The 45,466-nt window shown below is 64.3% G+C and carries 47 protein-coding genes; 22 read left to right on the top strand and 25 right to left on the bottom strand.

Annotated elements, in window-relative coordinates; translation table 11 throughout:
- Both BLQ71_RS24615 and BLQ71_RS24610 read right to left on the bottom strand, forming a co-directional pair.
- Window positions 1-355 (bottom strand): GTP-binding protein (locus BLQ71_RS24615; protein ID WP_074623615.1); only part of this gene is annotated, 355 nt, incomplete at its 3' end.
- A gap of 134 nt (window positions 356-489) precedes the next feature.
- Window positions 490-1,053 (bottom strand): hypothetical protein, encoded by a 564-nt coding sequence (locus BLQ71_RS24610; RefSeq protein ID WP_074623614.1) that lies wholly within the window; start codon window positions 1,051-1,053, stop codon window positions 490-492.
- A 119-nt stretch (window positions 1,054-1,172) separates the two neighbouring features.
- Between BLQ71_RS24610 and BLQ71_RS24605 the strand changes: the two genes are divergently transcribed.
- Entirely contained in the window at window positions 1,173-2,543 is a 1,371-nt protein-coding gene (locus BLQ71_RS24605) for a cytochrome P450 (protein WP_074623613.1), read from the top strand.
- A 114-nt stretch (window positions 2,544-2,657) separates the two neighbouring features.
- On the opposite strand, the gene BLQ71_RS24600 is transcribed toward BLQ71_RS24605, so the two are convergent.
- From BLQ71_RS24600 to BLQ71_RS24585, 4 genes are all read right to left on the bottom strand, one after another.
- Complete coding sequence (locus tag BLQ71_RS24600) at window positions 2,658-3,233, bottom strand: cob(I)yrinic acid a,c-diamide adenosyltransferase (protein ID WP_074623612.1); 576 nt, start codon at window positions 3,231-3,233, stop codon at window positions 2,658-2,660.
- Between the two features lies 1 nt (window position 3,234).
- Window positions 3,235-3,435, bottom strand: a complete 201-nt coding sequence (locus tag BLQ71_RS24595; protein ID WP_043137474.1) for a twin transmembrane helix small protein — start codon at window positions 3,433-3,435, stop codon at window positions 3,235-3,237.
- A 63-nt stretch (window positions 3,436-3,498) separates the two neighbouring features.
- A complete protein-coding gene (locus BLQ71_RS24590; RefSeq protein WP_074623611.1) occupies window positions 3,499-4,329 on the bottom strand; it encodes an SDR family NAD(P)-dependent oxidoreductase in 831 nt (276 codons plus the stop codon).
- A gap of 58 nt (window positions 4,330-4,387) precedes the next feature.
- Complete coding sequence (locus tag BLQ71_RS24585) at window positions 4,388-5,179, bottom strand: SH3 domain-containing protein (RefSeq protein ID WP_074623610.1); 792 nt, start codon at window positions 5,177-5,179, stop codon at window positions 4,388-4,390.
- A gap of 180 nt (window positions 5,180-5,359) precedes the next feature.
- On the opposite strand from BLQ71_RS24585, the gene BLQ71_RS24580 reads away from it, so the two are divergent.
- The 7 genes from BLQ71_RS24580 to BLQ71_RS24550 all read left to right on the top strand — a co-directional run bounded on the left by BLQ71_RS24580 (window position 5,360) and on the right by BLQ71_RS24550 (window position 14,925).
- A complete protein-coding gene (locus BLQ71_RS24580) occupies window positions 5,360-7,756 on the top strand; it encodes a DNA topoisomerase IV subunit A (RefSeq protein ID WP_172431352.1) in 2,397 nt (798 codons plus the stop codon).
- A 321-nt stretch (window positions 7,757-8,077) separates the two neighbouring features.
- Window positions 8,078-9,253, top strand: coding sequence for a DUF898 family protein (locus tag BLQ71_RS24575; protein ID WP_074623616.1), 1,176 nt, complete (start codon window positions 8,078-8,080; stop codon window positions 9,251-9,253).
- A complete protein-coding gene (locus tag BLQ71_RS24570; protein ID WP_074623609.1) occupies window positions 9,250-10,377 on the top strand; it encodes a M48 family metallopeptidase in 1,128 nt (375 codons plus the stop codon). The genes BLQ71_RS24575 and BLQ71_RS24570 overlap by 4 nt, the downstream gene beginning before the upstream one ends.
- A 128-nt stretch (window positions 10,378-10,505) precedes the next feature.
- Window positions 10,506-11,726: a YjgN family protein gene (locus tag BLQ71_RS24565; RefSeq protein WP_043137481.1), complete on the top strand. Its 1,221-nt coding sequence runs from the start codon at window positions 10,506-10,508 to the stop codon at window positions 11,724-11,726.
- The gene (locus tag BLQ71_RS24560; RefSeq protein ID WP_074623608.1) at window positions 11,726-12,841 is read left to right on the top strand and encodes a M48 family metallopeptidase; all 1,116 of its coding nucleotides are present in this window, start codon (window positions 11,726-11,728) and stop codon (window positions 12,839-12,841) included. Before BLQ71_RS24565 ends, BLQ71_RS24560 begins: the two co-directional genes overlap by 1 nt.
- 399 nt (window positions 12,842-13,240) lie before the next feature.
- Window positions 13,241-13,999: an electron transfer flavoprotein subunit beta/FixA family protein gene (locus BLQ71_RS24555; RefSeq protein WP_074623607.1), complete on the top strand. Its 759-nt coding sequence runs from the start codon at window positions 13,241-13,243 to the stop codon at window positions 13,997-13,999.
- Entirely contained in the window at window positions 13,999-14,925 is a 927-nt protein-coding gene (locus tag BLQ71_RS24550; RefSeq protein ID WP_043137489.1) for an electron transfer flavoprotein subunit alpha/FixB family protein, read from the top strand. The genes BLQ71_RS24555 and BLQ71_RS24550 overlap by 1 nt, the downstream gene beginning before the upstream one ends.
- Window positions 14,926-14,992: 67 nt before the next feature.
- Here the strand turns inward: BLQ71_RS24550 and BLQ71_RS24545 are convergent, their stop codons facing one another.
- Complete coding sequence (locus BLQ71_RS24545; protein ID WP_043137491.1) at window positions 14,993-15,823, bottom strand: DUF6473 family protein; 831 nt, start codon at window positions 15,821-15,823, stop codon at window positions 14,993-14,995.
- A 145-nt stretch (window positions 15,824-15,968) separates the two neighbouring features.
- Between BLQ71_RS24545 and BLQ71_RS24540 the strand changes: the two genes are divergently transcribed.
- Window positions 15,969-16,844, top strand: coding sequence for a 3-hydroxybutyryl-CoA dehydrogenase (locus BLQ71_RS24540; protein ID WP_069210312.1), 876 nt, complete (start codon window positions 15,969-15,971; stop codon window positions 16,842-16,844).
- 64 nt (window positions 16,845-16,908) lie between these two features.
- Here the strand turns inward: BLQ71_RS24540 and BLQ71_RS24535 are convergent, their stop codons facing one another.
- The 7 genes from BLQ71_RS24535 to BLQ71_RS24505 are packed head-to-tail and all read right to left on the bottom strand — an operon-like array spanning window position 16,909 to window position 22,323.
- Window positions 16,909-17,787, bottom strand: a complete 879-nt coding sequence (locus BLQ71_RS24535) for a lysophospholipid acyltransferase family protein (protein ID WP_074623606.1) — start codon at window positions 17,785-17,787, stop codon at window positions 16,909-16,911.
- A 46-nt stretch (window positions 17,788-17,833) separates the two neighbouring features.
- Entirely contained in the window at window positions 17,834-18,112 is a 279-nt protein-coding gene (locus BLQ71_RS24530) for an HPr family phosphocarrier protein (RefSeq protein WP_043137498.1), read from the bottom strand.
- Window positions 18,113-18,146: 34 nt separating this feature from the next.
- The gene (locus BLQ71_RS24525; RefSeq protein WP_043137500.1) at window positions 18,147-18,545 is read right to left on the bottom strand and encodes a PTS sugar transporter subunit IIA; all 399 of its coding nucleotides are present in this window, start codon (window positions 18,543-18,545) and stop codon (window positions 18,147-18,149) included.
- The gene (rapZ, locus tag BLQ71_RS24520) at window positions 18,542-19,471 is read right to left on the bottom strand and encodes an RNase adapter RapZ (RefSeq protein WP_043137502.1); all 930 of its coding nucleotides are present in this window, start codon (window positions 19,469-19,471) and stop codon (window positions 18,542-18,544) included. Before rapZ ends, BLQ71_RS24525 begins: the two co-directional genes overlap by 4 nt.
- 2 nt (window positions 19,472-19,473) lie before the next feature.
- Window positions 19,474-19,890, bottom strand: coding sequence for an HPr kinase/phosphorylase (locus BLQ71_RS24515; RefSeq protein ID WP_074623605.1), 417 nt, complete (start codon window positions 19,888-19,890; stop codon window positions 19,474-19,476).
- 9 nt (window positions 19,891-19,899) lie between these two features.
- Window positions 19,900-21,618 carry a sensor histidine kinase gene (locus BLQ71_RS24510; RefSeq protein ID WP_088702309.1) on the bottom strand — a complete coding sequence of 573 codons (1,719 nt, stop codon included), beginning with the start codon at window positions 21,616-21,618 and terminating at the stop codon, window positions 19,900-19,902.
- Between the two features lie 3 nt (window positions 21,619-21,621).
- The gene (locus tag BLQ71_RS24505) at window positions 21,622-22,323 is read right to left on the bottom strand and encodes a response regulator transcription factor (RefSeq protein ID WP_043137506.1); all 702 of its coding nucleotides are present in this window, start codon (window positions 22,321-22,323) and stop codon (window positions 21,622-21,624) included.
- Window positions 22,324-22,664: 341 nt separating this feature from the next.
- Here BLQ71_RS24505 and BLQ71_RS24500 point away from each other — a divergent pair, with 341 nt between their 5' ends.
- On the top strand, window positions 22,665-24,263 hold the full coding sequence (locus BLQ71_RS24500) for a phosphoenolpyruvate carboxykinase (RefSeq protein WP_043137507.1): 1,599 nt from the start codon (window positions 22,665-22,667) through the stop codon (window positions 24,261-24,263).
- A gap of 104 nt (window positions 24,264-24,367) precedes the next feature.
- On the opposite strand, the gene BLQ71_RS24495 is transcribed toward BLQ71_RS24500, so the two are convergent.
- Window positions 24,368-24,604 (bottom strand): hypothetical protein, encoded by a 237-nt coding sequence (locus tag BLQ71_RS24495; protein WP_133066123.1) that lies wholly within the window; start codon window positions 24,602-24,604, stop codon window positions 24,368-24,370.
- A 542-nt stretch (window positions 24,605-25,146) separates the two neighbouring features.
- On the opposite strand from BLQ71_RS24495, the gene BLQ71_RS24490 reads away from it, so the two are divergent.
- Window positions 25,147-25,692 (top strand): DUF3859 domain-containing protein, encoded by a 546-nt coding sequence (locus BLQ71_RS24490; RefSeq protein ID WP_043137511.1) that lies wholly within the window; start codon window positions 25,147-25,149, stop codon window positions 25,690-25,692.
- Between the two features lie 51 nt (window positions 25,693-25,743).
- Here the strand turns inward: BLQ71_RS24490 and BLQ71_RS24485 are convergent, their stop codons facing one another.
- The 5 genes from BLQ71_RS24485 to pobA form a co-directional block, all read right to left on the bottom strand.
- A complete protein-coding gene (locus BLQ71_RS24485) occupies window positions 25,744-26,574 on the bottom strand; it encodes a 3-oxoadipate:acetyl-CoA acetyltransferase (RefSeq protein ID WP_043137513.1) in 831 nt (276 codons plus the stop codon).
- 109 nt (window positions 26,575-26,683) lie between these two features.
- Window positions 26,684-27,304: a protocatechuate 3,4-dioxygenase subunit alpha gene (pcaG, locus tag BLQ71_RS24480; protein ID WP_043137516.1), complete on the bottom strand. Its 621-nt coding sequence runs from the start codon at window positions 27,302-27,304 to the stop codon at window positions 26,684-26,686.
- A 61-nt stretch (window positions 27,305-27,365) separates the two neighbouring features.
- Window positions 27,366-28,094 carry a protocatechuate 3,4-dioxygenase subunit beta gene (gene pcaH / locus BLQ71_RS24475; RefSeq protein ID WP_043137518.1) on the bottom strand — a complete coding sequence of 243 codons (729 nt, stop codon included), beginning with the start codon at window positions 28,092-28,094 and terminating at the stop codon, window positions 27,366-27,368.
- A gap of 12 nt (window positions 28,095-28,106) precedes the next feature.
- The gene (gene pcaC, locus BLQ71_RS24470; RefSeq protein WP_043137520.1) at window positions 28,107-28,520 is read right to left on the bottom strand and encodes a 4-carboxymuconolactone decarboxylase; all 414 of its coding nucleotides are present in this window, start codon (window positions 28,518-28,520) and stop codon (window positions 28,107-28,109) included.
- 49 nt (window positions 28,521-28,569) lie between these two features.
- Entirely contained in the window at window positions 28,570-29,739 is a 1,170-nt protein-coding gene (gene pobA, locus BLQ71_RS24465; RefSeq protein ID WP_074623603.1) for a 4-hydroxybenzoate 3-monooxygenase, read from the bottom strand.
- A gap of 93 nt (window positions 29,740-29,832) precedes the next feature.
- Between pobA and pcaQ the strand changes: the two genes are divergently transcribed.
- The 4 genes from pcaQ to BLQ71_RS24445 all read left to right on the top strand — a co-directional run bounded on the left by pcaQ (window position 29,833) and on the right by BLQ71_RS24445 (window position 32,805).
- The gene (gene pcaQ, locus BLQ71_RS24460) at window positions 29,833-30,756 is read left to right on the top strand and encodes a pca operon transcription factor PcaQ (RefSeq protein ID WP_043137525.1); all 924 of its coding nucleotides are present in this window, start codon (window positions 29,833-29,835) and stop codon (window positions 30,754-30,756) included.
- 181 nt (window positions 30,757-30,937) lie between these two features.
- Complete coding sequence (locus BLQ71_RS24455; RefSeq protein ID WP_043137527.1) at window positions 30,938-31,438, top strand: type III secretion system chaperone family protein; 501 nt, start codon at window positions 30,938-30,940, stop codon at window positions 31,436-31,438.
- Window positions 31,439-31,658: 220 nt separating this feature from the next.
- Window positions 31,659-32,471, top strand: coding sequence for a pyrroline-5-carboxylate reductase (gene proC / locus BLQ71_RS24450; protein ID WP_074623601.1), 813 nt, complete (start codon window positions 31,659-31,661; stop codon window positions 32,469-32,471).
- Window positions 32,464-32,805 carry a tRNA-binding protein gene (locus tag BLQ71_RS24445; RefSeq protein WP_043137540.1) on the top strand — a complete coding sequence of 114 codons (342 nt, stop codon included), beginning with the start codon at window positions 32,464-32,466 and terminating at the stop codon, window positions 32,803-32,805. Before proC ends, BLQ71_RS24445 begins: the two co-directional genes overlap by 8 nt.
- Here BLQ71_RS24445 and BLQ71_RS24440 read toward each other — a convergent pair.
- On the bottom strand, window positions 32,802-33,047 hold the full coding sequence (locus tag BLQ71_RS24440) for a hypothetical protein (RefSeq protein WP_043137542.1): 246 nt from the start codon (window positions 33,045-33,047) through the stop codon (window positions 32,802-32,804). The genes BLQ71_RS24445 and BLQ71_RS24440 overlap by 4 nt on opposite strands.
- 100 nt (window positions 33,048-33,147) lie before the next feature.
- Between BLQ71_RS24440 and BLQ71_RS24435 the strand changes: the two genes are divergently transcribed.
- Window positions 33,148-34,266, top strand: a complete 1,119-nt coding sequence (locus BLQ71_RS24435; RefSeq protein ID WP_074623600.1) for a beta-ketoacyl-ACP synthase III — start codon at window positions 33,148-33,150, stop codon at window positions 34,264-34,266.
- On the opposite strand, the gene BLQ71_RS24430 is transcribed toward BLQ71_RS24435, so the two are convergent.
- On the bottom strand, window positions 34,230-35,471 hold the full coding sequence (locus tag BLQ71_RS24430) for an MFS transporter (RefSeq protein WP_437438250.1): 1,242 nt from the start codon (window positions 35,469-35,471) through the stop codon (window positions 34,230-34,232). The genes BLQ71_RS24435 and BLQ71_RS24430 overlap by 37 nt on opposite strands.
- 222 nt (window positions 35,472-35,693) lie before the next feature.
- Here BLQ71_RS24430 and BLQ71_RS24425 point away from each other — a divergent pair, with 222 nt between their 5' ends.
- Entirely contained in the window at window positions 35,694-36,611 is a 918-nt protein-coding gene (locus BLQ71_RS24425; protein WP_074623598.1) for an MBL fold metallo-hydrolase, read from the top strand.
- Between the two features lie 3 nt (window positions 36,612-36,614).
- Here BLQ71_RS24425 and BLQ71_RS24420 read toward each other — a convergent pair whose 3' ends face one another.
- Window positions 36,615-37,202, bottom strand: a complete 588-nt coding sequence (locus tag BLQ71_RS24420) for a thymidine kinase (RefSeq protein WP_074623597.1) — start codon at window positions 37,200-37,202, stop codon at window positions 36,615-36,617.
- A gap of 204 nt (window positions 37,203-37,406) precedes the next feature.
- Between BLQ71_RS24420 and BLQ71_RS24415 the strand changes: the two genes are divergently transcribed.
- Window positions 37,407-37,865: a hypothetical protein gene (locus BLQ71_RS24415; protein ID WP_043137551.1), complete on the top strand. Its 459-nt coding sequence runs from the start codon at window positions 37,407-37,409 to the stop codon at window positions 37,863-37,865.
- A 57-nt stretch (window positions 37,866-37,922) separates the two neighbouring features.
- Here the strand turns inward: BLQ71_RS24415 and rimO are convergent, their stop codons facing one another.
- A complete protein-coding gene (gene rimO / locus BLQ71_RS24410) occupies window positions 37,923-39,284 on the bottom strand; it encodes a 30S ribosomal protein S12 methylthiotransferase RimO (RefSeq protein ID WP_043137553.1) in 1,362 nt (453 codons plus the stop codon).
- Between the two features lie 42 nt (window positions 39,285-39,326).
- On the opposite strand from rimO, the gene BLQ71_RS24405 reads away from it, so the two are divergent.
- The gene (locus BLQ71_RS24405) at window positions 39,327-39,575 is read left to right on the top strand and encodes a hypothetical protein (protein ID WP_043137556.1); all 249 of its coding nucleotides are present in this window, start codon (window positions 39,327-39,329) and stop codon (window positions 39,573-39,575) included.
- 29 nt (window positions 39,576-39,604) lie between these two features.
- On the opposite strand, the gene BLQ71_RS24400 is transcribed toward BLQ71_RS24405, so the two are convergent.
- Window positions 39,605-40,198, bottom strand: coding sequence for a GcrA family cell cycle regulator (locus BLQ71_RS24400; RefSeq protein WP_074623596.1), 594 nt, complete (start codon window positions 40,196-40,198; stop codon window positions 39,605-39,607).
- A 118-nt stretch (window positions 40,199-40,316) separates the two neighbouring features.
- Here BLQ71_RS24400 and BLQ71_RS24395 point away from each other — a divergent pair, with 118 nt between their 5' ends.
- The 3 genes from BLQ71_RS24395 to BLQ71_RS24385 all read left to right on the top strand — a co-directional run bounded on the left by BLQ71_RS24395 (window position 40,317) and on the right by BLQ71_RS24385 (window position 45,269).
- Window positions 40,317-41,126: an ABC transporter permease gene (locus BLQ71_RS24395; RefSeq protein WP_074623595.1), complete on the top strand. Its 810-nt coding sequence runs from the start codon at window positions 40,317-40,319 to the stop codon at window positions 41,124-41,126.
- A 114-nt stretch (window positions 41,127-41,240) separates the two neighbouring features.
- The gene (locus BLQ71_RS24390) at window positions 41,241-41,891 is read left to right on the top strand and encodes an OmpA family protein (protein ID WP_074623594.1); all 651 of its coding nucleotides are present in this window, start codon (window positions 41,241-41,243) and stop codon (window positions 41,889-41,891) included.
- Window positions 41,892-41,900: 9 nt separating this feature from the next.
- The gene (locus BLQ71_RS24385; RefSeq protein ID WP_074623593.1) at window positions 41,901-45,269 is read left to right on the top strand and encodes a caspase family protein; all 3,369 of its coding nucleotides are present in this window, start codon (window positions 41,901-41,903) and stop codon (window positions 45,267-45,269) included.
- Window positions 45,270-45,466 lie beyond the last annotated feature (197 nt).

Raw genomic sequence — 45,466 nt, 5'->3', positions numbered from 1 at the left:
GGCCCAGCAGGATGTGCTCGCGCGTCTGCGGCATCGGGCCGTCAGCGGCGTTCACCACCAGGATCGCGCCGTCCATCTGCGCGGCACCGGTGATCATGTTCTTGACGTAGTCGGCGTGGCCGGGGCAGTCGACGTGCGCGTAGTGGCGGTTGTCGGTCTCGTATTCCACGTGCGCGGTCGAGATGGTGATCCCGCGGGCCTTCTCTTCGGGCGCGCCGTCGATCTGGTCATACGCCTTGAAGTCGCCGAAGTACTTCGTGATCGCCGCAGTCAGCGTCGTCTTGCCGTGGTCAACGTGCCCGATCGTGCCGATGTTGCAGTGCGGCTTGCCGCGTTCAAACTTTTCCTTTGCCATCTCTCAGACGCCTCACGTTAGAGGGGGCCGCCGACGCGCCCCGAGTTTCATCGCGCGCCGTTTATTGAGTCGGGCAGCGAAAATCAAGCACCTAGTCGGCCCCGGCCCGTGTCGGGCCCGGGCCGGAACCTGTCTCAGCAGGCTCCCTGCACGCGCTTTGCATTGGAGGGCGGCGTATAGTCATCGGTGAACCAGTCGTCGCTTTCCTGCATCTCGCGCAGCCATTTCTCCATGTCCAGCGCGGCAGCTTCGGCCAGCTTCTGCATCTGCTCTTCGCGGGTCAGCTGCAGGCGCGATTCGAAAACCTGGATGACCATGATGTCATGCGCCTTGTTGTTCATCTTGATGCAGTTGCCGTCGTCGAAGACCGTCACCGCAACATGCAGGGCCGATTTGCCCGGCACCACCGGCGGCGGCAGCGAATAGGCGATCACCTTGATTCCCAGGTGATAGAGCCGCTCGCCCTCGAACCGGGTGAAGCGCTGTTGCATCGCGCCATCCACGGTTTCGATCCATTCCTCGGGGGTCGCGTCGCGCGACACCAAAAGCTTGGCCGGCTCCGGCTTTTCGGTCACGACGGCGACATACCCCAGCGAGAAATCCCCCAAAGGCTCTGTCGGCCCGGCGAGGTCCTGCGTGGCATCCGTGCAGGCGGCCAGCCCAAGGGCCAGCAGCAATACGGCAGCGATCCGGATCATAGACATCCCTCCTTGTCGGCGCCTGCGATAACGCGCCACCCGTCTGCGTGCAATCGGGCGGGGGTTTTGTCGACCCCCGTGCGGCCCCTATCTTTGCAACAGCGACCGTGGAGCCACAGATGACCCGAACGTCCCCCACACCGGATTCGGCCCGCCTGCCTGTCCGTGTGCCGCTTGTCACCCGCCCCCTGGGCTTGTGGGACAGCCTGCAGGCCACGCGCGACAACGTGCTGTCGATCATACCCGAGGTGGCGCTGCGCCGCCCCATCGTGTCGGGCCGCACGGGCAAACGATGGCACATGGTGATGGACCCCGAGGCGATCCGGCGTGTACTGCTGGAGAACCTCGACAACTACCCCAAGTCCCTGGTGACAAAGAACCTTCTGCGCCCGGCCGTCGGCGAATCTCTGTTCATCGCCGAGGGCGCGCACTGGCGCTGGCAGCGGCGCACGGCGGCACCCGCCTTTTCGCATCGCAACGCGCTCAACCTTGCCCCGGTGATGACCCGCGCGGCGGAACGCTCCGTCGCGCGGATCGCCGGGGCCGGGCCCCGCGCCGTCGAGATGATGCAGGAGATGGTCACAACCACTTTCGACGTGATCTCGGATGTCACGTTTTCGTCAGGCGAGGGGTTCCAGCGCGATACCGTCCACCGGGCCATCGACGCCTATATCTCGGAAGCTGGCAAGGTCTCGCTCTTCGACGTCCTGGGCTTTCCCGACTGGGTGCCGCGCCCGGGTCGCCTGCGGGCCGGTGGTGTCCCCGAGATGCGCCAGGTCGCCGATCGCGCCATCCAGCGCCGCATCGACGAAGGCCCCGACGATGTGCCCGACCTGCTGGACCTGCTGCTGGCCGGCGAGGACCCGGAGAGCGGGCGCAGGATGAGCCTGCCGGAACTGCGCGACAACCTTCTGACCTTCATCGTGGCCGGGCACGAGACGACGGCGCTTGCCCTGTCCTGGGCGCTTTACCTCATGGCCTTCGACCAAAAGGCGCAGGACCGCGCCCGGGCCGAGGCGCAATCCGTGCTCTCGGATGGCCTGGCACGGGGCGAAGATGTCCCGCAGCTGGTCTTTACTCGACAAGTGGTGGACGAGGCGCTGCGACTTTACCCGCCCGGCGGACTGGTCTCGCGCACGGCACTGGCAGGGGACAGGCTCTGCGGCACAGGCATCCTGCCGGGCGACACGGTGATGCTGCCAATCTACGCGCTACATCGGCACGAAGCGCTTTGGGAGGACCCGCAGGCCTTTCGTCCCGACCGCTGGGCCGGGGAGAGGCCGGACCGCTACGCCTATCTACCCTTCGGAGACGGCCCGCGCATCTGCATCGGGGCAAGTTTCGCCCTGCAGGAGGCCGTGATCATCCTGTCGACGCTGCTGGCCAATTTCCGGTTCACGCCCGTGAAGGGGCGCGATCCGAAACCCGTGATGATCCTGACCCTGCGGCCCGAAGGCGGTGTCTGGCTGGAGGCGGAGCGGGTTCGCTAGACGCGCTCCACCAAGACCGCCAAGGACAAGGGTCTCACGACCGGTCCGCGCACCCTTCGGACCGGGGCTCCGCCTTTCCGGGCACCGAGCCTTCCACTAGAAGGCTCGCCGGTCTTACGACCGGTTCGCGCCCGGAACCCACAAGACATCCGCGCGACCGTCGTCATTGGCGATCCGTGCTGCGACAAAGAACCAGTCAGACAGGCGGTTGAGGTATTTCACCGCTTCCGGGTTCACCGTCTCCATCGTTGCCAGTTCCACCACGAAACGCTCGGCCCGGCGCGCCACCGTCCGGCAATGATGGAGATGTGCCGCCAGGGCCGTTCCTCCGGGCAGGATGAAACTGCGCAGCGGCTCGAGCCGTCCGTTCATCACGTCGATCTCGGCCTCCAGCCGTGTCACCTGGCTGGCATCCATGCGCAGCGGCGGGTAGTCCCGCTCGGCGTCCTTTTCCATGTCCGGCGTGCACAGGTCGGCGCCCAGGTCGAACAGGTCGTTCTGGATGCGGCTCAGCTGCCCCTCCAGGTCACCTTCGGCCTGCAGACGTGCCAGCCCGACGACCGAGTTCAGCTCATCCACGGTACCATAGGCCGTCACCCGCGTGGAAAACTTGGCCACGCGCGCGCCATTGCCCAGCGCGGTTTCGCCAGCATCGCCGGTCTTTGTGTAGATCTTGCTCAGAACAACCATGTCATTTCCCCCGGATCCAGACGAACGCCAGGATCAGAATCACTGCGATGAACTGCGCCGCGATCCGCCAGCGCATCACCTTGTTTGCGTGTTTCCTGTTGAATTCTCCACCCTTGGCAAAGGTCCCGATGCCAAAAAGCAGAATGCCGAGCACCACCAGAACGGCGACACCGACAACGATGAACAATGGATCCTTGGCCATGATAACTCCCGGGCTTTGTCCCTCACATAGCGGACATGTTCGAAAAGGCGACGGGGCGTAGAGTCACCCCTTGGCCACCAGCCAGTCCATCGCCCGGGTCGGCAGCAGGCGCCGCAAGCCCCCCATCAGCCAGGTCGCCGTGGTGATGTAGTAGCGTGGGCGCGGGCGCGGGCTTTCCAGCGCATGAACCAGTTTCGCGGTCACGGCAGAGGGCGGCAGCTCGAAGGTATCCGGCCCGCGATCCTCGTAGAGCCGTTTCAGCAGCTTCGCCTCGTACTGGGCCTTGCGCGGGCTGGCCTTCCAGTCGATCCAGCGTTCGAAATGCGGGATCGCGTTGACCCGGATCCTGGAGGTCACCGGCCCGGTGTTCAGCGTCACGACATGGATCGGCGTGTCGCGCATCTCGATCCGCAGGGTGTCGGTCAGGGCTTCGGTGGCGTGCTTGGTGGCATTGTAGGCCGATCGCCAGGGCGCCACGACAAGCCCCAGAACCGACCCGTGGTTGATGATCCGCCCATGCCCCTGCGCCCGCATCACGGGGATCACCCGCCGCGTCAGGTCATGCCAGCCAAAGACGTTCGCCTCGAAGATCTCGCGCAGCGCCTGCACCGGCAGGTCCTCGGAGGCGCCCGGCATGGCATAGGCGCCGTTGTTGAACAGCGCATCCAGAGTGCCCCCCGTCGCGGTCAGCACCTCGTCCAGCGCAGCCTCAATGCTGGCGGGATCGCTATAGTCCAGCCGCGGGCTGTCGAACCCTTCGGCGCGCAGTCTTTCGCAATCCGATTCTTGCCGGCAGGCGGCAAAGACGCGCCAGCCGCGCGCCTTCAATCCATGCGCCGCGTCGTGTCCGATACCCGAGGAACAGCCAGAGATGAGAATGCTGCGTGTCGTCATGGCCGCGATTTAGGACAGGCAGAAGGCAATTGAAAGCGCGTCCAGTCGCAACCGCGCCCTAGTCTGCCGCCTGCAGGAAATCGTCGGACATCCAGCCGATCGCCTCGTCCAGCCCGGTCAGCACCCGCAGCCTGACCCAGCCGTCGCCGGTGTCGTCCAGCACCTCGACCTCATCCCCCTCGAACAGCTGGGTGATGACATCATAGCTGGTCGCGGGTCCTCCGCGCAGGTTCACCCGCGTTCCGGTCACGATGCGCAGGTCCCGCGCGTCGGGCGCCACCACCGGCGCCGCGCCCTCGCCCACCCGCGAGCCCAGCGGCGCGCCGTCGCCCAAGCCTGCGATCTGCGGGATCGGGTCGTCCGGCCCCACGGATTCGGGGATCACCCCCGGGCCCAGCGCATCCGCCAGCGAGCGCGCGATCTCATCCGCCGGTTCCGCCGCATCGGGCGCCGGGGGCGGCGTGTTGTCCTTGACGATCGCATCGGCCAATGCCGCGGCGATCTCATCCTCGGGATCGGGGACCGAAGGCTCTGGCGCGGGGGCCACCACCTCCGGTTCGGGAGCGACCGGTTCGGGTGCGGGATCGGGCACGCGCACGGTCTTCGAGGGCAACGGGTCACGCGGCGCAAGCGAGCTGACCCGCGGCTCGGCGGCGGGTTCCGGCGCGGGATCGGGGCGGCGCACGGTCAGGGTACTGCCCGGCAGACGGACCTGCGGCGCGCTCGGCTTCACCTCCGCCAGGATGGTCACGCCATGCTCTCCGGGTTCGAAATCGCTGCCCCCCGAAAGCTGCCACCAGGCCACGCCCAACAGCAGAAAGGTCATCAGCATCGTGCCGCGGACAATCATTCCCCAGGTCTCCGTTCAGTCACCGCCCCCACCACCCCGGGGCGGCGTCGCCCGTTGATAGCCGATTTCGCAGGCCTCTCGTAGGGTCTTGGGCGCTGTTTTTTCCCATCCGGCGGCTTGCCGCTGCGATGTGGCGCAGGTATCACCACATCTATGGACGAGGACGCCGATATCCCCAACATGCCCGAACGCGATCAAGCAGAGCCATTGCGGCGCGCCATCGGCGACCGTTACCTGACCTATGCGCTCAGCACGATCATGCACAGGGCCCTGCCCGATGCGCGTGACGGGCTGAAGCCGGTGCACCGGCGTATCCTCTATGCAATGCGCAGGCTGCGGTTGAGTTCCTCGGGCGGGTTTCTGAAATCCGCCAAGATCAGCGGCGACACGATGGGGGATTTCCACCCCCACGGCGACGCGGCGATCTATGACGCGATGGCCCGCCTCGCGCAGGACTTCACGATCCGCTACCCGCTGGTCGACGGCCAGGGCAACTTTGGCAACATCGACGGCGACAACCCCGCCGCCTCACGCTACACCGAGGCGCGCATGACGATCATGTCAGAGGCGCTGCTCGAAGGGCTGGACGAGAACTCCGTCGACTTCCGGCCCAACTACGATGGCCGCCTGATGGAACCCTCGGTTCTGCCGGCCTCCTATCCGAACCTGCTGGCCAATGGCTCTTCCGGGATCGCCGTCGGCATGGCGACCAACATTCCGCCGCACAACATCGTCGAGCTGATCAATGCCTGCCTGCACCTGATCAAGTCTCCGAACGCGGTGGACGACACGCTGCTGCAATATGTCCCCGGCCCGGACTTCCCCACCGGCGGCGTCATCGTGGAACCGCCCGAGAACATCGCCACCGCCTATCGTACCGGCCGCGGCAGCATCCGGCTGCGCGCCCGCTGGCACACCGAGGACCTGGGCCGCGGCACATGGCAGGTCGTGGTGACGGAAATCCCCTACCAGGTGCAGAAGTCCAAGCTGGTCGAACGCATCGCGGAACTGATCCAGACCAAGAAGGTGCCGATCCTCGCCGATGTGCGGGATGAGTCCGCCGAGGACATCCGCATGATCCTGGAACCGAAGTCCAAGAACGTGGACCCGGATGTCCTGATGAACATGCTGTTCCGCAACTCGGACCTGGAAATCCGGTTCTCGCTGAACATGAACGTGCTCATCGACGGGGTGACGCCCAAGGTCTGCTCGCTCAAGGAAGTGCTGCGCGCCTTCCTCGACTTCCGGCGGGAGGTGCTGATCCGGCGGGCGAAACACCGGATGGCCAAGATCGACAACCGGCTGGAGGTGCTGGAGGGACTGATCGTCGCCTTCCTGAACCTCGACCGGGTGATCGACATCATCCGTTACGACGATGACCCCAAGGCCGCCCTGATGTACGAGGACTGGTCGAAGCCGCACCAGGACACGGTCGTGCGCGCCACGGATGAGCGCGACTATGTTTCGCCGCTGGCGGGCATCGACGTCAAATCGCTGGAACTGCGCGAAGACCCCGAGGCCATCGCGCGTGGCGTGCTGGCCGATGACGGCACCGACGCCAAGGTGCCCGCACGTTTCGTCGGCCGGTCCGAGGGGCTGTCGGACGTGCAGGCCGAGGCGATCCTCAACATGCGCCTGCGCAGCTTGCGCCGCCTCGAAGAGCTGGAGCTGGTCAAGGAACGCGACGCCCTGATGGAAGAGCGCGCGGGGCTGGAGGACCTGCTGGACAGCGAGGATCTGCAGTGGTCCCGCATCGGCGAAGAGCTGAAAGAGGTGAAGAAGAAATTCGGCAAGGGGCTGGATCGCGGTGCGCGCCTGACCTCTCTGGCCGAGGCGGCCGAGGCCGAGGAGGTCCCGCTAGAGGCGATGATCGAGCGCGAGCCGATCACCGTTGTCTGTTCGCAGATGGGCTGGATTCGCGCCATGACGGGCCATATCGCGCTGGACCGCGAATTGAAGTTCAAGGACGGCGACGGCCCACGCTTCATCTTCCACGCGGAAACCACCGATCGCCTGCTGGTCTTTGCCTCGACGGGGCGGTTCTACACCGTGTCGGCGGCCAGCCTGCCCGGCGGGCGCGGCATGGGCGAACCGCTGCGCCTGATGGTCGACCTGCCCAACGAGGCCGAGATCATCGACATCTTCATCCACAAGCCGGGGCGGAAACTGTTGGTGGCCTCCTCTGCCGGTGACGGGTTCATCGTCCCCGAGGACGAGGTGATCGCCCAGACGCGCAGCGGCAAACAGGTGCTGAACGTGCGCGCGCCGTCGCGGGCCCTGGTCTGCAAGACGGTCGACGGCGATCACGTCGCCGTGGTGGGCGAGAACCGCAAGGTGCTGGTCTTTGCGCTGGACGAATTGCCAGAGATGGGACGCGGCAAGGGCGTGCGCCTGCAAAAGTACAAGGACGGCGGGTTGTCGGACGCGCGGACATTTACCCTGGCCGAGGGGCTGAGCTGGCAAGATCCGGCGGGGCGGACCCGAACCGAAACGGCGCTGGAGGAATGGACCGGCAAACGCGCCGGAACAGGCCGCATGGCACCGCGCGGCTTCCCGCGGGACAACAAGTTCACCTGACCTGTTTCGCGCGCGAAACATTTCGCGTTAACAACAGGTTAAACATCCCCCAGGCCTCCTTCAGGTCGCCACGAGGTCCCGGGTCAAGCCCGGGACGGGATTTTCCGGGGGCACCCGCGCACCGCACCGTGACCCAGCCCCGGACCTGATCCGGGGCCTCTTCGACCCCGACAAAAGCCACGGTTGCGCCCCGGCGTCGAAACCGCCACTCTTTCCCCCGGGAAAGATGACAGGCCGGGCACCGCTTTGGACGCTATGGACACATCGCCTGGCGCCCTGGCCCAGGCCGAGATCACGGCACAGGAACAGCGCGGCACGCGGCTGTCGACCCTGTTCACCGGTCGCCGCTGGCCGATCTTCAAGCTGACCTTCGTCACCGGGGTTCTGACGGTCCTCACTCTCGGGCTGTATCGTTTCTGGCAGAAGACCCGCGTCCGGCGCTGGTACTGGTCGGCGATCCGGCCGGGCGGGCACCCGCTGGAATATGTCGGCGACCCTTACGAGAAACTGCTGGGTTTCCTGATCGCCGTCGTCATCCTGGCCTTCTACATCGGCGTCGTGAACCTGCTGTTGATGTTCGCCAGTTTTTCCCTGTTCCAGGGCAATGTCGCGGCCTACGCGCTGAGTTTCGTCGGCGTCGTGCCAATCTGGTTCTATGCCCGTTACCGCGCGCGGCGCTACGTGCTGGCGCGCACGCGCTGGATGGGCTTGCGGTTCGGACTGGCGCCCGGCGCCTGGGGCTATGCTTTACGCGCGCTCTGGCACTGGTTTCTGACGCTGATCACCTTGGGCCTGCTCTGGCCGCGTATGACCTTCAAGCTGGAAAAATACCGCACCGACCGCACCTGGTTCGGCGATCACCGCATGGAACAGGGCGGCTCATGGACCATGCTGTTCTGGACGATCAAATGGCACCTTGCGGCCCTGGGCGTGGCCCTTGTCTGCCTGCCGATCCTCGGCGCGGGGCTGGTGCCGCTGGCCATCTTCGGCTTCTGCCTGTCCGGTCTGCTGCTGGTCTTCGGTGCGGTCTATTACCGGGTGGAAACGCGCAAGCGGCTGACCGGCGAAAAGCGCCTGGGGTCGATCCGCCTGCACCTGAAGGTCAACCCCCTGCGGGTCTTCTGGATTCTGGTGTCGGGCTACGCGCTGTCGCTGCTGGTGGCGGCGATCCCGACCGGCTTTCTGCTGGTGCTGTTCTTTCGCCTGCAATCGGCGGAGACCCTGACAGAGATCGGCATGGACGAGATGTCGCAAATACTGGCGGGCGCCGACCGCTGGGCGCTGGTCGGCCTGACCGTGATGAGCTATTTCGCCGTCTTCCTGCTGTGGTCCGCGCTGACACAGGCCTGGGTGACGCTGCCGATCACGCGGCTTTACGCGCGCGGCCTGACCGTCGAGGGGGCCCAGGCCTTGCCCGCCATCCGCCAGCGCCCGCGCGACGAACATATCGAGGCCGAGGGCTTTGCCGAGGCGCTGGACGTGGGGGCCTCGCTATGAGCACGGTTCTCAAGGTGGGCGCGCATCCCCCGGTCTTTCACGGCGAGGGACTGTTCTACGATGGCCAGAACGCCGAGGCCCGCCCCATCGACCTGTCGATCAACGAACAACGCGGCGTCCTGCTGGGCGAGGGCGTTGACTGGCCACTGGACAAGATCCGGCAGGTTCACGACGTGGCGGGCAAGGACCTTGTGATCCTGCGCCACCGCGACGATCCCGCCGCCCGGTTGATCCTGACGGACAAGACACTGCTGGCCCGCCTGCCGGACAAGGACCGGTCCGCCCCCATCGCGCGGCGCGGGCGCCTGGCGGCCTGGGCGCTGGGGGCGCTGGCCTCTGTCGCGCTGATCCTCTTCGTTCTGGTGCCATTGATGGCCGACCAACTGGCGGAATACCTCCCGCCCGAAGGCGAAAAGGCCCTGGGCGAAGTCACGTTGCGCCAGATCCGCGAGGCGCTGGACGACAGCGGCTTGCAGCCCATCGCCTTTTGCACCGCCCCCGAGGGCGAACGGGCCCTGCGCCGGATCGAAACGCGGCTGACCGCGCAGATGGACCCGGCGCCCGAGCTGACGGTGCATGTGCTGAATCATGACATGGTCAACGCCTTTGCCCTGCCCGGCGGGCATCTGGTCTTTTTCCGCGGGCTCATCGACGAGGCCGGCTCTCCCGACGAGATCGCCGCCGTCATGGCGCATGAGATCGGTCACGTCATCAGCCGCGATCCGACACGGCACGCGCTGCGCTCTGCCGGATCCATCGGGGTTCTGGGGCTGATCTTCGGCGATTTCGCGGGCGGGGCCATCGTGCTCTTGATCACCGAGCAGCTGATCGAGGCGCAATACAGCCAGGGGGCCGAGGCCGAGGCAGACGTCTTTGCGCATGACCTGATGTTGCGCGCCGATCTGTCTCCGGCCGCGCTGGCGGTGATGTTCGAACGCTTCCGCACCCTGGCGGGAGGCGATGCCGAGGGGTTTGTCGGGCATTTCCTGTCGCACCCCCGGCTGGGCGACCGCATCGCCGCCGCACGCAACGCGGTGCCCGATGGATTCCGTCCCATTCCCTTGCTGAACCCGGTGGAATGGCGGGCACTGCAGGGGATATGCGACGTCGACGCCGCGTTCTGACGCCAATCAGCAACAGCCCCAAAGGGCAGGCATTCCCGACTTTACGCGACTTTGCAGTGGCAGCATCCTAGCGCCATGTTCCGCGCACCCGCTCCTGCGCCCGTTTCCGCCAAAGAAAGACAGGTACAATGCATACCGATCAAGATTTAATGGACATCCGCTATACCGGCGAAAAAGGCCCGTTGTTCGGCCTCGCCCTGAAAACCGGCCTTCTGACCATCGTGACGCTTGGCATCTACCGGTTCTGGCAAAAGACCCGCATCCGCAAGTATATCTGGTCCTCGGTCGACGCCGGCGGCGACACCTTCGAATACACCGGCACCGGGATCGAGAAATTCCTTGGCTTCCTCGTCGCCATCGTCTTTCTGGCGATCTACGTCGGCATCATCCAGATGGTCCTTTTCTATGCCGGGCTGAACATCATGGTCGACCCGGAAACCGCCACGACGCAAGAGGCCATCGCGCAGGTTGCGGCGATCTACATCACCTTCTTCGCGGTGCTGCCCTTCATCCTGTATGCGATGTACCGCGCACGCCGCTACAAGATGGCCCGCACCCGCTGGCGCGGCATCCGTTTCGGCATGGAAAAAGGCGCCTGGGGCTACGTCCTGCGTGCCATCGGCTATGGCCTGCTGGCCGCGATCACGCTGGGCATCCTGCTGCCGCTGCAGACCTTCAAGCTGGAAAAATACATGGCCGACCGCAGCTATTACGGCAGCGCACGGTTTACCCAGGAAGGCAAGTGGAGCGACCTTTACAAGGCCATGACGCATATCCTGATCGCCATCGGCATTGTCGTCGTCAGCGCCATCGCTATGGCCGGCGCCGCCGCCAGCGAGACCGTCGGACTGGCCGTTCTCGGCGGGATCGGCATCTTTGTCGGTTACATCTGGTTCTTCTTCGGCTCGGTCCACTACAGCGTTCAGAGCTTTGGCTACCTCAGCCGCAACAAGGTCCTGGGGGACGAGATCCGCTTTGACGCCCAGCCGCGCACCGGATTTGTCATCAAGACCTACATCCTCGGCGGCCTGCTGCTCAGCCTCCTGGCCTCGGTGGCCTTCGGGATCGTCGGCGCCCTGGCGACCGGGTTCATCCCGTTGATGCAGGACGGCTCCGGCGTGGCCATTGCCATGTTCGGCGTGGTCATGGCGATCGGCTATATCGTGGCGCTGGTCGTGGTGCAGGCGCTCAGCATGATCCTGATCACCCAGCCGATCCTGGGCCACTATGTCGAAACGCTCAAGATCCGCAACGCCGGCGCGCTCAACCGCATCGCCCAGCGCGAGGCCGAAACCGGTGTCGACGCCGAAGGCTTTGCAGATGCGCTCGACGTGGGTGGCGCGATCTGATGCAAAAGACCGAAGCGCAGTTCTTCGATGGCCTCACGGCCGGGCGGCATGATGTTCATGTCGCCCTTTCCGACGACCGGCAGGCCATGATCATCACCGGCGACACCCTGCCCGAACCGCTGCGCTGGACCCTGATGGACCTGCGCGCGCTCAGCGATACCGGCCACACCGACCGGTTGACCCTGACGCGCCACGCGGAGACCGACGACGAGGCGCCACGCGATCCCGCCCGGCTGGTCCTGCTGGACCCCGAGCTGATCGCCTGGATGCACCGCACCCGTCCCGGCCTGTTCCGCGCCGACATGCACAAGGGCACCTGGCGCAAGATCGGCATCTACACCGGCGGGGCGGTGGCCGCCGCCGGGCTGATGCTCTTCGTGATCCTGCCCGCGATGGCGAATACGCTGGCCCAGATCATCCCGATCGAACGCGAGATCGCCTTTGGCAAGGTCGTGGTCCGCCAGATGGAACGGGTCCTGGGCAGCGGCAGCGGATCGCTGCGCTGTACGGACCCGGCGGGCATTGCCGCGCTGGACAAGATGGTGACGCGGCTGACCGAAACCCGCGAGATGCAGTACCAGATCAGCAGCCAGGTCTTTGACCACGGCATGGTCAACGCCTTCGCTGCTCCCGGCGGACAGGTGGTCGTCCTGCGCGGGCTGCTGGAGGCGGCTGAAAGCCCGGAGGAGGTCGCCGGCGTGCTGGCGCATGAGATCGGACACGTCGAATCGCGCGATGCCACCCGGCACGCGCTGCGCACCGCCGGGTCCGCCGGCCTGCTGACCATGATCATCGGCGATTTCTCCGGCGGGGCGGCCATCGCGCTGGTCGGTGAAAAGCTGATGACCGCCGCCTATTCCCGCGAGGCCGAGGCCGCCGCCGATCTCTTTGCGCTGGACATGCTGCAACAGGCGGACGTGAGCGCCGACGGTTTTGCCCGCTTCTTCGACGAGCTGGACGACCTTCAGGGCATTGAAATCCCCGCCTACCTGTCGACCCACCCGATCACGGCGGACCGCGCCGACCAAGCCCGCGATTTCGCACGGGAACAGAGCGGCACCCGCCCGATCCTCAGCGATGCCGAGTGGCGCGCGCTGCAAAACATCTGCCGGTAGGGCGTGGAACGGGGTGCGACGACGTGGACTTCGGCACCCGGAAACCGATTTCCGGGACCTCTCAGAGTCGCGCCTCAATTTCTCGCCATTCCGGGCAAAAAAAGTAACAATGATTAGAATTTCCGGAACCTGAGATCCCAAAAACTCCCTTTAAAGGGGCGAATCTTCTCCGCACCCCGATCGCGATCCGGTCAAAGTTGTCGTAACGGCACCTCGGGAAGCGCCCGGATGTCAATGGATTCGATGGTATACCGGAAAACGTCCCGTCATGGCGACGCGTATAAACGGTAACGCGACGATTTTTCGCTGTTTCCCTGTGTCCCGGCAGGCTACACCACGCGGCGAGGAAGTCTCGCGGGCCCGCCCGCGGCAATGGTAGACCTGAGGAGAGACACGCAGATGAAGGTCCTTGTGCCCGTCAAGCGCGTGATCGACTACAACGTGAAGGTCCGCGTGAAAGCGGACGGATCGGGTGTCGATCTGGCGAACGTGAAGATGTCGATGAACCCCTTCGACGAGATCGCCGTGGAAGAGGCGATCCGGCTGAAGGAAGCCGGCAAGGTCGATGAGGTCATCGCCGTTTCGATCGGTGTCAAGCAGAGCCAGGAAACCCTGCGCACCGCGCTGGCAATGGGTGCGGACCGCGCCATCCTGGTCGTGGCTGCCGATGACGTCCACACCGACATCGAGCCGCTGGCCGTGGCCAAGATCCTGGCCGCCATCGTCAAGGAAGAAGAGCCGGGCCTCGTGCTCTGCGGCAAGCAGGCCATCGACAACGACCTGGGCGCCACCGGCCAGATGCTGTCGGCCCTGCTGGGCTGGAGCCAGGCGATGTACGCCAACAAGGTTGACGTTGAGGGCGACAGCGCCGTCGTCACCCGCGAGGTCGACGGCGGGTTGCAGACCGTCAAGGTCAAGATGCCGACCATCATCTCGACCGACCTGCGCCTGAACGAGCCGCGCTACGCCTCGCTGCCGAACATCATGAAGGCGAAGAAGAAGCCGCTGGATGAGAAGACCGCCGAGGACTACGGCGTCGACGTCAGCCCGCGCCTCGAGATCGTCTCGACCGGCGAACCGGCGGCCCGCGCGGCCGGCGAGATCGTGCCCGATGTCGATACGCTTGTCGCCAAGCTGAAAGAAAAGGGGATCGTGTGATGGCCGTTCTGCTGATTGCCGAAATCAACGACGGCGCGCTGGCGATGGACGCCACCGCGAAGGCCGTCAGTGCCGCCAAGGCGCTGGGTGACGTGACCGTCCTGGCCGCCGGCGCCTCTGCCAAGGCCGCCGCCGACGAGGCCGCCACCATCGAGGGCGTGTCCAAGGTGCTGGTCGCCGAAGATGCCCTTTATGGTCACCGCCTGGCAGAGCCGGTTGCCGCGCTGATCGCCGGGCTGGCCAGCGACTACAGCCACGTTGTCGCGCCCGCCACCACCGACGCCAAGAACATCCTGCCGCGCGTGGCCGCGCTGCTGGACGTCATGGTGCTGACCGACGTGACCGAGGTCGTGGATGCGGACACTTTCGTGCGTCCGATCTACGCGGGCAACGCGATGCAGACGGTGAAGTCCAAGGACGCGACCAAGGTCATCACCTTCCGGACATCGACCTTCGACGCGGCTGCCACCGGCGGTTCGGCGGCTGTCGAGGCAATCGCCGCGGGTGACAACCCCGGCCTGTCCGAATGGGTCGAAGACAAGGTGGCCGAGAGCGACCGCCCCGAGCTGACCTCGGCCGGTGTCGTGGTCTCCGGCGGCCGTGGCGTCGGCAGCCAGGAAGACTTTGCCATCATCGAAAAGCTGGCCGACAAGCTTGGGGCCGCCGTGGGCGCATCCCGTGCCGCCGTCGACTCGGGCTTTGCCCCGAACGACTGGCAGGTTGGCCAGACCGGCAAGGTCGTCGCTCCGGACCTGTATGTTGCCGTCGGCATCTCGGGTGCGATCCAGCACCTGGCCGGCATGAAGGACTCGAAGGTCATCGTCGCGATCAACAAGGACGAAGAGGCCCCGATCTTCCAGGTCGCGGACTACGGCCTTGTCGCCGACCTGTTCGAGGCCGTCCCGGCCCTGACCGAAAAGCTCTGAAGGAGCGATGGGTGCGCAGAGCACCCATCACCTCTGAAGGCCCGCCCCGTGGCGGGCCTTTTTCATGTCAGCGCCGTACCATTGCGCCCAAGACCGGGGCCAGCGCCTCCCCCGCCTCTTGATGGGCACGCGGCCCCATCAGCTCGGCCGCAGCGCAGGCCTCGAAATCCCCGAAGACCATGCCACGCGTGCCCTCGGTCAGGGCCGCGCCAGAGGCCACGACCTCGACAACCTCGTTGACCCTGGGGCGCAGCGTCTCGATCATTTCACGGTTCACGAACAGCGGGTCGCCATCCAGCCGCCAGGGCAGTTCAGACGGCACCGGATGATCCGCGAACCACAGCAGCACTGTATCCCCGCGCAGGTGCGCAAGCAGTTGTTTCATGCGCGATGTCCAGGCCATCCGAAGCTCGTCCTGAACCTCCGCGAACCGGTCGCTGGAGACATCGGACAACCGCCCAAGCATGTGCCGGACAAAGTGAAACTCGGTAAAATCGATCTCAGGATAGAGCCCCTGCAGCTTTTCCGAGGCACGCAGGAACCGATCATTGCGGCGCGGATGCACGGTGTAGAATCGGTTCGACAGGTTCTGTGCCCCCATCACCTGCACAACCTTGACCGCCGCTCCGGCGGCCAGGTCCAGCACGCCGGGATCGTTCAGGTAAAGGTCCACCCCGGCATTGACCACGCCGAAGTTCGCACAGGCCAGCCTGACCCGCTGTTCCAGCAGCGCCGGAAAGGGCTGTTCGATGAACCGCCCGTAGGTTTCCGTCCCCCCAAGAAAGGCAAAGTACAAACCGTCGAGCTGTCGGCGCGGCCCGCGGAACAGGACGCGTGATGTGCCGTACCGGCACGGATAGTATTCCAGGGTCGCATGGCCCCCGCCATGTGCAGACATTTTACCCACCTCATTTTTCACCCACAGGAGAGAATCGGGCAAAGCCCTTGCCATTTTGCTAATGCGACAATGCGAGACGAATCCGACACTCTTGCAGCCCCGCCAAAGCCGGGTCATGGTGGCCGCGGCAAAAGGGGATCGGGACATGGAAATCAAGTCTATCGGGGTCGTTGGCGCGGGGCAGATGGGCAACGGGATTGCCCATGTCATGGCACTGGCAGGCTACGAGGTGCGTCTCAACGACATCAGCCAGGAAGCGCTGGACAAGGCCGTCGCCACCATCGGCAAGAACCTGGACCGCCAGGTCACCCGCGACAAGATCTCCTCCGAGGAACGCGACCGGACGATGGCGCGGATCCGCACCACGCTGCACCTGCCCGAGATCGCCCAGACCGACCTGGTGATAGAGGCCGCGACCGAGCGCGAAGAGGTCAAGGACAAGATCTTTGCCGCCCTGCTGCCCCACCTCAAGCCCGAGACGATCTTGACCTCGAACACCTCGTCGATCTCGATCACGCGACTGGCCAGCCGGACCGACCGGCCCGAGAAGTTCCTGGGGTTCCATTTCATGAACCCGGTGCCGGTGATGAAGCTGGTTGAGCTGATCCGGGGCATCGCCACCGACCATGAAACCTATGAAAGCTGCCTTGCGGTGGTCGAGAAACTCGACAAGACCGCCGCCAGCGCCGAGGATTTCCCCGCCTTCATCGTCAACCGCATCCTGATCCCGATGATCAACGAGGCCTGCTATACGCTGTACGAGGGCGTGGGCAACGTGCGCTCGATCGACATGGCGATGAAGCTGGGCGCCAACCACCCGATGGGGCCGCTGGAACTGGCCGATTTCATTGGATTGGACACCTGCCTTGCGATCATGAACGTGCTGCACGACGGCCTGGCGGATACCAAGTATCGCCCCTGCCCGCTGCTGACCAAATACGTCGAGGCCGGCTGGCTGGGCCGCAAGACCGGACGCGGTTTCTACGATTACCGGGGGGATGAGCCGGTCCCGACGCGCTGAGCCAGACCGCCCCTTGCGCATAGGCGCGGGCCCGTCGGGGCCGCGGCCAATCCGGTTCGGGGCGTCAGCCCTCGCGCAGGCCCAGCGTCTGTTCGCGCAGCCAGGCCACGAACTCTCGTTGACCGCCCGAAAAGGCCTTGACTTGCTCCGGGGTGATCGGCTCTCCGACAACCGGCTTCTGCGGCCGCTTGCAGGCGTGCACGACCTCGTGGATCAAGAGCCCCTGGCGGATCGTGGCGGACAGCTTGTTGGCGATCTGGTAGGCGCGGCTGTTCTGTCCCGGAAAGAAGATCGGAACCACGGTCGCGCCGGATCGCTGGACCATCTTGGCGGTAAAGGGGTTCCAGCCCGCCTCTTGCGCCGTCCCGAACCAGGTTTCGGACGAAGCCACGACGCCGGAGGGAAACAGGACGATCACGCCGCCGGACTTCAGGTGATCCATCGCCCGCGCCCGCATTTCCAGGCTCTGCTCGCGCGCGTCTTCCTCATGCGGAAAGGGCACCGGAATCATGAAGGGCTCGACCTCCTTGACGCCGGTCAGCAGGGACCGGGTCAGGATCTTGTAATCGGTGCGCACGCGGCCAATGAGTTCCGCCAGAACCATCCCGTCGACCAGCCCGTGAGGATGGTTGGCCACGATGATCACGGGGCCCTCCTTGGGGATGCGCGCGATCTGTTCGGCAGGAGTCATCAGGTCGATGCCCATGATGCCCAGCGCCTGGCTCCAGAAGGCCTGACCTTCGACCGGGCCCATGCGTTCAAACCGCCGCACCATGCGCAGCAGGGGGATCTTGCCGGTCAGCCATTCCAGCGTCCGGATCGTGTTTGCCTTCCACGGATTGCTGAACGTGTTGGCGTAACTGACCTGTCGCTTGTCATAGGGTGCAGGATTCCTGGACACGCTCCGCCCCCTCAGGGATGTCGATTGGGTGCTTTCGACCATACGCCTGCTACAGTCCCGTATTGCACGTCAGCGCCTGGCACCGGCGCTAACAGTCTTCCCCAAAGCGGTCGGCCACCAAGGCCTCGACCGCATCGGCCAGCGCCTCGGCGTCCGGCCCCGAGGTTTGGACTTCAATAGTGCTTCCTTTCGCGGCTGCCAACATCAAAAGCCCCATGATACTGTCTCCGCTGGCGGACATCCCGTCGCGGCTGACCTCGGCCATTGCGTCGAATCCCTCGACCACCTCGACCAGTTTGGCAGAGGCGCGGGCATGCAACCCCTTCTCGTTGACGATCTTCAGCGCGCGGTGAATGGAGTTGGTCATGGGAACCCGGCTTTCTCGTGGCAGATCAAGACGTTCAAGTTGGATCGGCCGGAATGTTCTGGCTGTCAATATACTTCCGCCCGGCCTCCAGGGCCTGGCGTACCGCTTCTGGCACGGTCAGGTGACGGCTTTTGGTCAGCTTGATCAGCATCGGCAGATTCGCGCCGTACAGAATGCGGCGATTGTCGGGACGGCAGGCATTCAGCGACAGATTCGAAGGAGAGCCGCCGAACATGTCGGTGACGATGACGACACCGCCGCCGCTGTCGACGGCATCGGCCGCGGCACAGATTTCGGCCTGCTTGTCGGCGCGGTTGGCATCTGCCTCGATGGAAATCGCCTGCATCCCGGGCTGCGGCCCGACCACATGCTCGACCGCCGCGAGATACTCGCGGGCCAGTCCGCCATGCGCGACGATCACGATACCGATCACCCGGACACCTTTCCAACCATGCCGACGACGCGTTCGGAAACGGGCGTTCCGCCGCGCCGTTCCAGTTCGCGGTGCCTAATTGACACCCGCCAGCCTTCCTGCGCAAGAGCGGCCGCGACGTTTTCCGTGACGGCAACCGACCGGTGCTGCCCGCCGGTACAGCCGAAGCCGATGGCGAAATGCGCCTTGCCCTCGGCCACCACCGCCGGCAACATCAACAGGATCAGGCCGGTCAGCCGATCCAGGAAATCCTCGTAGCGGGGATCATCGGCAACAAAGGCCGCTACCTCGGGGTCCAGCCCGGTAAAAGCGCGCAAATCCGGTTCCCAATGGGGATTGCGCAGAAAGCGGCAATCGAACACGACATCCAGCCCCTGGGGCAGCCCGCGCTTGTAGGAAAAGCTCTGGACGGAGACGGCGGTGCCCTGCCCCGTCACCTCGCCAAACCAGCCTTCCAGTTCGGCCCGCAGATCGTGCACCGACAGTTCCGATGTGTCGATCAGGATATCCGCCCGCGACCGCACGTCGGTCAGCAGGGCCTTTTCGCGCACCACCCCGTCCACCGGCATCTCGTCCGGGGCCATAGGGTGGCGGCGGCGGGTTTCCGAGTAACGCCGCACCAGCACCTCGTCGGTGCAATCGACATAAAGCAGGTCGACAGGCGCCGGCATCTGGTCGGTCAGGATCTCGTAGAGCTGCAACAGCCCCTCGGCGCTGAAATCACGGTTGCGCACGTCGATGCCCAGAGCAAGGGGCCGGGCCGGGGGCGTGTCGCGGTCGACGAGGCGCGGCACCAGGCTCAGCGGGATGTTGTCGATGCTCTCAAAGCCCAGATCCTCGAGCACATTGATCGCGCTTGACCGCCCGGCGCCCGAAGGGCCGGTGACAAAGACGATGCGCGCGCTGCCTGTTTCCTTTTGGTCCATTTCTACTCTCGCCGTCCCGACTTGAGATAGTGAACGAGTCCTGCGGGGAAATATTCAGACGCGGAATTGTGAAGCAATGGCACATCCACCCCCAGCAGCCGGGTGGACCGGTTAGGCGGCAAGCGATGCCTTTCGGCCACATCCATGTCCAACACGGCGACCAGCGGGATGCCGGTCACATGTGGTGCGTGCAAAAGACCGATGGCGCGCGCCTCGATTATGCCCTCTATCGCGGCGGGCACGCTCAGGTTCAGCAGTGCGCCCTCCCGTGTGACGATCGTGCGATCATCGGCAATCAGCTGCGCGCCCCGCGCCATCAGTTCCAGCGCAAGGCCCGATTTGCCGCTGCCGGAGGCACCTCGGATCATCAGGCCCCGGCCCGCCACGGCAACCGAGGTGGCATGCAGAACCTCCCGCATGGGGCGGGATCAGACCGGCAGGCCGACGACGAAGCGTGCGCCCAGCGGCTCCGAGGTCACATCGGCCTCGGTCGGGCGGATGTTCTCGGCCCAGATGACGCCGCCATGCGCCTCGATGATCTGCTTGGAGATGGCAAGGCCAAGGCCCGAGTTGTTGCCGAAATCCTGTTGCGGGCGCGAGGTGTAGAAGCGCTTGAAGATCTTCTGCAGCGATTCCTCTGGGATGCCCGGGCCGGTATCCTCGACCACGACCAGCACGCGGTTGTCGCGGCGTCGCGCCCAGACACGGATCGCATCGCCATCCTCGCAAAAGGAAATCGCATTGGTGATGAGGTTGACGAAGACCTGCGCCAGGCGTGGTTCCAACCCGGTGATCGTGACCGGCTTTTTCGGCAGGTCGGTGATGAATTCGATGCCCTTCTTGCGCGCATCCTCACCCAGGAACTCGGTCAGGTTGCCAAGCATTTCCAGCAGGTTGAACTCCTGCTCCTCTTCCTTGACCAGCTCGCTGTCCAGTCGCGAGGCGTTGGAGATGTCGCTGACCAGTCGGTCCAGCCGGCGCACGTCATGTTCAATCACGTCCAGGAGCTTGGCCCGATGGTCCTCCTTCTTGACCATGCGCAGGCTGCCCACGGCAGAGCGCAACGAGGCCAGCGGGTTCTTGATCTCATGTGCCACGTCGGCGGCGAATTGTTCGTTCTGGTCGATCCGGTCGTAGAGCGCACCGACCATGCCGCGCAGCGCGCCTGACAGGCGCCCGATCTCGTCGGGACGGGCGGTCAGGTCGGGAATGCGGATACGGCCCGGCGTGCGCGCCTTGCGGTTGCGGTCGCGCCCGATCTCTGCCGCGTCGGCGAGGTCCGAAATCGGGTTGGAAATGGTCGAGGCCAGCACGAGGCTGAGACCAATGGAAACCAGCGTGGCGATCACGAACATCTGCAGCACGCGCTCACGTTCGGCGCTGACGGCGGCGTCGATCTCTGTCGCCGGGGAGACCAGCGCAATCGTCCCGACCAGCGCGTCGCCCTGCCGGATCGGGGTCAGTGCAAAGAAGACGGTGGCCCCGTCGCCACCGCCGGATTCGACACGGGTCAGGGCCGGATCACCGGATTCGATGGCACGCCGCAGACGATCTTCGAGGTCGAGATCGGGTTCGGTCTCGAAATAGCTGAACAGGCCCGCGACGCCGTCCCAGATCGTGTTCAGGAAGTCCGAGATCAGCGTCGGCTTGTCCTCTTCGACCGGGGGGATGATCGGCGGCACGCGGCCGCGCGTCTCACCGACCAGGAAACTGGCGCTGTCAAAGACCATCAGGCGCACGCCATCGCGCAGGTCGATGCCCTCGACCGTGCGGGCGACGTCGATACCGTCGCCGGTGCCCAGGCTGACCGGCGCACCGCGTGGCAACTGTGCCTCGAACACGTCGGCAACGAGTTCGACCTCGGCCTGCAGCGCATTGACGCGCTGCACCGCCATCGTGTCGCGCGATGAGTTCAGCCAGAGAATCCCCGCGACCAGCACGTTGAGCGCGATCAAGTTGAAGGTGATGATCTTGCGCGTCAGCGGCGAACGGTTGAGCGTGAACAGCCCGCGCCGCGCGCGGCTGTCGCGCAGTTCCTTTTCAACCGTGCTGTCGGGCGCGACCCAGTCGTCGCCCAGCACGACGTCCGCATCACGCCGTCCGCCTTGACGATCGTCCTGCATCGGGAGCTGTTCGGCCAGGGCCATCCCTTACTCTTCGTTGTAGCGGTATCCGATACCGTAAAGCGTTTCGATGGCCGAGAAATCGGTGTCGACCGTGCGCATCTTCTTGCGCAGACGCTTGATGTGGCTGTCGATGGTGCGGTCGTCGACATAGACCTGATCGTCATAGGCCACGTCCATCAGCTGATCCCGAGACTTCACGAAACCGGGGCGCTGCGCCAGGGCCTGCAGCAGCAGAAATTCCGTCACGGTCAGCGACACGTCCTGGCCTTTCCAGCTGACGGCATGGCGCAGCGGGTCCATCGTCAGGCTGCCGCGGGTCATCAGCTTGGTCTCTTCGGTGTCACCCACGACATCACCGGCCACGGCTTCCTGACGGCGCAGCAGGGCGCGAATGCGTTCGACCAGCAGGCGCTGGCTGAAAGGTTTTTTGACGTAGTCGTCGGCACCCATGCGCAAGCCCAGCACCTCGTCGATCTCGTCGTCCTTGGAGGTCAGGAAGATCACGGGCATCCTGGATTTCTGGCGCACGCGCTGTAGCAGGTCCATACCATCCATGCGCGGCATCTTGATGTCGAACACGGCCATGTCCGGCATCTTCTTGTTGAACGCGTCAAGCGCCGCTTGGCCATCGTTGTAGGTCTCGACCTCGAACCCTTCTGCCTCAAGCGTCATCGAAACGGACGTCAGGATATTCCTGTCGTCGTCCACAAGGGCGATCTTAGACATTTTGCTGTCCTTATACTGCTCTGGTTGCCTTATTTTTTTCTGCACTATCGGCGATTTTCCGCTTTACAGCAATCATTAACTGCGAATCGGCCACGCCGCCTGGCTCCAACAGACGCGAATTTGGCAAAGGAATGGCTAAAATGCCTCACCGGTTTGCGTTGCATTGATCGCAGTTCGGCAGCTGCCCGCCGTGGTATCGCTAAACCCGCGCTTGGTAGCGCAAACTGCGCCTTTGCGTCCTGTTCATGTCGAAAAGCGGCATGTTAAGAGGTCCGGCATCGGCGCAGTATGTCGCCGCATACAACTATTCTTGATCAGCGCGATCCACAGGAGCAAGGCAGATGACATTTGGACGGGTGAACCCTCAGTTCCGGCTTGAAGACCAGGGCATCGAAGGGCTCGGAAATGTCTATTACAACCTCATGGAGCCAGCGCTGATCGAAGCGGCGCTGAAACGAGGCGAAGGTACGCTGGGCAAGGGCGGGTCCTTCCTTGTGACCACCGGCAAATACACGGGCCGTTCGCCCAAGGACAAGTTCGTCGTCCGCACACCTTCGGTCGAGGACAGCATCTGGTGGGAAAACAACCAGCCGATGGAGGCCGCGGCCTTTGACCGGCTGCACGCCGACATGCTGGAGCATATGAAAGGCGGCGACTACTATGTGCAGGACCTGGTCGGTGGCGCCGATCCGGCCAATGCCATCGACGTCCGGGTGATCTCGGAACTGGCATGGCACAACCTCTTCATCCGCCACATGCTGCGCCGTCCCGACCGCGAGGACCTGGACAGCTTCACCGCGGATTTCACGATCATCAACTGCCCGACCTTCAAGGCCGACCCGGAAAAGCACGGCTGCCGCACGGAAACAGTGATCGCGCTCAACTTCGAAAAGAAGCTCATCCTGATCGGCAACACCGAATATGCCGGTGAAAACAAGAAGTCGGTCTTTACGCTGCTGAACTACATCCTGCCCGGAAAGGGCATAATGGCGATGCATTGCTCGGCCAACCACGCGCCGGGCAACCCGGTCGATACCGCCGTCTTCTTTGGCCTGTCCGGCACCGGCAAGACCACGCTGTCGGCCGATCCGTCGCGCGTGCTGATCGGCGACGATGAGCACGGCTGGTCGGATCGCGGCACCTTCAACTTCGAAGGCGGCTGCTATGCCAAGACCATCAATCTGAGCGCCGAGGCTGAGCCCGAGATCTACGCCACGACCGAGAAATTCGGCACGGTGATCGAGAATATGGTCTTCGACCCGGAGACCTTCGACCTGGATTTCGAGGATGACAGCCTGACGGCGAACATGCGCTGCGCCTACCCGCTGCACTATATCTCGAACGCGTCGAAAACCGCCCTGGGCGGTCACCCCAAGAACATCATCATGCTGACCTGCGATGCCTTTGGTGTTCTGCCCCCGATCGCGCGACTGACCCCGGCGCAGGCCATGTACCACTTCCTGTCCGGTTTCACCTCGAAGGTGGCCGGGACCGAACGCGGCGTGACCGAGCCGGAACCCACCTTCTCGACCTGCTTCGGCGCCCCCTTCATGCCGCGCCGCCCCGAGGCCTATGGCAACCTGCTGCGTGACAAGATCGCCAAGCACGGTGCAACCTGCTGGCTGGTCAACACCGGCTGGACCGGCGGCGCCTATGGCACCGGCTCGCGCATGCCGATCAAGGCGACCCGGGGTCTGCTGCACGCCGCGCTGGAGGGCAAGCTGGCGCAGGCCGAATTCCGCAAAGACCCGAACTTCGGCTTCGAGGTGCCGGTCTCGGTCGAGGGTGTGCCGGAACTGCTGCTGGATCCGCGCAAGACCTGGGACGACAAGGCGGCCTATGATGCGCAGGCGGAAAAGCTGGTGCAGATGTTCGCCGACAACTTTGAACAGTACGTCCCCTACATCGACGACGATGTGAAAGCTGTCGCAATCGGCTGACACCGCCGGACCGACGGAAGCCGGCCCTCCCTGTTAGGGTGGGCCTTTTTCATGTCCGCGCGGCCCCGGCAGGCGCGGGAAACGCCGCGATCCGGTCGCCACCCTCACCCACGGAAACGCCGCGCAAGGCGATAGCGCAACCAGGCCCAGCCCAACGCAAGAGGCAGGTAGACCGGCCAGAGAATCAGGGGGATCGCGGCGATCCACATGGCGGCATCCCGGTCCCCGGACAGCCGGACGCAGGCCGCGCTCAACACGGTCGCGAGCACCAGCGTCAAAAGCGCGAACAAGATCTCGCCAAGCGCGATCAGAACGGGCCGCGCCGTGGTCAGCCCCGGCAAGGGCGCCGGCAGGCACAACGCCGCCGAAAGCAGCCCCCCGTCGCGATGACACCGCAGGCGATACTGTAGTCGAAGGTCATGCGCTTTCGTGTCCCGTCAAGTTGCCCAGCCCGTCATGCGGCTGTGCGCTGCCGCGGTGACACCCGTCTTTCCGCCTGAGGGCGGGGGCATCGCTCGGCGTCCGCGCACAGGCGATCACGTCCACGAACTTACCAGTGGCCCGGATAACGTAATACATTCCCGTTGCGGACGGAAACCGCGCCGGTCCGGCAAGAAAACGGTTCGGCTCATCACGGGTCCGAAAGCCGCCACGGTTCCGCCACGCGGTGAAACAGGCGACTGCCGGACGGCGGGCCCTAGCCGCGCCGAGGATGTCCCGGGGGACAACCCGGCGCGGGGCCAAATGGCGTGGCACACGACCGTGACCGGCACCCGTCGGCGGTTTTCCGGTATCAAGTGGCGGTGCGGGTAGGCAAATCCTGCCCCTGCGCCTAACCTCGGCCCATGTTAGACTGTGGTTTCAGTTCCCGGGAGAAGACGACATGCACGCCAAACCGCTTGCCCCCCTGATTGCCGCCACGCTGGTCGGGGCGCCTGCCCTTGCCGATGTCGGGGCCTTTGTCGAACCGCCCCTGACGCTGGAGGCCTTCGGCGTCATCTGCGAGGTCGAGCTTCAGGGCACGCGGCCCGCGCCGGACACTCTGTCGGGCCTTCTGAACCTTGTCGACCAGGACCGCCCCATCGACGTCGAGACGGTACAGGTGCCGGCGGAAATGGGGCTCAGCTTTGGCATCCGCGCCAGCCTGACCGCCGGGTCTTCCGTCCCCGAGGTGACGATTGTGGTCACACATCCGCCGATGGGCCCGGAGGGGCGCACCGTCGAACGCTGGGTGACGCCGATGAATTTCGGCGATGTCTCGCTGAACCTCTTCACCTTCGAACGGGACTATGAACTGGTCGAAGGGCCGTGGATGTTCCAGGTAGAACGGGACGGCAAGGTGCTGCTGCAACAGCCCTTCGAGGTCACGGCCCCGGGCACGATTCCTGCGGTTCAACAGGCCTGTTTCGCCGCCGAGGTCGTCTCCTGACCCCTGCCTACAGGCGTAGGGCGGGGTTTACCCCGCCACGCCCTTTGCCCCTCAGGCCGCTCGAAGGCCAAGGATTTCGCGCGCCTGCTGCCAGCTGGCCACCGGGCGCTCGTATTTCTCACAAAGGTCCGCGGCCCGCGTGACCAGCGCCGCGTTCGACGGCGCAAGCGTTTCCTTGTCCCAGCGCACGTTGTCCTCCAGTCCCGTGCGCGTGTGACCACCCGCCGCGATGGACCATTCGTTGACCTCGACCTGGTGCCGCCCAATGCCAGCCGCGCACCATTCCGCGTCGGGTGCCAGCCGCTTGACCGTCTCGATGTAGTAATCGAACACATTGCGGTCACAGGGCATCGCGTTCTTCACGCCCATGACGAACTGCACGTACAGCTTGCCCGGGATGCGCCCGTCGCGGTTCATCTCTGCGGCCTTGAAGATATGGCTGAGGTCGAAAGCCTCGATCTCGGGCTTGATCTCGTAGGTGCGCATCTCACTGGCCAGCCAATCCACCAGGTCCGGCGGGTTCTCGTAGACGCGGGTCGGAAAATTGTTCGACCCCACCGAGAGCGAGGCCATGTCAGGGGCCAGCGAAAGCATCCCGCCCCGCGCCTGCCCCGCACCGGAGCGTCCTCCGGTCGACAGTTGGATGATCATGCCGGGGCAGTGTTTCTTCAGCCCCTCGACCAGTCGCCCAAAGCGTTCGGGGTCCGAAGTCGGCGTCTCGTCCTCCATCCGCACATGGGCGTGGCAGATGCTGGCCCCGGCCTCGAAGGCTTCTTGCGTGCTTTCGACCTGCTCCTCGATCGAGATCGGCACCGCCGGATTGTCCTTCTTTCGCGGGACAGAGCCGGTGATGGCCACGCAGATGATACAGGGTTTGGTCATGTCGGGCGCTCCCCTCGCTGGCGTCTTTCGTGGTGACGGCAGGATAGTCAGTGTTTCGGACAGGAAAAAGCCGGGCCGGGCACAAACCCGCCCCGGCCCGGGTATCACGTCATACGTCGAAGAAGACGGTTTCGTCCTGGCCTTGCAGCTGGATGTCGAAGCGGTAGACGACTTTGCCGTCCTTTTCGCTCCGTTTCGCCAGCAGCGTGGCCCGGCGGCGTTCCCATTCGATGATGTTCATCACCGGGTCCTCGGCGTTGGCCTCTGCCTCGTCCTCGAAGTAGATCCGGGTGTTGAGGCCCAGGTTGATCCCGCGCGCCACCACCCACAGGTTGATGTGCGGCGCCTGGATGCGGCCATTGCGGCCCGGCGTCTTGCCCGGCTTGATGGTGTCAAAGCCCCATTCGCCGGTGTCGAAATCGGTGATGACCCGGCCCCAGCCGCGAAAGCCCTCCTCGACCTCGCCGCCGCCTTCGGGATGGGCGTAGATGCCCTTGGCATTGGCCTGCCAGGCCTCCAGCAGCACATCCTTGATCGGCGATCCGGTGCCGTCGATCACAAGGCCTTCTACCCGGATGCGTTCGCCCTCGGCATTCGGTCCAGCGATGTCCCAGCCTAGTTCGCGTTCGTAGATGTCGAAGCCTGCGGCGCCCGGCGCCAGCCCGATGTGGACATAGGGACCGGCGGTCTGCGAGGGCGTTTCCTTGAGGTAGTTGAGCGGTTGTACCATTGTCATTCTCCTTACGCATCTTCCGGGAGGAAAACCAGTTCCCAGTTTTCCCGAAGATGCATCAATTCCCCTCCAGACGGTTTTCGAACAGCGTCGAGCGACGCCCGCGCAGGACGATGTCGAACTTGTAGGCGATGGTGTCCAGCGGAATGGTCGAATTCATGTCCAGCGCCGCCACCAGGCTGTTGATCGCCTCTTGGTTGGGGATGCTCTTGACGATGGGACAGAGCGGGATCAGCGGGTCGCCCTCAAAGTAGATCTGTGAAATCAGCCGCTGGACAAAGCCCGAGCCGAAGACCGAGACGTGGATATGCGCCGGGCGCCAGCTGTTGACGTAGTTGCGCCAGGGATAGGCGCCGGGTTTCACGGTGCGGAAATAGTAATAGCCGTTCTCGTCCGTGATCGTGCGCCCGCAGCCACCGAAATTGGGGTCGATGGGCGCGAGGTAGGTGTCCTTCTTGTGACGATAGCGCCCGCCCGCGTTGGCCTGCCAGATCTCGACCAGCGTGTTGGGCACGGGCCGCGCGTTCTCGTCCAGCACCCGCCCATGCAGAATGATCCGTTCGCCAATCGCGCTTTCACCGGCCGTGGCGTAGTTGTGGATCAGGTCGCGGTCCATCGGGTCGATGTCGTTATGACCGAAGACCGGGCCGGTGATCTCACCAACCGAGTTCTGCAGACTGATGAGCGAATATTGCGGCGACCGCGCGACGCTCGTCTTGTATTCCTTGACGTAGGCGGGCGGGTGCCAGTCCCGGTCCCGCTGGTAGAATTCGCCTTGATCGGGCATGTCGGTCTCTCCTCACTTGTCCCCGGACTGCGCGTTTGCCTGCCCTGTTTCAGGGCCGTCCATCTCGGCATAGGTCTGCTTGGCCAGCTTCAGCGCGTGGTTGGCGCGCGGCACACCGGCATAGATTGCGACGTGCTGAAACGCTTCCAGCACATCCGCCTTGCTGGCCCCCGTCCGCGCGGTGGCGCGGATGTGCATGGGGATCTCTTCGAAATTGCCCAGCGCCGCCAGCAGCGCCAGCGTCAGCATGGAACGCTCGCGGTCACTGATCCCGTCAGAGGCCCAGACAGTGCCCCAGGCGCCTTCGGTGATGAGGGTCTGGAACGCCTCGTCAAAGGGTGTCTTGGCCGCCTCGGCGCGGTCGACATGGGCATCGCCAAGCACAGAGCGGCGCACCTTCATGCCGGTTTCGTATCGGTTGGTCATGCGGTCCTCCCTTCGGGCCGGACCCGGGTTCGTGACGAAACCCGGGCAATCAGTAGGGCAGCCCGATGTAGTTCTGCGCCAAGACCGATTGCGCGTCGCGATTGGAGCGCAGGAACTCGATGTCGGCAAGCTGGATCTTCAGATCGAATTCGTTCTGGTCGGGGAACCTGTGCAGCAGCGTGGTCATCCACCAGCTGAAGCGTTCCGCCTTCCAGATCCGGGCCAGCGCCTTTTCCGAGTAGGTGTCGATGCCCTCGCTGTCGCCGGTCTGATAGTATTGCACCAGCCCGTTGTAGAGATAATGGATGTCGCTGGCCGCGGTGTTCAGCCCCTTGGCCCCGGTCGGCGGCACGATATGGGCGGCATCGCCACAGAGGAACAACCGCCCCCAGCGCATCGGTTCGGTCACGAAGGACCGCAGCGGCGCGATGCTCTTCTCGATCGACGGGCCAGTGACAAGGCGCTCTGCCGCCTCTGTCGGAATGCGGCGCTTGAGCTCTTCCCAGAAAGCCGCATCGGTCCAGTCATCCGGACTGTCCGACAGCGAACACTGGATGTAGTAGCGGCTGAGGTTGGCGTTACGCTGCGAGCAGAGAGCGAAGCCGCGCTCCGAGCTGGCATAGATCAGTTCGTCATGCACCGGCGGCGTTTCCGACAGGATGCCCAGCCAGCCGAAGGGATACAGTTTTTCGTACTCCTTGCGGACACTCAGCGGCATGGTCTGGCGGCTAACGCCGTGGAACCCGTCACAACCGGCCACGAAATCGCAGTCGATGCGGGCCTCCGTGCCGTCCACCTCGTAGGTGACATAGGGTGCGTCGCTGTCGGCATCCTTGATCTGCACGTTCTCGACGTTGAAGACGATCTTGCCCTCCGCCTTTTCGCGCGCTTCGTACAGGTCGCGCGTCACCTCGGTCTGGCCGTAGACAACCACATGGCTGCCGGTCAGCTCGGTGAAATCGATGCGGAACTCCTCGTCGCCGTAGGAAATCACGGTGCCGTCGTGGACAATGCACTCACGGTCCATCCGTTCGCCCACACCGGCCTCGCGCATCAGCTCGACCATCCCGGTTTCCAGGATGCCCGCACGGATGCGGCCCAGGACATAGTCCTTGGTCTTGCGTTCCAGAACGACGCTGTCGATGCCCTTCTTGTGCAGCAACTGACTGAGCAGCAGGCCCGACGGGCCGCCGCCAATAATGCAGACTTGGGTACGCATGATGTCCTCCCCTTTGCGACAAGACTAGAATGAACGGATAGGCCATGTAAAATGACGTTTTCAGCGCTACAATTGTCAAAAAGGGAAAGTAACTTGCTGGACCGACGGATCAAACTGCGCCACCTCGAGACTGTCACCGCCATTGCCCGCCAAGGCAGTCTCAAGGGTGCCTGTGCCGAGCTGAACCTGACCCAGCCCGCCCTGTCGAAGACGCTGAAGGAACTCGAAGAGATCCTGGGCGCCGCGCTGATGACGCGAGACCGCGGTGGCGTGCGGCTGACCCCCGAGGGCGAGGTGTTCCTGGAGTTCGCCGGGCAAAGCCTCGCCGCGCTGAGGCGCGGGGTATCCGGGGTGGCCGAACTGCGCGAAGGCGGCGCCGAGGTGCTGCGCGTGGGTGCCCTGCCCTCGGTCGCGGTGCGCCTGATGCCGCGCGTCGTGGCCCGGTTCCGCGAACTGTCGCCCGCAACTCGGCTGGTGCTGCGCGACGGGGCACACGGGGCGCTGACGCGCGATCTGCAATCCGGCGCGCTCGACCTTGTGATCGGGCGCATGGGGGCGCCGGACAGCATGGCCGGGGTCAGTTTCACGCAGCTATACCAAGAGGGCGTCGTTTGTGTCGTGCGCAGCCAGCACCCCTTGCTGGCCCGGCCCGTTCTGGCGCCCCAGGACCTGGTGGACTGGCCCGTGCTCTACCCGCCCGAAGGCGCCGCGATCCGCCCTCTGGTGGATCGCTGGTGCCTGGCGCAGGGGTTGGGGCCCTTCCATGATCGGATCGACTGCGTCTCCGGTGCCTTCGGGCGGCGGTTCCTTCGGCAATCGGACATGCTCTGGTTCATTTCCGAAGGCGTCGTGGCCCCGGAAATCGACGATGGCGCCCTGGCCGCACTGCCCCTGGACCTGGGATTGACCGCCGGTCCGGTAGGTCTGATGACGCGGCCCGACAGCGCCGCCTCGCGCTCTCGCCAATTGTTCGAACGCGCACTCAGACACGAAGCAGAGTCTTTACCCACAAGTTGACGCCGAATCGAACTCGTCCACAACTTAATGCGGTCTTCATCAAAATATCGCTTTACACACCCCTATTTGGGCAGGCACCATATCTGGTAAGGGCGCGGGGATAGCCCGCAGACCCTTGAGCAGGCAGCAAGCGCTGGGGGTGAATCACCAGTCACGGCGCTATAATCAAAGGGGTGTCCTTATGGCCCTGTCCGAGCAGTATCTCAACGACGAATTGCATCCGATCGACCTTGTCGAGCATATCGCCGAGTTCAACGATTGGGATTTCGACCGCATCGCGGACGACCAGATCGCGATGGCGGTCGAAGGTCAGTGGCGCACCTACTCGATCACCCTGGCCTGGTCCGCTTTCGATGAAACCCTGCGGATGATCTGCACCTTCGAGATGGAGCCGCCAGAGGCGCGGTTGCCGGAACTGTACGAAGGTCTGAACCTGATCAACGATCAGTGCTGGGCCGGCGCCTTCAGCTACTGGCCTGAGAACAAGCTGATGGTCTACAAGTACGGGCTGGTGCTGGCCGGTGGCAATGTCGCCAGCGCCGAGCAGATCGACACGATGATCGGCGCCGCCGTCATGAGTTCGGAACGTTATTACCCGGCCTTCCAGTTGATGGTCTGGACCGACAAGAGCGCAAAAGAATCCATGCAGGTCGCCATTGCAGAGGCTTACGGGCGGGCGTAAGGCACCCCGAAAACCGGAATTCCGGCAGAACAACCAGGGGCGGCGCACTGGCGACGCCCCTTTTGCATTGCGCCCGTGATGCGTCTGGCATCGCCCTGAGGCAGACAAACAGAGATTGGCGATAGCACCACACACCACCCATCCCGGTCATGGCCAAGTGACCTTGCCCCTTTTTCCCGGCGGGCCTAGGGTCCGCCGGGAAAAAAGACAGGGGGACGTGATGCAGGATACAGACCTCGCCCGGCGCGGGCTGGCACTCTTGGGATGCGGCAAGATGGGATCGGCGATGCTCGCCGGCTGGCTGGCACGCGGATTGCCCGCCGGATCGGTGCGGGTCCAGGACCCGATCCCTTCGGACTGGCTGCAGGCACAGGGCGTCCACATCAACGAAGGCTTTGGCGACAGCCCCGCCGTCGTGCTGATCGCCGTCAAGCCGCAGATGATGGGCGAGGCGCTGCCCGCGCTGCAAACCCTGCCCAAAGGCGACACGCTGTTCGTCTCCGTCGCCGCAGGCACACCGATCACCACCTACGAGGCGCACCTGGGGGATGTCCCCATCGTGCGCGCCATGCCCAACACGCCCGCCGCCGTGGGCAAGGGCATCACCGCCATCATCGGCAATGCGCGGACCACGGACGCACACCTGAAGACCGCCGAGGACCTTCTGTCGGCGGTGGGAGAGGTCGTACGGCTGGACAGCGAAGACCAGATGGATGCCGTCACCGGCGTCAGCGGCTCCGGCCCGGCCTATGTCTTTCACATGATCGAATGCCTCGCCAAGGCCGGAGAGGCCGAGGGACTGGCCCCCGAACTGGCGATGGCCCTGGCGCGGGCCACCGTGGCAGGCGCGGGCGCCCTTGCGCAGGAAACGGGCGAGGATCCGGCACAACTGCGCCGCAACGTGACCTCGCCCAACGGCACCACGCAGGCGGGGCTGGAGGTGCTGATGAACGAGGACGATGGCCTGCCGCCGCTCATGCGCGCCACCGTGGCGGCGGCTGCGCGGCGGTCGAAGGAATTGGCCAATGGCTGACGAGATCACATTCGACGATTTCCTGAAGGTCGACATTCGCCTCGGCACCGTGATCCGCGCCGAACCGTTCCCCGAGGCCCGCAAACCGGCAATCAAGCTATGGATCGATTTCGGGCCGGAAATCGGGGAAAAGAAGAGCTCGGCCCAGATCACCGTGCATTACGACCCCGAACGCCTTGTCGGCAAACAGGTCATGGCGGTGGTCAATTTCCCGCCCCGCCAGATCGGGCCGATGCGGTCCGAGGTGCTGGTGCTGGGTGTATCGGACCCGGACGGCGCCATCGTGCTGATCGCTCCGGATCAGGCCGCGCCGAACGGGTCCAGAATGCACTAAAGCTCGGGTCCGCTTGGATCGGGCAGGATGCCCTTGGGCTCTCGCCGATGGAACAGCGGGTCGTTGTCCTTGATGTATTTGGACACCATCCGCGCGCTGGGCCATGCGGTCACAAGCCCGATCCCGGCGGCGACGGCAATCGCTGTCCAGCTGTACCAGTTGAAGGCGAAGAAGACGATGAGCAGCGTCCCGGCGATGCCGCTGCCGCTCATGAGGGTAAGGTAAAGCGCAAGTCGGTCCATTTCGGTCCTCCTTTCACCAAGGCAACGCGCGCCTGCCCCCACGGGTTCCCTTGACCTCGTCCCACGCTTGCGGTCCTGTCGAAGGCAGGAGGACGCGCCCATGACACAGCCAGCGATCACCGGCCACGGGGTATTCACCCCGGATCAGAGCATATCCAACGACGAGCTTGTCGCCGCCTTCAACGCCTATGCCGACCGATGGAACGCCGATCACGCGAGCCGTATCGCCGCCGGCGAGGTCGAGCCGCTGACCCATTCCAGTTCCGATTTCATCTTTTCGGCCTCGGGCATCGAAAGCCGCTTTGTTCTGGACAAGGAAGGCGTGCTGGACCCGGACCGCATGTGCCCGCGCCTGCCCGCCCGGCCGGACGAGTCTCCCGGAATCATGGCCGAAATGGCGGTGGACGCCTGCACCAAGGCGCTGGAAATGGCGGGCCGCGAGGGGGCAGAGATCGACCTGGTGATCTGCGCCGCCTCGAACCACGAACGCGCCTACCCGGCAATTGCGATCGAGATCCAGCGGCTACTGGATTGCGGCGGGTTCGCTTTTGACATGAACGTGGCTTGTTCCTCGGCCACCTTCGGCATCCAGGCCGCTGCCGACATGATCCGCGCGGGCAGTGCGCGCCGCGCGCTGGTCGTGAACCCGGAAATCTGCTCGGGCCACCTCGAATGGCGCGACCGCGACTGCCATTTCATATTTGGCGATGTCTGCACCGCGGTGGTGATCGAACCGGCGGAGGAGGCGCAGGGCGATCACTGGCTGATCCATTCCACACGCTGCGCCACGCAGTTTTCCAACAACATTCGCAACAACGCCGGGTTCCTGCGCCGCGCCCATGACCAGATGGAGGATCGGCGCGACATGCAGTTCATGCAGAACGGGCGCAAGGTCTTCAAGGAAGTGCTGCCGCTGGTGTCCTCGCACATCCTTGGCCACCTGTCCGATCACGGCTGGCAGGCCGATGACCTGCGGCGGCTCTGGCTGCACCAGGCCAACAAGACCATGAATGACTTCATCGGGAAAAAGGTGTTGGGCCGCGTGCCGGAGGCGGGCGAACAGCCCAATATCCTGCAGGATTACGCCAATACCTCATCCGCCGGGTCGATCATCGCCTTTTCCAAGCATTCCGAGGACATGGCCAAGGGCGACCGGGGCGTGATCTGTTCCTTTGGCGCGGGCTATTCCGTCGGATCGGTGCTGGTCGAACGGGCCTGATCGGCTTCTTCCGCTTCCATCGCCTCTTCCAGCGTTTCCGCCTCCTCCTCGCCGCCGGCCAAGGCCGCCGTTTCGGGGGTCAGGCCGCGGGCCGGCGCCGACATCTGGAACGCGCCCTTGTCCTCTTCCGCCACGGCCGCCCGCTGGACGATGCGCAGCGCGGTGTAGAGGATCATCAGCACATGCGCCACGATCGTGGTCAGGAACAGCCCCGAGGCACCCGCCGCCGACATGGCGACACCGGCGATCAGCGGCCCGGCGATATTGCCCAGCCCGTAGACCATCAACAGCCCGCCCGAAACCTGGATCGAGGTGCCCTCGGGCGCATGGTCATTCGCGTGGGCCACGATGATCGGGTACATGGCAAAGATCGCCGCGCCGAAAATGGACACAAGGACCAGGTTCATCATCTGGTCCTGCGGCGCCAGCAGGATGAATCCCAGGTCCGCCGCCACCGCCAGCACGGCCACCACCAGCAGGACCTTGCGCCGGTCCATCCGGTCCGAGGCAAAACCGATGGGCACCTGCGACAGTGCCCCCGCCAGCACCGGGATCGAGGCGAAAAGCGCAAGCGCCCCCAGCGTCAGCCCAACACGGTCGGCATAGACCGCCGACAGCGTCCCGAAAGAGCCGTTGGAAATCCCGACCAGGAACACCGCCACCACCGCCACGGGCGAGTTGCGCCACAAGAGCGGCAGGTTCAGCCGCACCGAGGTCAGCGGCGCCGGGGACTCTGACGTCGACAGCGCCGTCGGCACCAGCGCAAGGCTGTAGACGATGGCCGCCACGGCAAAGAACAGGAACCCACTGGCATCCCCCGTGGCGATGGCCAGCTGCCCGGCGGTCGTCGCGCCCAGGTTCACCATCGTGTAGACGCCGAAGATCGTCCCCCGTGACTGCGGCGAGGCCCGGTCGGACAGCCAGCTTTCCACGATCATCGCCGCCCCGGCAAAGCAGAACCCCGAGACTGCCCGCACCGGGATCCAGAACTCGGGCGTGACCAGCAACGCCTGCAGCAGGATCGCGATGGCCGCAAAGGCACACATGACGCCGAAGGCGCGGATATGGCCCACGGAGCCGACGATGCGGGGCACATAGAAACAGCCCGCGACATAGCCCACGGCCCAACCGGTGCCCAGAAGGCCCAGCTCGGTGGCGCCGAACCCCTCGGCGGCCCCCCGCACCGGCAGGATCAGACCATGCATCCCCCCTGCAAAGAGCAACAGGCCGGAACCAAGCAAAAGCGCACTGACGGGAAGAAGCTGGCGGAACATGGCGGCAGGTTAGTCAATCAAGCTCAGGCTGCAAGATCCAAGGCGGGCGAGATGGGCGCTCACAGCCCGGACGATGCGCCGCGGCCCGTGGTCTTTTCAACCGCGCCCGGCACCGCCTAGGATTTGCCATCGTTCACGACCCAAGGATACCCCATGCGCCGCCTCGCCCTAGCCGCTGCCACCCTGGCTCTTTGGCCGCTTGGCCTGATGGCCCAGATCCTTGAACCGCAACAGGTCGCCCCCGGTGTCTGGTCCATCGAAGGCCCCGCAGCCCAGCGCGACCCGCAGAACCTGGGCAACAACGCCACCTTCGGTCTGATAGAGACCTCTGAAGGGGCGGTGCTGGTCGATCCCGGCGGCAGTTGGAAGGGGGCAAGCGCGTTGCATGACGTGGTGCGCAATTTGACGGATCAGCCCGTGACACATGTCATCAACACCGGCGGACAGGACCACCGCTGGCTCGGCAATGGCTACTGGCAATCGCAGGGGGCGCAGGTCATCACCTCTGCCGCCGCCTTTGCCGACCAAAAGGATCGTGCCTCGCTGCAGTTGACCATGCTGGACGCCCTGATCGGCAGCGATGGCCTGGCCGGGACGGAACCGTCGCAACCGGATGTGATCTTTGCCGCCTCGCATGAGTTGACCCTTGGCGGCACCCGGATCGAGATCCGGCATGTCGGCCCCGCCCATACCCCGGGCGACAGCCTTGTCTGGCTGCCCGAAACGCGTACTGTCTTTACCGGAGACGTGGTCTATGTCGGGCGGGTCCTGGGGGTGATGTCCTTTTCCGACAGCGCCCACTGGCTGGACGCCTTCTCCGAAATCGAGGCGCTGGAGCCGGTTCATCTGATCCCCGGGCACGGCCCCGCGACCGATCTGGCAACCGCGCAGCGCGACACCCGGGATTACCTGGCGAACCTGCGGGCAGGCATCCGGGATCATATCGACGCGGGTGGTGACATCCTGGGGGCCGTCGATGTCGACCAGTCCGACTTTGCCTATCTCGATCAGTTCGACGCGCTCGCCCGGCGCAATGCACAGACCGTCTTTGAGCAGATGGAGTGGGAGTGACGCCTACCTCGCCTCATCCCCCATCGCGGCGCGCCAGTGCCTCCGGCACAGGCTGACGTAGGTCTCGTTGCCGCCGATCTGCACCTGGGCGCCGTCGCGCAGAACCTCACCCTCTGGCCCCTGCCGGATCACCATTGTCGCCTTGCGCCCGCAATGGCAGATCGTGCGCACCTCGCGCATGACATCCGCCAGGGCCAGCAGGGCCGCCGACCCTGGAAAGAGCTCTCCGCGGAAATCCACCCGCAGGCCATAGGCCATGATCGGCACGCCCAAGTCATCCACCACTCGCGCCAGTTGCCAGACCTGTTCGCGGGTCAGGAACTGGGCCTCGTCGATGAAGACGCAGGCCACCGGTCCCTTGTCCAGACGGGCCGCAATCCGTGCAAAGAGATCCGTCACTTGCCCGAAAGTATCCGCCGGGCGTGCCAGGCCGATGCGCGATCCGATCTGGCCCGCGCCGGCACGATCGTCCACCGCCGCAGTCAGCAGATAGGTTTCCATCCCGCGTTCGTTGTAATTGTGCGCCGCCTGCAACAGCAATGTCGACTTGCCGGCGTTCATCGTCGAGTAGTGAAAGTGCAGCTTGGCCATGTCGGGCGTCATGCCCCAGCCCCGCGGGCATGGCAAGCGCGGCCCGACGGAGTTTCAACCCTGCGGATAACGTCATTACGTCAGGTCAACCCGTCTTGTTGCCTTGACGCCCGACGCGTTTGCGCATGACATGACAAAACGGGGATAATAATGGAAATGGATATTGGATTGTCCCCGGAGCATTTGCCGGGGCGAAGGAGAGAAATGTCAGTAGTCGGACGGTATCTGAAAAAACACATCGAGGCGCTGGTCAAGGACGTCGGGATCGAGGCAGCCTGCGAGCTGACCGGCAAATCCAAGGCAACCCTCGGCCGCTATTATTCCGACTATCCCGAACATGCCGACAGATACATGCCGGTGGATGCGGTGGCCGCACTGGAAGAAGCCGCGTCTTACCCCCATGTCACCGCCGCGCTGGCCGAGCTCAAGGGCATCCAGCTACAATTCGACGAAAGCCGACGCAATGCCAAGTCGTCGGGCGGGGTCAATTCCGACGTGATCGCCCTGTCGCAGCGGTTCGCCATGCTGATGGCCGAATACAACCAGTCGATCGAGGACGGGGTGATCTCGGCCAACGAGGCCAAGCGCCTGCTCAAGGAGACCCTGGCGCTGCAGAAGGTGCTGATCGACATGAAACTGCACCTCGAAGACGAAACCGTCTGAGATCTGCGTCTTGGCCGGCCCGGGAAAGCCCGGACCGGCCAAGACCACGGAGCGCAGTCAGACCAAACGGCCCCACAGGTCGTATTCGCCGGTCTCATCCACCTCGACGGTGACGATCTGGCCCGGTTGCAGATGTGCCGCGCCCTCGTCGATGAACAGGTTGCCGTCAATCTCGGGGGCATCCGCCTTGGTCCGGCAGGTGGCAATGCCATCCTCGTCCACCTCGTCGACGATCACCTCTTGCCGGCTCCCCAGTTTCGCGGCGAGTTTCGCTTCGGAGATCGCCTGAGCCTTTTCCATGAAACGCGCCCAACGCTCGGCCTTGACCTCTTCGGGGACGTGATCGGGCAGCGCATTGGCGCGCGCGCCGGCGACATTCTCGTACTGGAAACAGCCCACGCGATCCAGCTGCGCCTCGTCCATCCAGTCCAGCAACGTCTGGAACTCTTCCTCGGTTTCGCCGGGATAGCCGACAATGAAGGTCGAGCGCAGGGTGATGTCCGGGCAGATCGCGCGCCAGGCGGCAATTTCGTCCAGCGTTCGGGTGGCGGCGGCGGGCCGCGCCATGCGGCGCAACGTGTCCGGATGCGCGTGCTGGAAGGGAATATCCAGGTAAGGCAGCACCTTTCCCTCGGCCATGAGCGGGATCAGCTCACGCACATAGGGATACGGGTAGACGTAATGCATCCGCACCCAGGCGCCGAGGCTGCCCAGATCGCGCGCGAGGTCCAGCAGCGGGAACTTGGTGTCGCGGTCTTTCCAGTCGGTGCCATAGGCGGATGTGTCCTGGCTGATGACCAGCAGCTCCTGAACCCCTGCCTCGACCAGCTTTTCCGCCTCGCGCAGCACCGCGCGGGCCGGGCGGCTGACCAGCTTGCCACGCATGTCCGGGATCACGCAGAACTTGCAGGCGTGATTGCAGCCCTCGGAAATCTTGAGATAGCTGAAATGGCGCGGCGTCAGGCTGACGCCGGAAGCGGGCAGCAGATCGACAAAGGGGTCGGGATCGGGTGGCACAGCGGCATGGACGGCATCCAGAACCTGTTCGTACTGGTGCGGGCCGGTGACGGCCAGCACCTTGGGATGCGCGCCGGTGATATATTCTGGCTCTGCCCCCAGGCAGCCGGTGACGATCACGCGACCGTTTTCGCTCAGCGCCTCGCCAATCGCATCCAGGCTTTCGGCCTTGGCACTGTCGAGGAACCCACAGGTGTTGACGATCACCGCATCGGCACCCGAATAATCGGGGGAGATGCCATAGCCCTCGGCCCGCAGCCGCGTCAGGATGCGTTCACTGTCGACCAGCGCCTTGGGGCAGCCAAGGCTGACCATGCCGATGGTCGGCTGGCCGGGGCGGGCGGTTTCGGTCACGCGCGCCCGGGCAAGGTCGGGGCGCAGGTCAGGAGGATTCTGGGTCATGGCGCGTCATAGCGTGGCTTGGCCAACTGGGAAAGGCGGCAGATGATGGATTGGCGACAGCTTGAACAGCAGGAAAGCGCCGACAGGCGGGCAAGGGTCGAGATGCAGACCGATGCGGCCGGACATTACCGATATGTCCTCTCGGGCTGGATCGACGCCGCACCCGAGGACGAAGGCGCCCTGGGTGACGGGGTCTGGTCCGTCGAGGAAATCTCGGGGATCTACGGGTGGAAGACCCCCTGTCGCAACGACGCCGCGCGGGCCTTGCGGCTACGCGGCGTCAAAGGCTGAGTTGTGAGGGCAACAAGACCCCGTGCCGGTCACCTACGACGGTCGCGGCGCGCGCTCATCGGTTGAAAGGCAACGCCCACATGGGCCTCGCAATAGGGTTTGCCTTGCTGGACGGGCAGACCACAGAACCAGAAATCCTCGGTCGCCGGGTCGCCGACCGGCCATTTGCAGGTCCGTTCAGTCAGCTCCATCAGGGTCAGTTTTTTGGCCTTCTTTTCGATCTCGCTCACCTTTGCCAGGGCTTCGGGGCTGATTTCATTGGTCGAGGGCTGCGGCGGCAGCGGCTGACCGGCCGGGATGATCTGCTTGCGCGCCGGGCTGATCGCCGGGGTCGTGGCGGCGGGCTGCGGCTTGGCCTCGGGGGCCGGTTCGGGCTTGTTCGCGGGGGCCGGCTTGGGCTGCGGCTTGGCCTTGGCGGCTGCAGGCTGCGCCTTGGGTTCCGGCTTGGCCTCTGCGGCGGCAGCGGGGGCGGCGCCCGCACGGTTCGACAGGCCCAGCCGGTGAACCTTGCCGATTACCGCGTTGCGCGTCACCCCGCCCAGTTCCTTGGCAATCTGGCTGGCCGACTGGCCCTCCGACCACATCTTTTTGAGCAGTTCAACGCGTTCATCGGTCCACGACATCGGGTTCCCCCAGCGAAAAAAGCGGCCACACGCAAGGGGCCGCCGAGAGATTGAGTGACGCACCTATACTAATCATAACGGCCCGAGTTACAAGGCGCCGAGCAGAATTGGAGGCACCATGAGCGACACACAGACATTCGCCCCCGGCGACCGCCGTTTCGGCCGGGTGAACTGGCTGGGGTTCTGGACCCTGTGCAAGCGAGAGATCCTGCGATTCACCAATGTCTGGACCCAGACACTGCTTGCGCCGCTGGTCACGGCGGGGCTGTTCCTGATGGTCTTCACCATCGCCATCGGCCCCCAGCGGGGTGATGTCATGGGCGTGGCCTTTACCACCTTCATCGCGCCCGGCATCCTGATGATGACCGTGATCCAGAACGCCTTTGCCAATACCTCCAGCTCGCTGATGGTGTCCAAGGTGCAGGGCAATATCGTCGACACGCTGATGCCGCCCCTTTCGGCAGGCGAAGTGGTGCTGGGCTATGTCATCGGCGGCACGGCGCGGGGGCTGTTCGTGGCGGTGGCCCTGCTGGCGATGTTCTGGGCCGTGCTGGGCATCGTGCCGCAGGCACCGCTGGTGACGCTGGCCTTTGTCACGCTGGGCGCGGCCTTTCTGTCTGCGCTGGGGCTGATTGCCGGGATCTTCTCGCAGAAGTTCGACCAGATGGCGGCGATCACCAATTTCATCATCACGCCGCTGGCCTTCCTCTCGGGCACGTTCTACTCGGTCGAGGCGCTGCCCAAGGGGCTGTACCAGGTCACGCATCTGAACCCGGTCTTCTACCTGATCGACGGCGCTCGTTGGGGCGTGATCGGCGTGTCGGACACGGCCCCCGCGCTGGGCTTTGTCATCGCCCTGGCCGCGACTCTGTTCGCCTGTCTGGCCGCATGGGTGCTGTTCCGCCGGGGGACGCGTCTGAAGTCCTGAGGAATTGCGGACTTGCCAACTCTCCTGTCACGTCAGACACTTTCGGCATGATTATTGACACGTGACGCGGGCCGGGGGCCGTTTCGGCCTCCGGCGCGTGAGGAGGCTGACGTATTGACCCGGAAATCCCTTTACCTTGCCCTGCCCCTTTTGATTGGCCTTGGCGCGCCGCTGGCCGCCCAATCGGTCGAACTCAAGGGCTTTCGCCTGCCCCCGGAACCCGATGAACGCGCCCGCGACATGAGCGACTGCCTGGCCGGCATCGCGGAAAAATGCGGCCCGCGCGTACAGTTGACCCGGCGCAGCATCGACCCCGGCAGCGTGCCGGGAACCAAACCCGCCGCCACCAACGGGCTGAAGCCCCGCCTGTTGATCAAGGACCGGACAGAGGATCGGCCCGGTGCCGCCAAGCCCGGCCCGCTGGTCAGCGTCGATGTGGAAATCTTCTTTGACTACAACAGCGCGACCCCGGCGAAGACGTCGCTTCCCGACATCCAGACGCTAGCCACGGCGATCACCGATGAGCGATTCGCCACCAAGCGCTTTGTCATCTTGGGCCATACCGATGCGCGCGGCTCTGACAGCTACAATCTCGACCTGTCCGAGCGCCGCGCCGAAAGTGTCCGGCAGCGGCTGCAAAGCCTTTCGGGCCTCTCCGCTGATCGCTTTATCTCTGCTGGTCGGGGAGAGACCGACCTGAAGGATCCAGCGCGCCCAGAGAGCGAAGTGAATCGCCGGGTGCAGATCATCCTGCTGGACAGCTGAGGACATTCCATGTCGCGTTTTTCCCCGACCATGCTGGCCGCCACGCTGGCCTTGTTCCTGCCCGCACTTTCCGCGCAGGCCGCGGCCTACGGCCTGCGCTCCGACCTCAGTTGCGAGGCCCGTGTCGAGGTCACCAACCGCCTGGCCGGGGAAACCCGCGTCAGCCTTTCGGGCAACGGCCTGGACGTGGGCGAGCGCCTGTCCATTGACTGGGCGCGCCCCGGCTTTCCGGAACGTGAACCGATCTTCCTGATGGTCTCGTTTGACCGTCCGGTGCGGCTGTCGGGCGACGGCATGTATGCCCTTCTGCCGGAGGCCAAGGCACCATTCGATATTTCATGGAACCGTGATCGAACCCGCGCGATCATTCCCTATTACGGGCGCGGTATGGCGAAGTCTGGTCGCATCGCGGTCGAACCGCTGCAATCCGGGCCGCTTCAGGTGGACTGGGCGGTGCTGGGTCACAGCGGTTGTGACGAACATGTCGAAACGCCCGGCCAGGGAAACGCCACCGTCACGATCGCAACCGCGGGCCGGCCCGTGATCGTTGTCCGCGACAGGGTCACAGGGGCGGCCCCGTCCAGCACGCTGGTCAACCGCGACGGGACCCGTCACCTGCAAGTGTTCGACGGTCGCTTTCGCCTGACCGATGCCGCCACGGGCGCCGAGATCATGGAAAAGGTCGGCGCGCCGCATTTCTCGCCCGCCGGGCGCTACGTCGTTCTGCCTGGCGGGGACGAAGCCGGGATCTACGACGCGGTCGATGGCAAACGTGTGGTCGATGCCCAGGACGGCTTCCAGGTGAACTCCGACTGGAGCGCGCTGATCTGGTCGCATGACGACAGCTTTGCCCTTCAGATTCTATCGGGTTATGGCTTTTCGCAATTCCACAACTTTGCAGCGGGTCGCACGGTTCAGGCCACGACCAATGGCTGCCGTATCTGCGGCGGGAACAAGAACCGCTATCTGCTGGAGCTGGAAAACAACGCCTTTGTCGCGGAAGGCTACAACGAAATGGCCGTTTTTCGGCTGAGCGACGGCGATGAGACCTACCGGTTCCGGCCCGAACTTGGTGACGGTGCCCGGGTTCAACTGTCGCATCGCAACGCCGCCCTGCAAGAGATCGGTCGGCAACAAGCCGTTGTGGAACCGGCTATCGGGATTGGTCTGCGCTATTCCACGGAGGTGGCCATTGCGCAGGCCTTTCCGACGCATTTCTCGCAGTCCTACCAGTCGAAAGAAAACCAGATCATCTCAGAGGCACTGGCGCCCTACCTTGTCACGCCGCGAAAGCTTGAAGCGGTGGCCGGGGATGGTATTGCTCCACGAAGCCTGTCCAGCAGCGCGTTGGCGTGGCGGTCTTTCGGGGCAGACGCGCCAGGGGCCGCTGACCGTATGTTCAAGCGGCTTCGGGAGTTTGGCCTGCCTGTGGTGGCAGGTGAAGTCGTCGAACGGATTGACGTCGAGGAGCGGCTGCCCAGCTACGATGCCCGCAAGCAATACGCCACTCCTGCAGAACGTCTCGCCGCGCAGGATCTACACGACCTCAGAGTAACCGACGCTTTTCGTAAATTCTGGACCGAGATCGCCGCGGCAACGGGTGTCGATGTCACTCGCTTTGGGCGGCGCATGAGCCTGACGTCCTGCAGCGCCGCCAACGACAAATTGCTCGGGGATTTCCACACTCTTTGGCGCTGGTCCTCCGGAGGCGCCGAACACAGGCTGACCACCTTCCAGTGCCACGAAGGCTCGGCTGCTTTCGCCTATCCGACAACCTACCTCTTTTCGTCCAACCTCTCGGGGGGCGTTTCGCAATTTGAACAACCCTGGGGGATCGAGGCCGGCCTAGACCTTCGCAACGACGGTACGAACACGGCGACCATCTGTCCTTATGCGATTGACGCCTGTTCCTTTCGGCTAAAAGTGTTTGGAGATCTGGCGATCCTGCACTCGCAAGAGGCGCTCGGCTATGCAGTGGTCGACCTGCGGACCGGCAAGGTGATCGCCAAGCAGTTCGACCTGCCGCGCGGCGATCTCTTTGACAACGTGATGATCACCGAAGACGGGCGGCACCTGGTCACGGTCCAGGAGGATGGTAGCTTTTTCGTCAACCGCCTGTCGGACTCGGAAACGGTTCTGTCCGGTCTCTACGCGGATGACGAGGTCGTCGTCTGGACAGAAAACGGCCATTACGATGCGACCTCCGAAGGTGCTTACTTCGTGGCCTACACCTTTCCCGGCCATCTCGGTGAGTATACCGCCCAGCAATTCGAAGGCTTTCTAAAGGTCCCCGGGCTCGCCCAACAAGTTCTGGCCGGCCTGCCAGCGCCTGACCCGGTCCGGATCACTCCCCCGCCGGTTCTGCAAGCCTCGGTCACTGTCAGCGGAACCAAGGCGCGGCTTGATGCGCAGGCTCAGGCTTCGGTGCCGATCAAGACATTGAGCTTGTTTCAAGACGGCCTGCGGACACATGTCTTGCAGGGGGACGGTCAAGACCACCATTGGCAAGACGACTTTGAGCTGTTTCCCGGCACGCGCTGGGTCACTCTGGTTGCGACCGATGAAAACGATGTGGCCAGCGTGCCATTCAGCGTCGAAATCAATATGCCCGAGGCTCAGCGGCAACTGCATATTCTGTCAATTGGCGTCAACGACTATGGGGATCCGGCATTGGATCTAACGGCAGCGGTTCCGGATGCGCGTCTGGTTGCATCGGCGCTGGCCGGACGCGCCGGATCAACAGTCGGGATTGCTTCCGAAACTGTTCTGTTGGACGGAGAGGCGACTCCAGACCGGATCCTGTCCGAACTGTCTTCGATTATCGCGAGGGCGCGGCCCGGCGACACGCTGGCTCTCTATTTTGCCGGGCATGGGTTGGACCTGGATGGCGGGTATTACCTCGGCGCATCGGGAACCAGCCTCGACGACATCGCTGGCACCGCTCTACCCTTCTCTTCCGTTTCCGCGCTTCTGGAGGGGACGGACATTCGGATCGCATTGTTCATAGACGCCTGTCATAGCGGACGTGCGGGTGAGGGCCTCTTTTCGACCAACGATCAGGTCGTTGGCGGAGCGCTGGACCAGATACCGTCCGGCCTGGTGGTGTTCGCCGCGGCGAAAGGACGTGAATTTTCGCTGGAAGATCCGGAAACGGAACAGGGATTCTTTGCTCAGGCCCTGGCGGAGGTGATCCAGGATGGTGCCTTCGATCGGAATGAAAACGGTTTGACTGAACTCAGCGAACTGTTCGAAGGAACGAAGAGGCTTGTGTCTTCACGTGTCCAGGACGCGCAAGAGGACGTTCCGCCAATAGACCGCCTGAGCCAAACCCCCTGGATGGCCCGCAACCTGATGGTCGGAGATTTCGTGCTTTTCTAGGGTGCGGAACGGTGCGCCTTTTCCCGAAGATCGGGGCAACGGTAAAGCGGCTGGATGCTGGATGGTTGAGCGCTTGGTGGTGGAATTGTCGGATTAGACATACGAAAGCCCGCCTTATGGGCGGGCTTTTTGGTATTTTGGTTGCGGGGGTAGGATTTGAACCTACGACCTTCAGGTTATGAGCCTGACGAGCTACC

This window comes from Antarctobacter albus, assembly GCF_900101505.1.
Classification (GTDB): domain Bacteria; phylum Pseudomonadota; class Alphaproteobacteria; order Rhodobacterales; family Rhodobacteraceae; genus Antarctobacter; species Antarctobacter albus.
Note: the sequence above shows the minus strand (reverse complement) of the source record. Positions and strands in the feature narration are given on the sequence as shown.

Excerpts from the sequence above, each read along its gene's own strand:
- pcaG (WP_043137516.1), bottom strand. The coding sequence starts at position 27,304 with ATGGTACAACCGCTCAACTACCTCAAGGAAACGCCCTCGCAGACCGCC.
- BLQ71_RS24430 (WP_437438250.1), bottom strand. The coding sequence starts at position 35,471 with ATGCATGGTCTGATCCTGCCGGTGCGGGGGGCCGCCGAGGGGTTCGGC.
- BLQ71_RS24435 (WP_074623600.1), top strand. The coding sequence starts at position 33,148 with ATGACACAGCCAGCGATCACCGGCCACGGGGTATTCACCCCGGATCAG.
- rimO (WP_043137553.1), bottom strand. The coding sequence starts at position 39,284 with ATGACCCAGAATCCTCCTGACCTGCGCCCCGACCTTGCCCGGGCGCGC.
- BLQ71_RS24580 (WP_172431352.1), top strand. The coding sequence starts at position 5,360 with ATGCCCGAACGCGATCAAGCAGAGCCATTGCGGCGCGCCATCGGCGAC.
- BLQ71_RS24560 (WP_074623608.1), top strand. The coding sequence starts at position 11,726 with ATGCAAAAGACCGAAGCGCAGTTCTTCGATGGCCTCACGGCCGGGCGG.
- BLQ71_RS24490 (WP_043137511.1), top strand. The coding sequence starts at position 25,147 with ATGCACGCCAAACCGCTTGCCCCCCTGATTGCCGCCACGCTGGTCGGG.
- pcaH (WP_043137518.1), bottom strand. The coding sequence starts at position 28,094 with ATGCCCGATCAAGGCGAATTCTACCAGCGGGACCGGGACTGGCACCCG.
- BLQ71_RS24530 (WP_043137498.1), bottom strand. The coding sequence starts at position 18,112 with ATGACCAACTCCATTCACCGCGCGCTGAAGATCGTCAACGAGAAGGGG.
- BLQ71_RS24405 (WP_043137556.1), top strand. The coding sequence starts at position 39,327 with ATGATGGATTGGCGACAGCTTGAACAGCAGGAAAGCGCCGACAGGCGG.
- BLQ71_RS24550 (WP_043137489.1), top strand. The coding sequence starts at position 13,999 with ATGGCCGTTCTGCTGATTGCCGAAATCAACGACGGCGCGCTGGCGATG.
- pcaC (WP_043137520.1), bottom strand. The coding sequence starts at position 28,520 with ATGACCAACCGATACGAAACCGGCATGAAGGTGCGCCGCTCTGTGCTT.
- BLQ71_RS24540 (WP_069210312.1), top strand. The coding sequence starts at position 15,969 with ATGGAAATCAAGTCTATCGGGGTCGTTGGCGCGGGGCAGATGGGCAAC.
- BLQ71_RS24600 (WP_074623612.1), bottom strand. The coding sequence starts at position 3,233 with ATGGTTGTTCTGAGCAAGATCTACACAAAGACCGGCGATGCTGGCGAA.
- BLQ71_RS24425 (WP_074623598.1), top strand. The coding sequence starts at position 35,694 with ATGCGCCGCCTCGCCCTAGCCGCTGCCACCCTGGCTCTTTGGCCGCTT.
- BLQ71_RS24500 (WP_043137507.1), top strand. The coding sequence starts at position 22,665 with ATGACATTTGGACGGGTGAACCCTCAGTTCCGGCTTGAAGACCAGGGC.
- BLQ71_RS24585 (WP_074623610.1), bottom strand. The coding sequence starts at position 5,179 with ATGATTGTCCGCGGCACGATGCTGATGACCTTTCTGCTGTTGGGCGTG.
- BLQ71_RS24445 (WP_043137540.1), top strand. The coding sequence starts at position 32,464 with ATGGCTGACGAGATCACATTCGACGATTTCCTGAAGGTCGACATTCGC.
- BLQ71_RS24590 (WP_074623611.1), bottom strand. The coding sequence starts at position 4,329 with ATGACGACACGCAGCATTCTCATCTCTGGCTGTTCCTCGGGTATCGGA.
- BLQ71_RS24395 (WP_074623595.1), top strand. The coding sequence starts at position 40,317 with ATGAGCGACACACAGACATTCGCCCCCGGCGACCGCCGTTTCGGCCGG.
- BLQ71_RS24400 (WP_074623596.1), bottom strand. The coding sequence starts at position 40,198 with ATGTCGTGGACCGATGAACGCGTTGAACTGCTCAAAAAGATGTGGTCG.
- BLQ71_RS24455 (WP_043137527.1), top strand. The coding sequence starts at position 30,938 with ATGGCCCTGTCCGAGCAGTATCTCAACGACGAATTGCATCCGATCGAC.
- BLQ71_RS24415 (WP_043137551.1), top strand. The coding sequence starts at position 37,407 with ATGTCAGTAGTCGGACGGTATCTGAAAAAACACATCGAGGCGCTGGTC.
- BLQ71_RS24440 (WP_043137542.1), bottom strand. The coding sequence starts at position 33,047 with ATGGACCGACTTGCGCTTTACCTTACCCTCATGAGCGGCAGCGGCATC.
- BLQ71_RS24535 (WP_074623606.1), bottom strand. The coding sequence starts at position 17,787 with ATGGTCGAAAGCACCCAATCGACATCCCTGAGGGGGCGGAGCGTGTCC.
- pobA (WP_074623603.1), bottom strand. The coding sequence starts at position 29,739 with ATGCGTACCCAAGTCTGCATTATTGGCGGCGGCCCGTCGGGCCTGCTG.
- BLQ71_RS24545 (WP_043137491.1), bottom strand. The coding sequence starts at position 15,823 with ATGTCTGCACATGGCGGGGGCCATGCGACCCTGGAATACTATCCGTGC.
- BLQ71_RS24555 (WP_074623607.1), top strand. The coding sequence starts at position 13,241 with ATGAAGGTCCTTGTGCCCGTCAAGCGCGTGATCGACTACAACGTGAAG.
- BLQ71_RS24610 (WP_074623614.1), bottom strand. The coding sequence starts at position 1,053 with ATGATCCGGATCGCTGCCGTATTGCTGCTGGCCCTTGGGCTGGCCGCC.
- BLQ71_RS24420 (WP_074623597.1), bottom strand. The coding sequence starts at position 37,202 with ATGGCCAAGCTGCACTTTCACTACTCGACGATGAACGCCGGCAAGTCG.
- rapZ (WP_043137502.1), bottom strand. The coding sequence starts at position 19,471 with ATGGACCAAAAGGAAACAGGCAGCGCGCGCATCGTCTTTGTCACCGGC.
- proC (WP_074623601.1), top strand. The coding sequence starts at position 31,659 with ATGCAGGATACAGACCTCGCCCGGCGCGGGCTGGCACTCTTGGGATGC.
- BLQ71_RS24605 (WP_074623613.1), top strand. The coding sequence starts at position 1,173 with ATGACCCGAACGTCCCCCACACCGGATTCGGCCCGCCTGCCTGTCCGT.
- BLQ71_RS24565 (WP_043137481.1), top strand. The coding sequence starts at position 10,506 with ATGCATACCGATCAAGATTTAATGGACATCCGCTATACCGGCGAAAAA.
- BLQ71_RS24485 (WP_043137513.1), bottom strand. The coding sequence starts at position 26,574 with ATGACCAAACCCTGTATCATCTGCGTGGCCATCACCGGCTCTGTCCCG.
- BLQ71_RS24385 (WP_074623593.1), top strand. The coding sequence starts at position 41,901 with ATGTCGCGTTTTTCCCCGACCATGCTGGCCGCCACGCTGGCCTTGTTC.
- BLQ71_RS24515 (WP_074623605.1), bottom strand. The coding sequence starts at position 19,890 with ATGCGGGAGGTTCTGCATGCCACCTCGGTTGCCGTGGCGGGCCGGGGC.
- BLQ71_RS24510 (WP_088702309.1), bottom strand. The coding sequence starts at position 21,618 with ATGGCCCTGGCCGAACAGCTCCCGATGCAGGACGATCGTCAAGGCGGA.
- BLQ71_RS24570 (WP_074623609.1), top strand. The coding sequence starts at position 9,250 with ATGAGCACGGTTCTCAAGGTGGGCGCGCATCCCCCGGTCTTTCACGGC.
- BLQ71_RS24505 (WP_043137506.1), bottom strand. The coding sequence starts at position 22,323 with ATGTCTAAGATCGCCCTTGTGGACGACGACAGGAATATCCTGACGTCC.
- BLQ71_RS24595 (WP_043137474.1), bottom strand. The coding sequence starts at position 3,435 with ATGGCCAAGGATCCATTGTTCATCGTTGTCGGTGTCGCCGTTCTGGTG.